This is a genomic window from Arthrobacter sp. Y3221160 (assembly GCF_059092585.1).
Map to the genome: position 1 here is coordinate 1,315,280 of NZ_JBNHHU010000001.1, position 56,328 is coordinate 1,371,607.

General features: G+C 68.8%; 54 protein-coding genes (2 of these 54 only partly in view). 19 read left to right on the forward strand and 35 right to left on the reverse strand.

Translation table 11 applies throughout. The features are described 5' to 3' along the window. The 3 genes from guaB to groES all read right to left on the reverse strand — a co-directional run. Positions 1-996, reverse strand: partial view of an IMP dehydrogenase gene (gene guaB, locus AC5RWG_RS05975; RefSeq protein WP_494000392.1) — the 5' portion only. 510 nt of this gene lie to the left of the window's left edge; the window shows 996 of its 1,506 coding nt (coding positions 1-996); it begins with the start codon at positions 994-996; its stop codon lies off the left edge, out of view. Positions 997-1,249: 253 nt separating this feature from the next. Then, positions 1,250-2,854 carry a chaperonin GroEL gene (gene groL, locus AC5RWG_RS05980; RefSeq protein ID WP_494000393.1) on the reverse strand — a complete coding sequence of 535 codons (1,605 nt, stop codon included), beginning with the start codon at positions 2,852-2,854 and terminating at the stop codon, positions 1,250-1,252. Positions 2,855-2,987: 133 nt separating this feature from the next. Next, a complete protein-coding gene (gene groES, locus AC5RWG_RS05985) occupies positions 2,988-3,284 on the reverse strand; it encodes a co-chaperone GroES (protein WP_127511177.1) in 297 nt (98 codons plus the stop codon). Positions 3,285-3,628: 344 nt separating this feature from the next. Between groES and AC5RWG_RS05990 the strand changes: the two genes are divergently transcribed. Genes AC5RWG_RS05990 through AC5RWG_RS06005 form a run of 4 tightly spaced genes read left to right on the forward strand, consistent with a single transcriptional unit; the run spans position 3,629 to position 7,415 of the window. Further along, positions 3,629-4,579, forward strand: a complete 951-nt coding sequence (locus tag AC5RWG_RS05990; protein ID WP_494000394.1) for a siderophore ABC transporter substrate-binding protein — start codon at positions 3,629-3,631, stop codon at positions 4,577-4,579. Positions 4,580-4,631: 52 nt separating this feature from the next. Beyond that, positions 4,632-5,660 carry an ABC transporter permease gene (locus AC5RWG_RS05995; protein ID WP_494000395.1) on the forward strand — a complete coding sequence of 343 codons (1,029 nt, stop codon included), beginning with the start codon at positions 4,632-4,634 and terminating at the stop codon, positions 5,658-5,660. Continuing rightward, entirely contained in the window at positions 5,653-6,660 is a 1,008-nt protein-coding gene (locus AC5RWG_RS06000; RefSeq protein ID WP_494166579.1) for an iron chelate uptake ABC transporter family permease subunit, read from the forward strand. The genes AC5RWG_RS05995 and AC5RWG_RS06000 overlap by 8 nt, the downstream gene beginning before the upstream one ends. Next, positions 6,657-7,415, forward strand: a complete 759-nt coding sequence (locus AC5RWG_RS06005; protein WP_493979500.1) for an iron ABC transporter ATP-binding protein — start codon at positions 6,657-6,659, stop codon at positions 7,413-7,415. Before AC5RWG_RS06000 ends, AC5RWG_RS06005 begins: the two co-directional genes overlap by 4 nt. Before the next feature lie 74 nt (positions 7,416-7,489). On the opposite strand, the gene AC5RWG_RS06010 is transcribed toward AC5RWG_RS06005, so the two are convergent. After that, positions 7,490-8,089 (reverse strand): maleylpyruvate isomerase N-terminal domain-containing protein, encoded by a 600-nt coding sequence (locus AC5RWG_RS06010; protein WP_494012650.1) that lies wholly within the window; start codon positions 8,087-8,089, stop codon positions 7,490-7,492. Between the two features lie 85 nt (positions 8,090-8,174). Then, entirely contained in the window at positions 8,175-8,369 is a 195-nt protein-coding gene (locus tag AC5RWG_RS06015) for a hypothetical protein (RefSeq protein ID WP_494000398.1), read from the reverse strand. A gap of 155 nt (positions 8,370-8,524) precedes the next feature. Here AC5RWG_RS06015 and AC5RWG_RS06020 point away from each other — a divergent pair, with 155 nt between their 5' ends. The 5 genes from AC5RWG_RS06020 to AC5RWG_RS06040 all read left to right on the forward strand — a co-directional run bounded on the left by AC5RWG_RS06020 (position 8,525) and on the right by AC5RWG_RS06040 (position 13,188). Next, entirely contained in the window at positions 8,525-9,787 is a 1,263-nt protein-coding gene (locus tag AC5RWG_RS06020) for a THUMP-like domain-containing protein (RefSeq protein WP_494101506.1), read from the forward strand. Positions 9,788-9,876: 89 nt separating this feature from the next. Then, on the forward strand, positions 9,877-11,025 hold the full coding sequence (locus AC5RWG_RS06025; RefSeq protein ID WP_494000400.1) for a glutamate--cysteine ligase: 1,149 nt from the start codon (positions 9,877-9,879) through the stop codon (positions 11,023-11,025). A gap of 86 nt (positions 11,026-11,111) precedes the next feature. Next, positions 11,112-11,318, forward strand: a complete 207-nt coding sequence (locus AC5RWG_RS06030; RefSeq protein WP_494000401.1) for a hypothetical protein — start codon at positions 11,112-11,114, stop codon at positions 11,316-11,318. Between the two features lie 135 nt (positions 11,319-11,453). Then, the gene (locus AC5RWG_RS06035) at positions 11,454-12,602 is read left to right on the forward strand and encodes a zinc-dependent alcohol dehydrogenase (protein WP_494166580.1); all 1,149 of its coding nucleotides are present in this window, start codon (positions 11,454-11,456) and stop codon (positions 12,600-12,602) included. A 10-nt stretch (positions 12,603-12,612) separates the two neighbouring features. Next, positions 12,613-13,188 (forward strand): hypothetical protein, encoded by a 576-nt coding sequence (locus AC5RWG_RS06040; RefSeq protein WP_494012654.1) that lies wholly within the window; start codon positions 12,613-12,615, stop codon positions 13,186-13,188. 22 nt (positions 13,189-13,210) lie between these two features. Here AC5RWG_RS06040 and AC5RWG_RS06045 read toward each other — a convergent pair whose 3' ends face one another. The 7 genes from AC5RWG_RS06045 to alr all read right to left on the reverse strand — a co-directional run bounded on the left by AC5RWG_RS06045 (position 13,211) and on the right by alr (position 19,511). Further along, positions 13,211-14,296: a substrate-binding domain-containing protein gene (locus tag AC5RWG_RS06045; protein ID WP_494000404.1), complete on the reverse strand. Its 1,086-nt coding sequence runs from the start codon at positions 14,294-14,296 to the stop codon at positions 13,211-13,213. A gap of 149 nt (positions 14,297-14,445) precedes the next feature. After that, on the reverse strand, positions 14,446-15,513 hold the full coding sequence (tsaD, locus tag AC5RWG_RS06050) for a tRNA (adenosine(37)-N6)-threonylcarbamoyltransferase complex transferase subunit TsaD (protein WP_494000405.1): 1,068 nt from the start codon (positions 15,511-15,513) through the stop codon (positions 14,446-14,448). Continuing rightward, on the reverse strand, positions 15,510-16,049 hold the full coding sequence (rimI, locus tag AC5RWG_RS06055; protein ID WP_494167101.1) for a ribosomal protein S18-alanine N-acetyltransferase: 540 nt from the start codon (positions 16,047-16,049) through the stop codon (positions 15,510-15,512). The genes tsaD and rimI overlap by 4 nt, the downstream gene beginning before the upstream one ends. A gap of 38 nt (positions 16,050-16,087) precedes the next feature. Then, positions 16,088-16,756, reverse strand: coding sequence for a tRNA (adenosine(37)-N6)-threonylcarbamoyltransferase complex dimerization subunit type 1 TsaB (gene tsaB, locus AC5RWG_RS06060; RefSeq protein ID WP_494166581.1), 669 nt, complete (start codon positions 16,754-16,756; stop codon positions 16,088-16,090). A gap of 121 nt (positions 16,757-16,877) precedes the next feature. Then, on the reverse strand, positions 16,878-17,315 hold the full coding sequence (locus AC5RWG_RS06065) for a VOC family protein (protein WP_494012659.1): 438 nt from the start codon (positions 17,313-17,315) through the stop codon (positions 16,878-16,880). A gap of 176 nt (positions 17,316-17,491) precedes the next feature. Next, a complete protein-coding gene (gene tsaE / locus AC5RWG_RS06070) occupies positions 17,492-18,148 on the reverse strand; it encodes a tRNA (adenosine(37)-N6)-threonylcarbamoyltransferase complex ATPase subunit type 1 TsaE (protein WP_494166582.1) in 657 nt (218 codons plus the stop codon). A 52-nt stretch (positions 18,149-18,200) separates the two neighbouring features. Then, entirely contained in the window at positions 18,201-19,511 is a 1,311-nt protein-coding gene (gene alr / locus AC5RWG_RS06075; RefSeq protein ID WP_494166583.1) for an alanine racemase, read from the reverse strand. Positions 19,512-19,743: 232 nt separating this feature from the next. Between alr and AC5RWG_RS06080 the strand changes: the two genes are divergently transcribed. Both AC5RWG_RS06080 and AC5RWG_RS06085 read left to right on the forward strand, forming a co-directional pair. Further along, on the forward strand, positions 19,744-21,081 hold the full coding sequence (locus tag AC5RWG_RS06080; RefSeq protein ID WP_494166584.1) for a family 4 glycosyl hydrolase: 1,338 nt from the start codon (positions 19,744-19,746) through the stop codon (positions 21,079-21,081). 83 nt (positions 21,082-21,164) lie between these two features. Next, positions 21,165-21,491 (forward strand): MmcQ/YjbR family DNA-binding protein, encoded by a 327-nt coding sequence (locus AC5RWG_RS06085; protein WP_494166585.1) that lies wholly within the window; start codon positions 21,165-21,167, stop codon positions 21,489-21,491. Here the strand turns inward: AC5RWG_RS06085 and AC5RWG_RS06090 are convergent. Continuing rightward, positions 21,488-24,088 carry an MMPL family transporter gene (locus AC5RWG_RS06090; RefSeq protein WP_494166586.1) on the reverse strand — a complete coding sequence of 867 codons (2,601 nt, stop codon included), beginning with the start codon at positions 24,086-24,088 and terminating at the stop codon, positions 21,488-21,490. The two genes, AC5RWG_RS06085 and AC5RWG_RS06090, sit on opposite strands and share 4 nt — an antisense overlap. A gap of 4 nt (positions 24,089-24,092) precedes the next feature. Then, positions 24,093-24,725: a TetR family transcriptional regulator gene (locus tag AC5RWG_RS06095; RefSeq protein ID WP_494166587.1), complete on the reverse strand. Its 633-nt coding sequence runs from the start codon at positions 24,723-24,725 to the stop codon at positions 24,093-24,095. Positions 24,726-24,883: 158 nt separating this feature from the next. Here AC5RWG_RS06095 and AC5RWG_RS06100 point away from each other — a divergent pair, with 158 nt between their 5' ends. Next, positions 24,884-25,345, forward strand: a complete 462-nt coding sequence (locus tag AC5RWG_RS06100; protein ID WP_494000414.1) for a DUF3817 domain-containing protein — start codon at positions 24,884-24,886, stop codon at positions 25,343-25,345. Positions 25,346-25,511: 166 nt separating this feature from the next. Here AC5RWG_RS06100 and AC5RWG_RS06105 read toward each other — a convergent pair whose 3' ends face one another. From AC5RWG_RS06105 to glgX, 6 genes are all read right to left on the reverse strand, one after another. Continuing rightward, positions 25,512-25,961, reverse strand: a complete 450-nt coding sequence (locus AC5RWG_RS06105; protein ID WP_494025453.1) for a hypothetical protein — start codon at positions 25,959-25,961, stop codon at positions 25,512-25,514. Between the two features lie 350 nt (positions 25,962-26,311). Next, entirely contained in the window at positions 26,312-27,352 is a 1,041-nt protein-coding gene (mgrA, locus tag AC5RWG_RS06110; RefSeq protein ID WP_494012667.1) for an L-glyceraldehyde 3-phosphate reductase, read from the reverse strand. 23 nt (positions 27,353-27,375) lie between these two features. Next, positions 27,376-29,091 carry an NAD(P)H-hydrate epimerase gene (locus AC5RWG_RS06115; RefSeq protein WP_494166588.1) on the reverse strand — a complete coding sequence of 572 codons (1,716 nt, stop codon included), beginning with the start codon at positions 29,089-29,091 and terminating at the stop codon, positions 27,376-27,378. A gap of 14 nt (positions 29,092-29,105) precedes the next feature. After that, on the reverse strand, positions 29,106-30,971 hold the full coding sequence (gene treZ, locus AC5RWG_RS06120) for a malto-oligosyltrehalose trehalohydrolase (protein ID WP_494166589.1): 1,866 nt from the start codon (positions 30,969-30,971) through the stop codon (positions 29,106-29,108). Beyond that, positions 30,968-33,277: a malto-oligosyltrehalose synthase gene (gene treY / locus AC5RWG_RS06125; RefSeq protein ID WP_494166590.1), complete on the reverse strand. Its 2,310-nt coding sequence runs from the start codon at positions 33,275-33,277 to the stop codon at positions 30,968-30,970. Before treY ends, treZ begins: the two co-directional genes overlap by 4 nt. Next, entirely contained in the window at positions 33,274-35,517 is a 2,244-nt protein-coding gene (gene glgX / locus AC5RWG_RS06130) for a glycogen debranching protein GlgX (protein WP_494022532.1), read from the reverse strand. Before glgX ends, treY begins: the two co-directional genes overlap by 4 nt. 316 nt (positions 35,518-35,833) lie before the next feature. Between glgX and AC5RWG_RS06135 the strand changes: the two genes are divergently transcribed. Both AC5RWG_RS06135 and AC5RWG_RS06140 read left to right on the forward strand, forming a co-directional pair. After that, positions 35,834-37,513, forward strand: coding sequence for a glycoside hydrolase family 10-like protein (locus tag AC5RWG_RS06135; RefSeq protein WP_494166591.1), 1,680 nt, complete (start codon positions 35,834-35,836; stop codon positions 37,511-37,513). A 15-nt stretch (positions 37,514-37,528) separates the two neighbouring features. After that, positions 37,529-37,912 carry a hypothetical protein gene (locus tag AC5RWG_RS06140; RefSeq protein ID WP_494166592.1) on the forward strand — a complete coding sequence of 128 codons (384 nt, stop codon included), beginning with the start codon at positions 37,529-37,531 and terminating at the stop codon, positions 37,910-37,912. Positions 37,913-37,924: 12 nt separating this feature from the next. Here AC5RWG_RS06140 and AC5RWG_RS06145 read toward each other — a convergent pair whose 3' ends face one another. Beyond that, positions 37,925-38,314 carry a VOC family protein gene (locus AC5RWG_RS06145; RefSeq protein WP_494166593.1) on the reverse strand — a complete coding sequence of 130 codons (390 nt, stop codon included), beginning with the start codon at positions 38,312-38,314 and terminating at the stop codon, positions 37,925-37,927. Between the two features lie 249 nt (positions 38,315-38,563). Here AC5RWG_RS06145 and AC5RWG_RS06150 point away from each other — a divergent pair, with 249 nt between their 5' ends. Continuing rightward, positions 38,564-39,124: a dihydrofolate reductase family protein gene (locus AC5RWG_RS06150; RefSeq protein ID WP_494166594.1), complete on the forward strand. Its 561-nt coding sequence runs from the start codon at positions 38,564-38,566 to the stop codon at positions 39,122-39,124. A gap of 33 nt (positions 39,125-39,157) precedes the next feature. On the opposite strand, the gene AC5RWG_RS06155 is transcribed toward AC5RWG_RS06150, so the two are convergent. Then, positions 39,158-39,508, reverse strand: coding sequence for a holo-ACP synthase (locus tag AC5RWG_RS06155; RefSeq protein WP_494000425.1), 351 nt, complete (start codon positions 39,506-39,508; stop codon positions 39,158-39,160). Between the two features lie 240 nt (positions 39,509-39,748). Continuing rightward, positions 39,749-41,650, reverse strand: coding sequence for a glutamine--fructose-6-phosphate transaminase (isomerizing) (gene glmS, locus AC5RWG_RS06160; RefSeq protein WP_494000426.1), 1,902 nt, complete (start codon positions 41,648-41,650; stop codon positions 39,749-39,751). Between the two features lie 151 nt (positions 41,651-41,801). On the opposite strand from glmS, the gene coaA reads away from it, so the two are divergent. The 4 genes from coaA (at position 41,802) to AC5RWG_RS06180 (ending at position 45,359) form a co-directional block, all read left to right on the forward strand. After that, entirely contained in the window at positions 41,802-42,779 is a 978-nt protein-coding gene (gene coaA, locus AC5RWG_RS06165; RefSeq protein ID WP_494000427.1) for a type I pantothenate kinase, read from the forward strand. A gap of 1 nt (position 42,780) precedes the next feature. Next, entirely contained in the window at positions 42,781-43,713 is a 933-nt protein-coding gene (locus AC5RWG_RS06170) for a M15 family metallopeptidase (RefSeq protein ID WP_494049556.1), read from the forward strand. Positions 43,714-43,814: 101 nt separating this feature from the next. Continuing rightward, the gene (gene mscL, locus AC5RWG_RS06175) at positions 43,815-44,213 is read left to right on the forward strand and encodes a large conductance mechanosensitive channel protein MscL (RefSeq protein WP_494022525.1); all 399 of its coding nucleotides are present in this window, start codon (positions 43,815-43,817) and stop codon (positions 44,211-44,213) included. Between the two features lie 165 nt (positions 44,214-44,378). After that, complete coding sequence (locus AC5RWG_RS06180) at positions 44,379-45,359, forward strand: SMP-30/gluconolactonase/LRE family protein (protein WP_494166595.1); 981 nt, start codon at positions 44,379-44,381, stop codon at positions 45,357-45,359. An 87-nt stretch (positions 45,360-45,446) separates the two neighbouring features. On the opposite strand, the gene glmM is transcribed toward AC5RWG_RS06180, so the two are convergent. The 12 genes from glmM to fliN all read right to left on the reverse strand — a co-directional run. After that, entirely contained in the window at positions 45,447-46,811 is a 1,365-nt protein-coding gene (gene glmM / locus AC5RWG_RS06185) for a phosphoglucosamine mutase (RefSeq protein ID WP_494166596.1), read from the reverse strand. A gap of 203 nt (positions 46,812-47,014) precedes the next feature. Then, on the reverse strand, positions 47,015-47,509 hold the full coding sequence (rpsI, locus tag AC5RWG_RS06190; protein ID WP_493979144.1) for a 30S ribosomal protein S9: 495 nt from the start codon (positions 47,507-47,509) through the stop codon (positions 47,015-47,017). Between the two features lie 37 nt (positions 47,510-47,546). Then, positions 47,547-47,990 carry a 50S ribosomal protein L13 gene (gene rplM / locus AC5RWG_RS06195; RefSeq protein WP_493979145.1) on the reverse strand — a complete coding sequence of 148 codons (444 nt, stop codon included), beginning with the start codon at positions 47,988-47,990 and terminating at the stop codon, positions 47,547-47,549. Positions 47,991-48,337: 347 nt separating this feature from the next. Beyond that, positions 48,338-48,604 carry a carbon storage regulator CsrA gene (csrA, locus tag AC5RWG_RS06200; RefSeq protein WP_494012682.1) on the reverse strand — a complete coding sequence of 89 codons (267 nt, stop codon included), beginning with the start codon at positions 48,602-48,604 and terminating at the stop codon, positions 48,338-48,340. 62 nt (positions 48,605-48,666) lie between these two features. Then, a complete protein-coding gene (locus AC5RWG_RS06205) occupies positions 48,667-50,256 on the reverse strand; it encodes a hypothetical protein (protein ID WP_494166597.1) in 1,590 nt (529 codons plus the stop codon). Then, the gene (gene flhA / locus AC5RWG_RS06210) at positions 50,231-52,285 is read right to left on the reverse strand and encodes a flagellar biosynthesis protein FlhA (protein WP_494166598.1); all 2,055 of its coding nucleotides are present in this window, start codon (positions 52,283-52,285) and stop codon (positions 50,231-50,233) included. Before flhA ends, AC5RWG_RS06205 begins: the two co-directional genes overlap by 26 nt. Further along, complete coding sequence (locus AC5RWG_RS06215; RefSeq protein WP_494166599.1) at positions 52,285-53,463, reverse strand: EscU/YscU/HrcU family type III secretion system export apparatus switch protein; 1,179 nt, start codon at positions 53,461-53,463, stop codon at positions 52,285-52,287. The genes flhA and AC5RWG_RS06215 overlap by 1 nt, the downstream gene beginning before the upstream one ends. Beyond that, positions 53,464-54,225 carry a flagellar biosynthetic protein FliR gene (locus AC5RWG_RS06220; protein ID WP_494025445.1) on the reverse strand — a complete coding sequence of 254 codons (762 nt, stop codon included), beginning with the start codon at positions 54,223-54,225 and terminating at the stop codon, positions 53,464-53,466. Further along, on the reverse strand, positions 54,225-54,500 hold the full coding sequence (gene fliQ / locus AC5RWG_RS06225) for a flagellar biosynthesis protein FliQ (RefSeq protein ID WP_494000437.1): 276 nt from the start codon (positions 54,498-54,500) through the stop codon (positions 54,225-54,227). The genes AC5RWG_RS06220 and fliQ overlap by 1 nt, the downstream gene beginning before the upstream one ends. Before the next feature lie 2 nt (positions 54,501-54,502). Further along, entirely contained in the window at positions 54,503-55,354 is an 852-nt protein-coding gene (gene fliP, locus AC5RWG_RS06230) for a flagellar type III secretion system pore protein FliP (RefSeq protein ID WP_494166600.1), read from the reverse strand. Positions 55,355-55,368: 14 nt separating this feature from the next. Continuing rightward, the gene (locus AC5RWG_RS06235) at positions 55,369-56,115 is read right to left on the reverse strand and encodes a FliO/MopB family protein (protein WP_494166601.1); all 747 of its coding nucleotides are present in this window, start codon (positions 56,113-56,115) and stop codon (positions 55,369-55,371) included. Further along, positions 56,116-56,328 carry the 3' end of a flagellar motor switch protein FliN gene (gene fliN, locus AC5RWG_RS06240; protein WP_494166602.1) on the reverse strand. 486 nt of this gene lie beyond the right edge of the window, so 213 of the gene's 699 nt are visible here — the last part of the coding sequence; its start codon lies off the right edge, out of view; the stop codon is at positions 56,116-56,118.

The window sequence follows — 56,328 nt, forward strand, 5'->3', positions numbered from 1 at the left end:
CGACTCGTAGATCGCCGTGATCTGCGGTACGCCAACGCCTGCCACCACCCGGGTGGTGCAGATGGAGCCCGGGCCCACGCCCACCTTGATGGCGTCGGCGCCGGCGTCGACCAGTGCCTGCGCGCCCTCGCGGGTGGCGGCCTGGCCGCCGATCACGTCCACGTGGGCCGCGGCCGGGTCCTTCTTCAGCCGGGCGATCATGTCCAGCACGCCCTGGCTGTGGCCGTTGGCGGTGTCCACCACGAGGACGTCCACGCCGGCCTCGATCATGGTCATCGAGCGCTCGTAGCCGTCGCCGAAGAAGCCCACAGCCGCGCCGACGCGCAGCCGGCCGTCGTCGTCCTTGGTGGCCAGCGGGTACTGCTCCGCCTTGTCGAAGTCCTTGACGGTGATCAGGCCCTGCAGCATGCCGGCGTCGTCCACCAGCGGGAGTTTCTCGATCCGATTCTTGCCCAGCAGTTCGATGACTTCCGGGCGGCTGATCCCCACCTTGCCCGTGATCAGCGGCATGGAGGTCATCACCTCGTGCACCTTGGTGGTGGGATAGTCGGCGCGGGGCACGAAACGGGTGTCGCGGTTGGTGCAGATGCCCACCAGCTTGCCCTCGGAGTCCACCACGGGCAGTCCGGACACGCGGTAGTTGTAGCAAAGTTCGTCCAGTTCGGCCAGCGTGGCGTCCGGGGCGATGGTCACCGGGTTGGTGATCATGCCGGACTCGCTGCGCTTGACCCGGTCCACGTGCTCGGCCTGGTCCTGGATGGACAGGTTGCGGTGGATGACGCCCAGGCCGCCCTGGCGCGCCATGGCGATGGCCATCCGCGATTCCGTCACGGTATCCATGGCGGCGGAGAGGAGCGGGGTCTGGACCGTGATGCGGCGGGTCAGGCGGGAGCTGGTATCGGCCTCGGACGGAATCACATCCGTCGGGCCTGGCAGCAGGAGCACGTCGTCGTAGGTCAGACCCTCGAAAGCGAACGGATTGAATTCTTCGGACACTGCAGGGCCTTTCGAGCGATACCGGTGGCGGCCGCCGGTCACCGACAGCGGGGATCGGGTTCCGGGGTTGGTTACATCCTAAAACGATTCCGCCCTGGCCACTATTTCCCGCGGCAACCGATGTGGCGGAGCTAACGTGCGCGCCCGGCTCCGGGGCTTCCACCACCCCGGACCCCACGACGACGAAGGGGACCCTGCACTGGCAGGATCCCCTCCGGACGGGCGAAGCCCGACCAACAGCCGGCGGCGTGCGCTAGTGCTGGTGGTTGTGCCCGTCCTCTTCGGCCGGCTTCTCGACGACCAGGGTTTCGGTGGTCAGCACCAGTGCCGCGATCGAGGCCGCGTTGCGCAGCGCCGAGCGGGTCACCTTCACCGGGTCGATGATGCCCGCGGCGACGAGGTCCTCGTATTCGCCGGTGGCGGCGTTGAAGCCGTTATTGAGCTCCATGTCGCCCACCTTGGAGACAACGACCATGCCCTCGTGGCCGGCGTTTTCGGCGATCCAGCGCAGCGGCTGGGCCAGCGCGCGGCGGACCAGGCCGACGGCGGTGGCTGCGTCGCCCTCGAGCGCCAGCACGTTCGGGTCGGTGTCCAGAGCCTGGGCGGCGTGCACCAGGGCGGTGCCGCCGCCGGCCACGATGCCTTCTTCCAGGGCAGCGCGGGTGGAGGACACGGCGTCCTCGATCCGGTGCTTCTTCTCCTTCATTTCGACCTCGGTGGCAGCGCCGACCTTGATCACGCCGATGCCGCCGGACAGCTTGGCCAGCCGCTCCTGGAGCTTCTCGCGGTCCCAATCGGAATCGGTGCGCAGCACCTCCGCCTGCAACTGGGACACGCGGTCGGCTACGTCGGCCTCGGAGCCGGCGCCGTCAACAATGGTGGTGTTGTCTTTGGTGACGGTGATGCGGCGTGCCGTGCCCAGCACCTCGAGGCCCACCTGGTCCAGCTTCAGGCCGAGGTCCGCGGACACGACCTGGGCGCCGGTGAGCACCGCGATGTCCTGCAGCATGGCCTTGCGGCGGTCGCCAAAGCCCGGCGCCTTTACGGCGGCAACGTTGAGGGTGCCGCGGATCTTGTTGACCACCAGGGTGGACAGGGCCTCGCCGTCGATGTCTTCGGCGATGATGAACAGCGGCTTGTTGGCCTGCAGCACCTTTTCCAGCAGCGGCAGGAACTCCTGCACCGTGGAGATCTTGCCCTGGGAGATCAGGATCAGCGCGTCCTCGAGGACTGCCTCCTGGCGCTCCTGGTCGGTGACGAAGTACTGCGACAGCAGGCCCTTGTCGAACTGCATGCCCTCGGTGAGCACCAGCTCGGTCTCCATGCTGGAGCCCTCTTCGATGGTGATGACGCCGTCCTTGCCCACCTTGTCGAACGCTTCGGCCAGCAGTTTGCCGACCTCCGGGCTCTGGGCGGAGATGGTGGCGACCTCGGCGACCCTGCCTTCGACCTCGCGGGCATTCTCCAGCAGGCGGGCGGCAACGGCCTCGACCGCTACCTCGATGCCGTGCTTGAGGGCGCCGGGGGCGGCGCCGGCGGCCACGTTGCGGAGGCCTTCCTTCACCAGCGCCTGGGCCAGGACGGTAGCCGTGGTGGTGCCGTCACCGGCAACATCGTTGGTCTTGGTGGCGACTTCCTTGGCCAACTGCGCGCCGAGGTTCTCGTACGGATCGTCGAGTTCCACCTCGCGGGCGATGGTCACGCCGTCGTTGGTGATGGTGGGCGCACCCCACTTCTTGTCCAGGACCACGTTGCGGCCACGCGGACCGAGGGTGACCCGGACGGTATTGGCGAGCTTGTCGACGCCGGCTTCCAGCGCCTTGCGGGCGGCGTCGTTGAACTCCAACTGCTTTGCCATGAATTTGTTCCTTTCACGCAAAATGCCCCGGCTGCGCTGCTAGAGGAGGCAGCCGGGGCATTTCGGTTGTCCGTGATTCCGGCTGCGGGCGTCGACTGCGCGCGCCCGAGCCGCCGGACTCAGCTGATGGGCCTTACTTGGTGACGATGGCCAGCACGTCGCGGGCGGAGAGCACCAGGTACTCTTCCCCGCCGACCTTGACCTCGGTTCCGCCGTACTTCGAGTAGATGACGACGTCACCCTCGGCTACGTCAACGGGAACCCGGTTGCCATTGTCATCGACGCGGCCGGGGCCGATCGCGACAACTTTGCCTTCCTGCGGCTTTTCCTTGGCGGTGTCCGGAATGACCAGGCCGGAGGCCGTGGTCTGCTCTGCTTCGAGCGGCTGGACAACAATACGATCCTCAAGAGGCTTAATGGAGACCGACACTCGGCTCTCTCCTTTTCATGCGCTACGAATAGGTTGGCCAAGGAGATGTCTGCCGTCGTCGCGGTGCCGGCAGGCGGTTCCTTGTATTAGCACCCACACGGGGTGAGTGCTAACTGCGACTCTATGAGAAGGATTAGCACTCGGTCAAGGCGAGTGCCAGCGGCGGGCCCTCCGGCTTCCGTGGCCGCCGCCTATGTGACGAAGATCGGCTCTGCCGTCCACCGGCCAAGTTGCGTAAGGCTAACCTAACCCGGTAGCTTTCAAGCTGCGCGCAAATAGCAAACGTTTATGTTGCCTAATGCCGGTCCCCGCCCGGGACGGCGTTGACGAACAATGGAGAGTCAGTGAAAAAGCCCCTGAAGTCCGGCCTGGTGGCCATGACCGCAGCCGTTTCCATGCTCGCCCTGAGCGCCTGCGGCCAGCAGACCGACGCCGCGGCAGGCACCGGCGCCGAGACGATCAGCGTTGAGCACGCCTCCGGCACCACCGACGTGCCGGTGAACCCGGAGACGGTCTACACCTTCGATCTCGGGGTGCTGGACAGCCTCACCGCCCTGGGCGTCGAGGTCGACGGCGTCCCGGAGGCGGCCGTGTTCCCCGAATCGCTGGCGCAGTACGCCGGCGACGAATACACCAAGATCGGCTCCATGAAGGAACCCGACTTCGAGGCCATCAGCGAAGGCGCACCCGACCTGATCATCATCTCGGGCCGCACCGCCGAGGCCTACGGGGAGCTGAGCAAAATCGCCCCGACCATCGACCTGAGCGTGGACACCGCCGCTCCGATCGAGAGCTTCAAGGAAGTCTCCGCGACCCTCGGCGAGATCTTCGGCAAGGAAGCCGAAGTCGAAGAAAAGCTGGCGGCCATCGACACCCGGATCGAGGACACCAAGGCCGCAGCTGCCGACGCCGGCACCGGTTTGGTGCTGATGACGAGCGGCGGCGAGATGACGGCCTACGGCTCGGGGTCCCGCTTCGGCATCGTGCACGATGTCCTGGGCGTGCAGACCGCCGCGGATGTGAAGTCCGAGGGCCCGCACGGCGAGGCCATTTCGCACGAATTCGTCGCCGAGGCCAACCCGGACCACCTGTTCGTGATCGACCGCGACTCCGCCGTCGGCGAATCCGGGGAAGCCGCTGCGGCCGTCCTGGACAACGACCTGGTCAACGGCACCAGCGCCGCCAAGAACGACAGCATTACCTATCTGGACTCGGCCTCCTGGTACCTGGTGGGCTACGGCCTGAATAATACGGACGCCATGATCAGCGCCGTCCAGGCAGCCGTCACGAAGTAGCACCCGTACGGCCGCCGGCGTCCCGCCGGCGGCCTGCGCGGTGGCCCGACCCATGGCTTCCTCCACGATTTCCAGTCCGGCCCCGGCCGCAGCAGCCGCGGCGGGACGCTCCCGCGCCCGCGGATCCGGTTCCCAGCTCGCCTGGGCGGCCACCGCCGTCGTCGTCCTGGCCATTGCCAGCATGTTTGTGGGCGTCAGCGATGTGTCGCTGCCTGCCCTGCTGGCCGGCGACCAGAAGGCCTGGGACATTTTCTGGATCAGCCGGCTGCCGCGCACCCTGTCGGTCATCCTGGCCGGCGCGGCGCTGGGGATTGCCGGGCTGATCATGCAGCTGATGGCGCGGAACAAATTCGTGGAGCCGTCCACCGTGGGCACCGTGGAGTCTGCCTCGCTGGGCATCCTGGTGGTCACGGTGGCGATCCCCGGTGCCACCCTGTTGGCCAAGATGTCCGTGGCGACCGTGTTCGCGGCCGCCGGGACCGGCCTGTTCCTGCTGGTGCTGCGCCGGATCCCGCTGCGCAACACGCTCATTGTGCCGCTGGTGGGCATCATGCTGGGCGGCGTCATCGCCGCGGTGACCACGTTCTTTGCCTACCGCTTTGACCTGCTGCAGACGCTGAACAGCTGGATGATCGGCGACTTCTCCGGCGTGCTCCGCGGCCGCTACGAGCTCCTCTGGATTGTCGCGCTGCTCGCGGTGATCGGCTACCTGTGCGCGGACCGCTTCACGATGGCCGGCATGGGGCAGGAATTTTCCACCAATCTGGGCCTGCACTACGGCCGGATCCTGACGCTCGGGCTGGTCATCGTCTCGCTGATCAGCGCCGTGGTGGTGGTCAACATCGGCGCCATTCCGTTCCTGGGGCTGGTGGTGCCCAACCTGGTGTCGCTGGCGTTCGGCGACAGCGCCCGCCGCGCGGTTCCCTGGGTCGCAGTCTTCGGTGCGGGCTTTGTGCTGCTGTGCGACATCATCGGCCGCACCATCCGCTACCCCTACGAAATCCCGGTGGGCGTGATCGTCTCCGCCGTCGGCAGCGCCGTCTTCCTCTACCTGCTGCTGAGGACCCGCAAGAATGGCTGATTCGGTACTTCCCGCCGCGCTGACGCAGCGCAAGCGCCGCACCCTCACCACGGTCCGGCCGCGGACCTGGATCATCCTGTTGGGCCTGCTGACGGCCGCCCTCGTGGCGGTGTTCATGACCATCGACCTGCGCGGCAACCTCGGCTACATCCTGCCCCGGCGTGCCATCAAAGTCGGTTCGATGCTGCTGGTGGCGTACGCCGTGGGCGTGTCCACGGTGTTGTTCCAGACGGTGACCGCCAACCGGATTTTGACTCCGTCGATCATGGGCTTCGATGCCCTCTACATGCTGATCCAGACCGGGCTGACCTTCGCGATCGGCGGGCAGGCGCTGCTGAGCCTGGGCGCGCCGGTGCGCTTCGTGATCGAAGTGATGCTGATGGTGGGCTTCTCCTTCCTGATCTACCGCTGGCTGTTCACCGGCGGCGGCAAGAGCCTGCACCTGATGCTGCTGGTGGGCATCGTGTTCGGGACCATGTTCCGCGGCATCTCCTCGCTGCTGCAGCGGCTGATCGACCCGAGCGAATTCATCATCCTGCAGGACCTGTTCTTCGCCAGCTTCAACAACGTGGACGGCGTGCTGCTGGCCGTGTCCGCGGTAGCCGTGGCCGCGGCCACCGTCCCGGTCTGGCGGATGCGCCGGCAGCTGGACGTGCTGGCGCTGGGCCGGGACACGGCGCTGAACCTGGGCGTGGACCACCGGCGGGCCGTCACCACCGTCCTGATGCTGTGCGCCATCCTGGTGGCCGTATCCACCGCACTGGTGGGACCGATCACGTTCTTTGGCCTGCTGGTGGCCAGCCTGGCCTACCTGCTGTGCTCGCACTTCCGGCACGTGTACGTGCTGCCCATCGCCGTGCTGCTGGGCGCCATCGCCCTGGTCGGCGGCCAGCTGGTCCTCGAGCAGGTGTTCAGTTTCGATACCGCGCTGAGCATCGTCATTGAATTCGCCGGCGGCATCCTGTTCATCGCCCTGCTGCTGAAAGGCTCCATCAAATGATCCACGTCTCCGGAGTCTCCAAGACCTACGGCACGCAGACCGTGGTGGACGACGTCAGCTGCTACATCAAGGACGGCGGCATCACCTCGATCATCGGGCCGAACGGCGCCGGCAAGTCCACGCTGCTGTCCATGGTCTCCCGGCTGCTGCCCATGGACGCCGGGGCGGTGACCATCGACGGGCTCGACGTCGGCAAGACCGCGGGCAAGGAACTGGCCCGCAAGATGGCCATCCTGCGCCAGGACAACCAGCTGACCGTCCGCCTGACCGTTCGGGACCTGGTGGGCTTCGGCCGTTTCCCGCACAACAACGGCCGGCCGGGCCCGGCCGACCTCGTGCAGATCGAGCAGGCGCTGGCGTACCTGGACCTGACGTCGATGGCGGACAAGTTCGTGGACGAACTCTCCGGCGGCCAGCGGCAGCGGGCGTTCATCGCCATGGTGCTGGCCCAGGACACCGATTACCTGCTGCTGGACGAACCGCTGAACAACCTGGACATGAAGCACTCGGTGGAGATGATGCGGCTGCTGCGCCGGCTGACCGATGAGCTGGGCAAGACCGTGGTGCTGGTCATCCACGACATCAACTTCGCGTCCTGCTACTCGGACTCGATCATCGCCATGCGCTCCGGCCGCCTGGTGCACCAGGGCCCGCCGGCACAGATCATGCAGCCGGACGTGCTGCGCGACGTGTACGACATCGACATCCGCATCGAGGAGATCGAGGGCAACAGGATCGGCGTCTACTTCGCCTGACGCCGGACGGCGGAGTTGTTGCCGGCCACGGGGTCCCGGCCTCGACCTGCGAGGCCGGCAGGGCCGGCACGGCGTCAGACCACGGAGAAATCGCCGGGCAGCATGGTCCGCCCGGTCAGGGCCAGCAGCACCTGCGCCCCGTCGCCGCGTTCGGCGGCGATCTCCATGGCCAGCCGCCCGGCTTCCAGCTCCACGCTGCGCGGCAGCTCCGCCACCAGGCCGCAGGCCCGGGACAGGTCGAGCGTGTGCACCGCAAGTTCGAAGATCCGGGTGGGCAGGTAGTCGCTGAAGCGCATCCCGCCGGCGGCCGTCTCGATGACCCGGTCCTCGGTCAGCGGCAGCGTGTTTTCCAGCTGGGCCAGCAGCCGGTCCACCATGTCCACCGGGTGCGGGCCCAACTCCTTGCCGGCTGCCACGGCCCGTTCGGTGACGCCGGGATCATTGGCCAGTCCGGTGGCCAGGTAATAGTCCGCGGCCGATTCAACCTGGACAGTCTTGGCGGGGCGCCCCAGGTAGGTCAGCACCGTGGACAGCGCCCGGCTGGTATGTCCGGCGAGCGTCCGGACGCTCCAATCGTCCAGCCCGGGTGCGTTCCATGCGGTCGGCGGCACGTTTGCCAGCACCTCGCGGAAGTACCGGCCCGCGGACAGGAACGTTGCCGCCGATTCGATCATGCGCCCATGCTACGGCCGGCAGGCGGCCGCGACCAGCGTCCCCTTCGTCCTAACCGGTCCGGCCGGGAATGACCGCAGGAGTCGTTCAGGCGAGGCGCCGCAGCTCCGGCTTCCAGCCCGGGGCAGGTGCAGCGACGCCTGCGGCGACGTCATCCCAGAGGGCCTGCCAGCCCCGGTGCGCCCTGTTGCCGGCTTCGATCAGCTCGCCAAGTTCCGCTTCAATCTCGGCTTGGCAAGCGTCTGTATCAATGTCGTACCCGTCGATGGATGTGGACATCATGCACGCCTCCTCACAGTAAGCTTCCTTACCGACCCTACGGAGTCCCAGCATATCCCGCTATGGGGAGAACTACCCATCGCCGCTTTTAAGCCACGAATCGGCCGGTCCGCTTGCCTGCGTCCGCCGCCTGAATCCGCTGCACTAGGCTTGAAACCATGGCACCCGAGACCCACGCCGAGAGCATTGCACCAATTCTCACTCCGGAAGGCTGGGAGCTGCTGAATTCGCTCGGCCCCTATTCCGAAGCGGAGAGCCTGCACACCGGCACCGAGCTGCGCAAGGCCGGCCACTCCCCCGAACTGGTCTCAGCCGCCATGACACAGTCCCGCCTGCGTGCGAAGGCCAAGGCGAAGTTCGGTCCGTTCGCGGAGAAAATGCTGTTCACCACGGCGGGGCTGGAACAGGCCACACGGCTGAACATCGCGGCCCTGCACGCGCGGCGGTTCCAGGCCGCCGGGGTGGAGCACGTCGCAGACCTGGGCTGTGGAATCGGCGCGGACGCCATGGCGCTGGCCAGCCTGGACCGCAGAGTCACCGCCGTGGAACGGGACGAGACCACCGCCGCGGTGGCCACCATCAACTTGATGCCATGGCCGACCGCGACCGTGGTCAATGCCGATGCGGAGGGACTGGACCTCACCGGGATCGACGGCGTGTGGCTGGACCCGGCGCGGCGGACGACGACGGCCTCGGGCACCACCCGCATCTTCGACCCGGAGGCGTTTTCTCCGCCGCTGTCCTTCGTGGAGGGGCTGGCCGACCGGGGAATGCCGGTGGGGGTCAAGCTGGGCCCGGGGATTCCCCATGAGGCGCTGCCCGACAACTGCGAGGCCCAATGGGTATCCGTCGACGGCGACGTGGTCGAGGCGGCGCTGTGGTTCAACCGGCTGGCGCGGCCGGGCATCCGGCGGGCGGCATTGGTCACCGGAGCCGGCGGCACCGCCGAGCTGACCAGCGCCGTCGGCTACGACCCGGCCAACCAGGACGTGGCGATCGGACCGGCGGCCGGGTACCTGTACGAGCCCGACGGCGCCGTGATCCGCGCCGGGCTGGTGGCCGACCTGGCCCGCGGGCTGGGCGGGCACCTGCTGGATGAGCACATCGCCTACATCTGCGCCCCACACCTGCAGCCATCGCCGTTCGCCCGGGCGTACCGCGTGCTGGAGGTCAAGCCGTACAACGTCAAGAAGCTCAAGGCCTGGGTGAAGGCGAGCCGGATCGGCACGCTGGAGATCAAGAAGCGCGGCACGTCGGTTGCACCGGACGAGCTGCGCAAGACCCTGTTGACCGGTTCCGGCAAGGGGCCGAACAAGGCGACCCTGGTGCTGACGAGGGTCGGCGAGGACCGGATCGCCATCGTCGTCGAGCCCGTTCCCGCCGCCGGCGCCCGCAGCCGCGAGCGCAGCGCCAGGCCCTGACGCACTAGAATCAAGCTGTGTCTGGCCCCGCGGCCCCAGCAGACGCATACCTCCGGCGGCAGCCGGTCCAGCCAAAGACGGAGCAACGTTTGTACATCGATTTCGCACGGTCCGCCCAATCCTCCCTCGGGGTTGAGTGGGAGCTGGCGCTGGTGGATGCCCAGACCGGCGAACTGGTCTCGGTGGCCGAGCAGGTGCTGGACGCCGTCCGCGCCGGGCATCCGGAGCTGCGGGACGATGACGAGCACCCGCACGTGAAGCAAGAGCTGCTGCTGAACACCGTGGAGCTGGTCACCGGCGTCTGCAACACCGTCCGCGAGGCCAAAGCGGACCTGAGCAGCGCCCTGGCGGCCGTCCGCGACGTCACCGACCCGATGGGGGTGGAGCTTTTCTGCGCGGGCAGCCATCCGTTTGCCGCGCCGCGGTTGCAGCCGGTCACCGACAAGGAACGGTACGCCAAGCTGATCGACCGTACCCAGTGGTGGGGGCACCAGATGGTGATTTACGGCGTGCACGTGCACGTGGGCCTGGACCACCGGGACAAGGCCCTGCCGGTGTTGGACGGGCTCGTCAACTATTTCCCGCACTTCCAGGCGATCTCCGCCTCCTCCCCCTTCTGGGCGGGAGAGGACACCGGCTACGCCTCGCAGCGCGCGCTGATGTTCCAGCAGCTGCCCACCGCGGGGCTGCCGTTCCAGTTCCCCAGCTGGGCGGTGTACGAGGATTACGTCGAGGACATGTTCACCACCGGGGTGATCGACACGATCAGCGAGATCCGCTGGGACATCCGGCCGGTTCCCGCGCTGGGCACCATCGAGATGCGGGTGTGCGACGGGCTGTCCACCCTGCAGGACGTCGGGGCCGTGGCCGCGCTGACGCAGTGCCTGGTGGACGAGTTCTCCACCGCGCTGGACAACGGCTGGGCGATCCCCACCATGCCGCCGTGGCACGTGCAGGAGAACAAGTGGCGTGCCGCCCGCTACGGCATGGACGCCATCATCATCCTCAACGCCGCCGGCAAGGAAATGCCGGTCACGGAGCACCTGCGCGAACACGTGCTGAACCGGCTGGAACCGGTCGCCCGAAAGCTTGGCTGCAGCGACGAACTGGCAGACGTGGAGAAGATCCTCGAAGCCGGCGCCGGCTACCAGCGCCAGCGCAGGGTTGCCGCGGAACACGGCGGCGACCTGCGCGCCGTCGTCCTCGACGTGGTCAGTCAGCTTCGCGGGAGCAACTGAGAGCCGGAAACCGGTCCCGTTTGGTCTCGAACAGGCGTAGGCTCTGCCCCAGGGGATACAGAGCCGGATGCGGGAAAGGGCTGGGCATGGCCGGGGACAAGCACGCTGACGACGAGGCGCTGTACCAGGCGGACGCCCCGGATCCGGAGCAGGATTCCGACGCGCCGCCGCACGCCGGCTCGGCCGGCCTGGCTGCCGCCATCGAACCGGACGTCGACCGCGGGCCCGAGGACCGGGCGGAAGACGGGGACAAGGAACCGGCCTCCCCGCGGGACCCGGAAGACGGCGCCTAGGACCGGCCACGCCGGTCTCCGGCAGCACGGTCTCCCGGGCGCGGGCCTCCCGGACGCCTGGGGGCCTTGACCGTTGCTTGCCGGGCGTGTGAAGCTTGCGGGCACTCGACTATCCGCTTCCCCCAGGAGGCACCGATGAGAGCCATGGTGTACCGCGGGCCCTACAAGACCCGGGTAGAAGAAAAAGACATTCCCGCCATTGAACACCCCAACGATGCCATAGTCCGGGTGACGCTGGCCGGTATCTGCGGCTCGGACCTGCACCTTTACCACGGCATGATGCCCGATACCCGGGTCGGGATGACCTTCGGCCACGAGTTCATCGGCGTGGTCCACGAGGTGGGGCCGTCGGTCCGGAACCTCGCACCTGGCGACCGGGTCATGGTGCCGTTCAACGTGTACTGCGGTTCCTGTTACTTCTGCGCGCGGGGCCTGTACTCCAACTGCCACAACGTGAATCCGAATGCCACGGCGGTGGGCGCCATCTACGGCTACTCCCACACCTGCGGAGGCTACGACGGCGGCCAGGCCGAATACGTCCGGGTGCCCTTCGCCGACGTCGGACCCGCCCTGATCCCGGACTGGATGGACGACGAGGACGCCGTGATGCTCACCGACGCCCTGCCCACCGGCTACTTCGGGGCGCAGTTGGGCGACATCGTCGAAGGCGACACCGTGGTGGTGTTCGGGGCCGGACCGGTGGGGTTGTTTGCCGCAAAGTCCGCCTGGCTCATGGGAGCAGGGCGCGTGATCGTCATCGACCACTTGGAGTACCGGCTGGAGATGGCCCGTTCCTTCGCGCATGCGGAGACCTACAACTTCGTCGAGCATGACGACATCGTGGTGCACCTGAAAAAGGTGACGGATGATCTGGGGGCGGACGTGGCGATCGACGCCGTGGGCGCCGAGGCGGACGGCAACCTGACCCAGCACCTCACCTCCGCCAAGTTCAAGCTGCAGGGCGGCTCGCCCGTCGCCCTGAACTGGGCCATCGATTCGGTCCGCAAGGGCGGGACCATTTCCGTGATGGGCGCCTACGGGCCGATGTTCAGCGCGGTGAAGTTCGGGGACGCCCTGAACAAAGGGTTGACGCTGCGGATGAATCAGTGCCCGGTCAAGCGCCAGTGGCCGCGGCTGTTCGAGCACATCCGCAACGGTTACCTGAAACCCAACGACATCGTTACCCACCGCATACCGCTGGAGCATATCTCCGACGGTTATCACATTTTCTCGTCGAAACTCGATGGCTGCATCAAGCCGCTCATCGTGCCCGATGGCGGCTAGGAGACCCCCGATGCCCTACAGAGCCGAAAAACCCGAGCGCAGGCATACCAGCGAAGAACTCCGCGCCCGGATCCCGGGCTGGGGTGCCGACCTGGATCCGAAGGACCGTCCGGCCGTGCCGAAGGAACGCTTCGATCCCGGAGCCACCGGCGCACACTGGGACTTTCCCGACCGCCAGGAGGAGAAATGGCCGCGCGAGCGATCCCTTGAGCACCGCATGCTGACGCCCGTCTTCGGCACGTCGACGCCGCCCAAGGGACTCTCGGGCGCCCTGCGGCGGTACTCCTACCGGAAGTACAGCGAGGCGCGGGCGGCCCACTGGGTGATCCTGCTGGCCGCCGACCGGGTCGACGCCTGGGAAAGCCACCTCCGCTCCTTCGCGACCCTGCGTCCGGACAATCCCGTCACCGAATCCGGTGTGCGCAGCGAGTTCAGCCATCACGGGCTGGCCTCCCGGACCGGGGCGAAGCGTGCCGACCTGAGCCACCAGTGGCTCGACCCGGTCATCGTGGCCGGTCCCTGGCTGGCGGCAGGCGGCCTGGCCGCGCTGGCGGTCAGGGGCCTGGCCCGGCGCCTGCGCGCCTGAACGGGAAGATCCCGCGGCGCGTCTACTTGACGAGCTGGAGCAGCTCCTGGTTGTCGGCGAAGACCTCCGCGGCGTTCTCCTTGGTGACCGGCTCCGCTTCGGTCAGGTAGGCGGCCACGCTGGTTTGCGCGTTGCCGTAAGACTCTTCCTCGTCGGCCTCGGGTGCATCGTCCTGCGCGAACCCTTTGACGACCGTCAGGGCCTCCCCCACCATGGCCGCTGGGTCGGCGTAGGTGGTGGCGTACTGCTTGCCGGCCATGATTGATTCCACGGCTTCCGGGGCGGATCCGCTGCCGACGACGACGGCGGAGTCCTGCCCGCCGTCTTCGGCGGCCCGGATGAGGGCCTGGGCGGTGGCGTCATCGGCGGCCAGGATGCCGTGCACGTCATCGGAGGCATATTCCTCCTGCAACAGGCCGGCCAGCCGTTCTGCCGCCGCATCCGGGTTTTCGCCGGCGGTTGCCTCGAAATCCGTCTGGCCGGACAGCACGGCCACGGTGCCGTCGTCGATCTTGGGCTGCAGCACGCTCATGGCTCCGTCGAACGCCAGACGCGCGCCGCCGTCGTCCGGGTGGCCGCTGAACAGCTCGACGTTGTAGGGTCCTTCGCCCTGCCGTTCGGCCAGCCCGTCGAGCAGTGCCTGGGCCTGGAGCTCACCGGTTTGGAAGGCATCCGCGCCCACCAGGTAGCCGACCGCGCCGGTGCCCGTGACCATGGTGCCGAACGCGATGACCGGGATTTGCGCCTCCTGCGCCGCGGCCAACTGCTCCCCCAGGCCTGCCGGGTCTGCCGGGTCCACGATCAGCACCTCCGGTTCACCCTCGAGCATGGTGCTGATTTGTTGCTGCTGTTCAGCGGCGGTTTCGGCAACCTGGACATTCGGTTCGAAGTTTGAGCCCTCGATCTGTTCGGTGAACAGCGCTTCGGCGTACGCGGTGTCGGCGGAGAGGGACACGCCGATCAAGGAGCCGCTCTCGAAGCCTCCGGCGCCTCCCGCTTCCGGCCCCTCTCCCGTTTCTTCACCCGTGCGGGAACAGGACGTCAGCAGGAGTGCCGCCGTGACGGCCACCGCCGCCGGCAGTTTCATTCGTCCGGCAAAAGATCCCATGACGTTGACCTCCGTCGTTCCGCCGTCCGACCGGATGGGAGAGTTGTGAGGAGGGGCCGGCGTGCCCCGCCGTGGTTTCAGCCTAGGACCCCGCCGAGGATTGGGATAGACGGTGTGCGTCCTGCGCGGCGGGCGCGGGCCGGATCGCCCTAGAGGTGCACGCTGGTGACCGGCATGGACGAATCCGGAGCGAATTCCAGACCCGAGGGCCTGCCGCCGGCCATGACCACCTGGGCGCCGAGCGCGGCGACCATCGCCCCGTTGTCCGTGCACAGGGACACGGGCGGCACCCGCAGGGAGATGCCGTGCTCCGCGCAGCGTTCCTCGGTCAGCGCCCGCAGCCGCGAGTTCGCCGCAACGCCGCCGCCGAGCAGCAGGTTGGTGATGCCGTTCTCCGTGCAGGCCAGCATCGCCTTCGCGGTGATGACGTCCGCCACGGCTTCCTGGAAGGACGCGGCGATGTCGGCCACCGGCAGGGGTTCCCCGGCGGCCTCGAACTGCTCCACGCAGCGGGCCACGGCCGTCTTCAGGCCGGAGAAGGACCAGTCATAGCGGTGCGGGCCGGGGGCCTCGGCCGAGCCCATGTACTTGGGCTGGCTCAGTCCGCGGGGGAACCGGATGCGCCTCGGGTCGCCCTCCCGCGCCAGTTTGTCGATCGCCGGGCCGCCGGGATAGCCCAGGCCCAGGATGCGGGCCACCTTGTCGTAGGCTTCACCCGCCGCGTCGTCGATGGTGGAGCCGAGCAGTTCGACGTCGTCGGTCAGCGAGCGCACGCGCAGGATCTCCGTGTGTCCGCCGGAAACCAGCAGCGCGCCCAAGTTCTCCGGCAGCGCTCCCCCGTCCAGCACGCCGACGCCCACATGGGCGACCAGGTGGTTGATGGCGTACAGCGGCTTGCCGGTGGCCAGCGCAAGGGCCTTGGCCGCGCACACGCCGACCATCAGGGCACCGGCCAGCCCGGGGCCGGAGGTCACCGCGAGCGCGTCCACCTCGCCGAGGGTGACCCCGGCCGTGTCCAGCGCCTGTTCCAGCGTGGGGATGAAGGCGTCGAGGTGGGCGCGCGAGGCGATTTCCGGGATCACCCCGCCGAAGCGCACGTGTTCCTCCATCGAGGAGGACACCGTGTTGGCCAGGAGCGTATCCCCGCGGACGATGCCCACACCCGTTTCGTCGCAGGAGGACTCGATGCCCACCACCAGCGGTTCGGTGCGGTTCATGGCGTGTCCTCCGTCGTCTCGGGTTCGTGGGTTGTCCGGCCGGTCCCGGTGCCGCCGCCGGTCCCGGTGCCGGCGCCGGTTCGGGCCTCGGCGCCGGGAGCACCTGCCCAGTCCTTGAGGCGCAGCCGCATGATCAGGGCATCAACGCCGCCCCGGTAGTAGCGCGGGCGCACATGGATCTGCTCGAAGCCGAACCAGCGGTAGAGCCGCTGCGCCCGGGGGTTGTCCGCGCGCACTTCCAGCAAGACGTCGTCGGCCCGCTGGCTGCGTGCCAGGTCGATCAGCAGGGTCAGCAACGTGGTGCCGATGCCTTGCCCCTCGCGCTCGGGGACCACCGCAATGGTCTGCACATCGGCGATCGGCCGCACGCACATCAGCCCCGCGTAGCCGATCACCGCGCCGAGCGCGTCCTCGGCCACGAAGTAGCTGCGCGTATCCTGTGCCAGTTCCTCGTAAAACATTTCCGTCGGCCACGCGTCGTCCGGGAACAGCTTCCGTTCCAGCGCGTCCACGGCCGGCACGTCGGCCTCGGTCATCGGCCGGATGCCGCCCGCCGGCCGTGGCGTGCGGGCGGTCACAGGGCGCGCTTCCGCGGACCGGGAACCTTGGCATCGGACTCGCGCAGGTACAGAGGGGTGGTGTCCGGCAGGGCAAGCCCCTTGTCCAGTCGGGCGACGGCGGTGCGGCCCAGCGCTTCGGCGGTCGGCTGGGTGCCGCTGTACTCGGTGACGGCCAGCAGTTGCTCCGGGTACAGCCCGGCGCCCATGCCGTAGGCGGGCAGGCGCGGAACGTCCGAGGGCGGCCCGACATGCGGGCCGTCGAGCAGTTCGTGCGTGCCGCCGGTGCTGCGGTAGCGCGCCCAGTACACTTCCTTGCGCCGGGCGTCGGTCGCCACCACGAACTCGTCCACGCCGGCGCGCCACGCGTCCGGTGCGGCGTCTACGGCGATGGCGTCCAGGCTCATCGCCCCGTGCAGCGGCTTGCCCCAGGCGAAGGCCAGCGCCCGCGCGGTGGCGATGCCGGAGCGCAGGCCGGTGAACGGTCCCGGGCCCACGCCCACCACCAACGCGTCGACGTCGGCGCCGGTGACGTCCGCCGTCGTCATGATCTTGCTGATCCCGACGGCCAGCACCTCGGCGTGGGTGCGCGTGTCCTCGGTGGCGAACGCGGCCAGGATCTCTCCTTGTCCGGCCAGCAACGCGGCGCTGGCGATGGCGGAGGTATCAATGGAGAGAATGAGCACGCATCAATTTTACTTGAGGCACGCGGGGTGCCTTTCGGGCGCGGATCAGGAGGGCGCACCGCGGCCGGGACAGGGTTAGGGCCCCTCGGCGGCCGCGGAGGCGGGCCATGTTGGGCGGCGCTCACGCCTGCGGTGTTCCGGCTTCCTGCGGCGTGCCGGCGATGTTGACCAGCCACTGGATGCCGAACCTGTCCGTGCACATGCCGAAGGTGTCGCCCCAGGGCGCTTTTTGCAACGGCTCCGTGACGTCGGCGCCGTCGATCAGCTTTTCCCAGTAGCCGCGCAGTTCGGCCTCGTTATCGCCGCTGAGCGAGAGCGAGTGGCTGGACCCGGGGGTGTATTCCATGCTGGCGGGGGTGTCCGCCGCCATGAGCACCAGCCCGCGCTCGGTAGACAGTTGCGAGTGCATGATCTTGTCGGTCTCCGCCGGGTCGTCGCTGGCCTGGAAATCGCCGAAGGTGTTCAGCGTCAATTCCCCGCCGAACACCGACTGGTAGAACGTCATGGCTTCCCTGGCCTGGTCGCGGAATCCCAGGTACGGGTTCAGCTTGGTCTCCATGGCGGGCCTCCTCGTGGTCTGATGACGCCATCGATTATGGACCTGCGCCAGGGGGCCGTGAAGACCGCGGGCGCCCCGAGGTCCCCGTCCGCCTAAATTCACCCGCGCCGATGAAACGGCGCTGCCTGCAGGCCCGGCGTGTCTCCGCAACCGGCGACGGGAAAATCCGCTGCGGGTCAGGCAAACATGTACGCGGCCCAGCGCGGCCCGTAGGCGGCCATGCGGATCAGCCGCGGCTCGCCGTCGTCGGGCTCGTCAAAGTCGAGCACGACGCCGGTGCTCCGCTGCGCTCCCGCGGCGCCACCCCCGGCGCCCGGCACGGCGGTGTCGCCCGGCACGGCGGCACCACCCGGTGACTCACCCCGCGGCCCGCCCTGCGCTCCCTCGGCTGGCCGGTTCGCCAGGTCTGCCCCGGTGGCCCGGACCAGCGAAATGTCCAGCCAGCTCTCGGAGAGGTGCTCCACCCGGCCGCGGCCCCACTCGACCACGGTCACGGCCTGGTCCATGGTGTTTTCCAGGTCGATGTCGTCGATCTCCCCGTCCGACTGCAGCCGGTAGGCATCCACGTGGACCAAATCCGGCCCGCCGTTCATGCTGGGGTGGCTGCGGACCAGCACGAAGGTGGGGGAAATGATGCCGGGACGGACGCCGAGTCCTTCTCCCAGCCCCTGAGTGAAGGTGGTCTTGCCCGCCCCCAGCCCGCCGCTGAGCACCACCAGGTCGCCTGCCCGCAAAATCCTGCCGAGCCGGGCGGCGAGCGCCTGCGTTTCCTCGGCCGAGCCCACGTGGAACTCGCGCTCCCACACCGGCGCGGCCGGTTGCTGCTGCGTCATGGCAGGTGCTCCCCCTGTCCGGTCGGTGTCATCCTTCACGTAAGCACGGCCTTCATGCCAGCACGGCGCCGGGATCCCCGGCGCTGTCGGTGTTCCGGTCGTCGATCGCGGCCAGCGCTGCCCGGACCTGGGCCGCCGCCGCTGCCTGCTCGGCCGCGGACGCCGTGACTCCGGGTGCCGCGGCCACTTCAGTGCCGGCCTCGCCGCCCTCCCGTTCGTCGGCGGTTCCGGTGTAGTAGCGCGGGACCCGCTGGCTGACGCGGGTGACAATCTCGTAGTTAATGGTGCCGGCGCCCGCCGCCCAGTCCTGGGCGTCCGGGACTTCCCGGCCCGGCCCGAAAACGATCACTTCCTCACCCACGAGGTCTTCGGCGTCGTTGGTCCTCAGGTCCACCACGAACTGGTCCATGGCCACCCGGCCCACCACGTCATAGCGGCGGCCGCGGATGGACACTTGGACGTTGGCGGCGCTGCGCGGGATGCCGTCCGCATAGCCCAGCGGCACCAGCACCAACGTGCTCGGCCCGGAGGTCAGGTAGCTGAGCCCGTAGGAGACGCCCTGGCCGCTGGGCACCCGTTTGCAGTTGGCCACCCGTGCTCGCAACGTCATGGCCGGAACCAGCCCGAGTTCCTCGGGGGTCTGCCCCTCGAAGGGCGAGAGCCCGTAAATGCCGAGCCCCACGCGGACCATGTCGAAGTGCGCGTCCGGGCGGCTGAGCGTGCCGGGCGTGTTTGCCAGGTGGCGGACCTCCAGGTCCAGCCCCGCGTTCTCGGCCACCGCTACGGCCTCGCGGAAGCGGTCCACCTGCTCGTCCGTCTCCGGCCGGTGCGGTTCGTCGGCGACCGCCAGGTGGGAGAAGACGCCGACCACCCGCAGCAGCCCCTGTTCCTGGTACTCCACGGCCCGGTTGACCAGGTCCTCCCAGAGCGCCGGCGGGCAGCCGTTGCGCCCCAGCCCGGTATCGATCTTCAGGTGCACGCGTGCAGGCCGTTCGAGCCGCCGGGCCGCCTTGACCACCGGCTCCAGTTCCCAACCGGACACGCCGACGTCGATGCCGGCCTCGATGCCCGCGGCGAAGTCCGTGTCCGGGGTGTGCAGCCAGGCCAGGATGGGCGCGTCGATGCCCGCCGCGCGCAGGGCCAGCCCCTCGGTGAAGTGCGCAACGCCCAGCCAGGACGCACCGGCTTCCAGTGCGGCCCGGGCCACCGGGACGGCGCCGTGGCCGTAGGCGTCCGCCTTGACCACCGCCATCACCCGGGCGGGAGCCGCGACCTCGCGCAGGTGCCGCACGTTGGCGCGGATGGCGGCCAGGTCAATGACGGCTTGGCGGTCATAGGGCAGCGGTGACGTTGTAGAGCTCACGGATCCATTCTCCCATCCGAAGCACGCTTCCGGCTGAAGGCCTGCGCCGCGGGGCGGAAGGCACCGCGTCGAACGTACCGCAGCGAAGGCACCGGCCGACGATCTTCGGCGCGGGCGCAGGTTCAGCCGCCAGGGCCTGTGGTTGGCCCTTGCTGGCACAATACAAGCAAGGGCCGGGTCCCGGGCTGCGGGCGGCCGATCGTTATCCAATGTCAATCGTTCGGGGGGAGCAGTGGCAACACTTGCCATACTGGGCGGCGGCGGGTTCCGGGTGCCGCTGGTCTACCGCGCCCTGACCAACGGATCCGCGGCCGGCCTGGTGGACCGGCTGGTGCTCCACGACGTAGACGCCAGCCGGCAGCGGGCGATCGTCCGGGTGCTGGAGGATGCTGCCTTGCCCGGGGCCGGCCGGCCGCCGAAGATCGAGTCCGCCCGCGACCTGGATAGCGCCCTGGCCGGCGCCGACGTCGTTTTCTCGGCCATCCGTCCCGGCGGCACCCTGGGCAGGACACTGGACGAACGCGTGGCAACCCGGCTGAACCTGCTGGGTCAGGAGACCACCGGCGCCGCCGGGATAGCCGCCGGCCTGCGCGCCGTCCCCGCCGCCCTGCACATCGCCAAGCGGATGAGTGAACTGTGCCCGGGCGCGTGGCTGATCAACTTCACCAATCCCGCCGGGCTGGTCACCGAAGCCGTGCTGCCGCTGCTCGGCCATCGGGTGGTCGGGATCTGCGACACACCCATCGGGCTGGTGCGCCGCGCGGCGAGGGCCGCCGGGGTCACGCTGCGCCGCGGCTCGTTGGCGGGCGTGGATTATGCGGGCCTCAACCACCTGGGGTGGCTGCGCGGGCTGGAGCACGAGGGCCGGGACCGGCTGCCCGGTTTGCTCGGCGAGCCGGGGCGGCTCCAGTCGTTCGAAGAGGGCCGGATCTTCGGCACGCGCGAACTGCAGGTGCTCGGCGCCATTCCGAATGCCTACCTGTTCTATTACTACTTCCGCCGGGAGGCCACCCTGGCCCTGGCCGGCGCCGCCCAGACCCGCGGCGAGTCCATCCACGACTTGCAGCAGGAGTTGTACGCCAGGCTGCAGGCTTCCGGAACCCCCTACGCGGACTGGGAGGACGCCCTGCGCCGCCGCGAGGAGGGCTATCTCTCCGAGGCCCGCGAGATCGGCGTCTCGCGCGACGAACAGGACCTGGCCGCCGGCGGCTACGAGCAGGTGGCCCTGGACGTGATGCGCGCCCTGCTGTCCGGCGAGCGCACGGAGCTGATCCTCAACGTGCGCAACGCCGGCACCATCCCTCAACTGCCGGACGACGCCGTCGTGGAGGTTCCGTCGGTGGTGGATGCGGACGGCGCCCGTCCCCTGCCGGTGAAGCCGCTGACCCTGCACCAGGCCGGACTGATGACGCAGCTCAAGGCCGTGGAGCAGGAGGTCATCCGCGGCGGGAAGGGCGACCGCGCGGCGGCCCTGCGGGCCTTTATGATCCACCCGCTGATTACCTCCGGCCACGTGGCCCACCGCCTGCTCGCGGCCTACGAACAGGCCCACGGATACCGCTGGAACTGACCGGGCCTGATCGCGGCCCCGGCCGGCCGGCCGGTAAGGCCTGCCGGCTGGTCCGCCGGCGCCGCACGTGGCAGGGTGAGGACATGCCCACCGAGGACGATGTGCGCCGCCTCTGTCTGGCCCTGCCCGGCGTCACCGAGCGGCTCAGCTGGGGCCAGCCCGCCTGGTTCGCCAAGTCGCTGATGGCGCGGATGTGGGAGCCGGGCGTGCTGACCGTCAAGTCCGACGAGCGCGACGCCCTGGCCGCGACGGCTCCGGACGTCTTCTTTTGGACCCCGCACCACGAGCGTTCCCGGCTGCTGGTGCTGATGCGCTTGGACAAAGTCGAACCCGGCCATCTCGAAGAATTGCTCGACGAATCGTTCCGGCTCGCCGGAGGCCTGCACCCCCGAGCCCGTCCGGGACGTTAACGCGCCCCGGCGGGCTGCGCCTCGGCCTGCTCGGGCCGCCGGGCGTGCTGCGCGAGCTTGGCGCCTTCCACATCCACGTCAGGGAGCACCCTGTCCAGCCACGCCGGCATCCACCAGGCCGCCTTGCCGAACAGGTGCATCGCCGCCGGGATCAGCGTCATCCGCACCACGAACGCGTCCAGCAGCACGCCCAGGGCCAGCGCGAAGCCGATCGGCCGGACCATGGTCAGGTGGGAAAAGATGAACCCGGCGAACACGGAGACCATAATGATTGCCGCGGCCGTGACTACCTTGGCGCCGTGGTTGAAGCCGCTGACCACGGCGGCCCTGGCGTCCTCGCCGTGCGCATAGGATTCACGCATGCCGGAGACCAGGAACATCTGGTAGTCCATCGCCAGGCCGAACAGCACGCCGATCATGATCATCGGCAGGAAACTCAGGATCGGCCCGGGGTCGTGGACGTCGAAGATGCCGCCCAGCCAGCCCCACTGGTAGATCGCCACCACGGCGCCGAAGCTGGCCCCGAGTGACAGCAGGAAACCCGCGGTGGCCAGCAGCGGCACCAGGACGGAGCGGAAGACCAGCAGCAGCAGGATCAGCGAGAGCCCGATCACGATGGCCAGATAGACCGGCATGGCGTCCGCCAGCTTGTCGGAGACGTCGATCTGCATCGCCGGCTGCCCGGTCACGGAGATCGCGACGCCGGTCTCCTGCTCGAGTGCGCCGGCCTGCGCCCGGAGGTTATGGACCAGCTCCTCGGTGCTTTCGGCCGCCGGGCCCTCTGCGGGGATGACCTGAAGCACGGCGGTGCGCCCGTCCCCGCTCGTGCCGGTCGGAACGGCTGCGGCGACGTGGTCCATCGACCGCAGCTCCTGCGATAGCCGCAGCAGCGCCTCGTCGGTCCCGGTCCCTTCCATGCCCGCAGGGAGGTCGGCCACCACGATGAGCGGGCCGTTGATTCCCTCGCCGAAGCTCTCGCCCAGTTGGCGGTAGGACTGGTAGGCCGTAGAGTCCGCAGGCTCGGAGCTGCCGTCCGGCAGGCCCAGCCGCAGCTCGGCGGCCGGCACCGTCATCAGGCCCAGCACCGCCACGCCCGCGGCCAGCGCGAGCCACGGGTGCTTCGTCACCGTCTTGCCCCAGCTGCGCTTGGGGTCGTTGTGGAAGTCCGCCACCCGCCTCGTGGTCTCTGCGTCGGCGGCGGCCGGGCCGGGCCGGCCGGCCTTGGCCAAAGCGCGTCGGGAGAGAATGCGCCTGCCCATGATGGCCAGCATCGCCGGGGTCAGGGTCAAGGCGACGACGACGGCGACCGCCACCGTTGCGGCTCCGGCCAGTCCCAGCACCGTCAGGAACGGAATGCCCGGCACCGCCAGCGCGGCGAGGGCGATGATCACGGTGAGCCCGGCAAAGAGCACTGCGTTGCCGGAGGTGCCGGTGGCCCGGCCGATCGATTCGATCGGCGGCACGCCGGAGAGCAGCTGGGTGCGGTGGCGGTTGACGATGAACAGGGAGTAGTCGATGCCCACGGCCAGGCCCAGCATCAGCGCCAGCACCGGCGAAACCGAGCTCATCTCGATGACACCGCTGAGCGCCATGGTGCCGCCCACGCCGACCCCGACGCCGACGATCGCCATCAGCAGCGGCAGTCCGGCCGCGATGAGCGTGCCGAGCATGAGCACCAGGACGGCGGCGGCGACGGCGATGCCGATGATCTCGGCGGCTCCGAACAGGCTTGAGATGTCCTCGACGATGTCCTTGCTGTACTCCGCCCGCAGTCCCGGCACCAGGCCGGCCTCGGTGACCTGCTGGACCTGTTCGCGGTCCTCCTTGGAAACCTCCATCATGCCCTGCTCGAACTGGACCTGGACGAAGGCGGCCGAGCCGTCCGCGGATACGAACCGCAGCCCCTCGGAGGACTGCTGCCGCAGTTTCCCCGCCTCCAGATCGGCGACGCCTGACTCGTACTCCGCCCGGCCGTCTGCCAGCTGGCGTTCGGCTTCCGCCAACCGGGCCCGTGCCGTTTCCAGCTGCGCCCGCTGCGGCTCCAGCCGGGCACGTGCCTGCTCGGCCATCGCCGCTTGGCCGGCTGCCTCCAGCTGCCCGATCTGCGCCTCGGCCGCCTTCAGCTGCTGCAGGCCCGGCTCCAACTGCGCCTTGCCTGCGTCCAGCTCGGCCTGGGCGTCCTCAAGCCGTTGTGCGGCGGCGTCGAGCTTCTCTTCGCCGGCGGCGATCGTCCGTGGCGCATTATTTAGGGCGGCCTGCAATTCCACCGGGTTTGTGGCGTTCTTGACCGCGTCCAGCTTCGTGAGGTCCGCGGCGATGGCCGCAATGGCGTCCTGGTGCCCCGCGGTGAACGCCCGGCCGTCCGCCGTCGTGAACACGATGGTGCCGAGGCCGCCCGAGGCGGCCGGCATTTTTTCCCGCAGGTCGTCCGCAACCGCCTGGGCGGGAGTGCCGGGAATGGTGAAGCTGTTGGAGAGGGTGCCCATGAAGGCAGCGACGGATCCGCCGACGGCGACCATGACCGCCAGCCACACGGAGACGAACCACCAGCGTTTGCGCGCGGCGAGCTTACCGAGTCTGTAGAGCAGTGAGGCCATGGGGTCAGTCCTTGGAGTGGGGGTTGAAGCCGCTGCGCAGCATGGTGAGGCTCTCGAGCAACTGCTGCCGGAAGGCCGACGGTTCGGGTGCCCCGCCGGCGGTGGTTTGGGTGGCGGCCATGCGCATGGCCGCCTGAGCGCAGGCGATCAGCGAACCGGCAAGCGCCGTGACCATGAGCTCGCCGGCGTTCTCCGGCAGCCGGGGGCGCAGTCCGTCTTCGAGCGACTGCCTGGCCTGGCTCCAGGCTTGCAGTTGCACGCGCTCCAACTGGGCGTCGTCGATACCCATCTGGTAGATCTCGCACAGCAGCGCAAGCCGGCCCTGGCTGATCTCCCCGCCGAAAGTGGCCAGGACCGCGTCCATGATCGGTTCGTCGTCCGGGCGCTCATCGAGCCGCTTGAAGGACTCGGCCAAAAATTCTTCCACCGGCCGCGTGACCGCCGCCTCGACGGAGGGGAAGTAGTTGAAGAAGGTCCGGCGCGAAACGCCCGCCTCTGCTGCCACCTGGTCCACCGTAAAGCCGCCCGGCCCCTGTTCCCTGGTCAGCCGCAAGGCGGCCGCGGTGATGGCACCGCGCGTAGCCGCCTTGTTTCGTTCACGGAGCCCTTCCAAGGGAACCGGAGTTTGTGCGCTCATCGGGCCAGTGTAGGGCAAGTTGCACACCATGCAAAGTTGCCTGGTGTGCAGAAACATTTCGGGTGTGGCCGGGTCCTCGGCTAAATTAGTGGGGGTGCCCTACCCCCGAGGACACCCACGGCACGATTGCCGAAGCCAACTAGTCTCCTAGGACGTGCATGTCTCCGCGTACCCTGTTCCGTACCGTCGCCTTCGCCGAGGCGGTGACGTGGACGTTGCTGTTACTGGCCCTGCTCCTGCGGGCGCTGGTGCCGGAAGCACGCCTGGCGGTCAGTATTGCGGGCGGCCTGCACGGCTTTGTCTTCCTCTGCTACGTCGTCAGCACCTGCTTCACCTGGGTGAACCAAAGGTGGTCGGCAGGCCGCGGGATCCTGGCCGTGGTCTCTGCCGCCATTCCGTATGCGACGATTCCCGTCGAGAAGTCGATGGACCGCCACGGCCTGCTCGGCGACGTTTGGCGGCTCGGCGCAGGCGGTGATGCCCCGCACGGTTTCCTCGAAAAGCTGCAGGCGGCCGTGCTCGCCCGCCCGCTGGCGGCCATCGCCGTCGTCATAGCAGCCGTTGCCGCCGTCTTCGGCTTGCTGCTCTACCTGGGTCCGCCGGATACCTGGTTCGCCTAGAACCGGGTCACAACCGGACCACATCGGTGAGGAGCCGCCGGCGCCGTTTTCGGGCCTGCGGCTCCTCACTGCCGTTTTAAGTGATGCTGTGGCTCAGGACGGTGAAGAGGTCCGGGAGAGCCCCGTCCCTCCCCACCGTTGGGATACCTACCTTAAGGGTGATCTCCTAGTGGTGACCGTGGCCGTGGCCGTGGTCGTCGTCGTCGCACCGGAACTTGACGCGGTCGCTCGACACCCATCCGTCGGCGCGGCTGTAGCTGACGGCCTTGTACGTCCTGTCGCAGCGCAGGTCGTCGCCACGGATGGTGAAGTCGCCGTCATGGGTCCGGACGTAGAAATGATCCACAACGCGGTCCCGCGAAACGTTGATGATCCACACGTGGACGCGCCTCGCTTCGTAGTCCTCGCCCCTTACCCGGTAATCGCCGTCATCATAAATGCGCAGCTTCAGGGTGGCGTCGTCGTCGTGGTGGTCGCCGTAATCGTGGTCGGAATGCGAAGCAGGTACCGCCACGCTGCTGGCACCGGCCGGTGCCGCTACGCCGATTGACGCGAGAAGTCCCAGGAGTACGCCGGTCATCATCAACCACACGCGCAGTCTTGCTGAAGTTTTCATTACTGAGAGTGCTTCCGTGCTTTTCCGGGAGGCCGGGAACGCGGAAGGCGCGTCCGCCTGTCATCGATGAGCGGCCTGGCGGGCCCCCCGGCTTCCTATCGCCGCTGCCGCTCACTGGTGCCGGAAAAAAGACGGGACTGCCCCCGGCCCAACAGTGGTTACTTGAGGTTGCCATCCCTCGGGAGGATCCTGCCTCCGGTGCCCCGCGCCGTGCCCCTGCGGTGCGGTCGGCACCCCTACAGCGTAGTGGAAACAGGTATCGCCGGGTACCCCGTCACGCGGTTTTTCCCCTGATCAATAAGATCCTTGGCCAGTCGGATCGGAAACCGCATTTGGAGGCCTTGGCGCCCTTAGCCCTGCGGCTTCCAGATGTTGATGTCGGAGTCCACTGCGAACCGGTTGATCGCGTCTGCTTCCTCGGCCGTGAAGTCCAGTTTGGCCACGGCGGCGAGACTGTCCTCCAGTTGCTGCACGCTCGAGGCCCCGATCAAGGCAGAGGTGACCGGGGCGCCCTTGGCTTGCCGGCGGAGCACCCAGGCGATGGCCAGCTGCGCCAGCGACTGGCCTCGGTCCGCCGCCAACTGGTTCAGTCCGCGGACGCGGTCCAGATTCTCGTCGGAGAGCATCTGCGGGAACAGCGACTTGTCCTGCGCGGCACGGGAGTCACCAGGGATGCCGTTCAGGTAGCGGTCGGTGAGCATGCCTTGGGCCAGCGGCGAGAACGCGATGCAACCCATGCCTTCGTCTTCCAGGACTTCCAGCAGGTTCGGGCTGCCGCCTTCCACCCAGCGGTTGAGCATCGAGTATGAGGGCTGGTGGATCAGCAGCGGGGTCCCCAGCGCGCGCATGATCCGTGCAGCCTCCCGGGTCTGCTCGGGGGTGTAGGACGAGATGCCCGCGTACATGGCCTTGCCGGACCGGACGGCCTGGTCCAGCGCGCCCATCGTCTCCTCCAGCGGCGTGTTCGGGTCGGGCCGGTGGCTGTAGAAGATGTCCACGTAGTCCAGGCCCATCCGCTTCAGCGAGGCGTCCAGGCTGGAGAGCAGGTATTTGCGCGAACCCCACTCGCCGTACGGGCCGGGCCACATCAGGTAGCCGGCCTTGGTGGAGATCACCAGTTCGTCCCGGTAGGGCAGGAAATCCTGGCGCATGTGCCGGCCGAAATTGGTTTCGGCGCTGCCCTCCGGCGGGCCGTAGTTGTTGGCCACATCGAAGTGCGTCACCCCCAGGTCGAAGGCCCGGCGCAGGATCGCGCCCTGCACTTCGAACGGCTTGTCGTCGCCGAAGTTGTGCCAGAGGCCCAGCGAGACGGCGGGCAGCTTCAGCCCGCTGCGGCCCACCCGGCGGTAGGGAATGTTCTGGTACCGGTTCTCTGCAGCCTCATACGCCATCCCCTCATCATGCCATCGTGCGGCTACCGGTCCCTACCGGCAATGATCCTGCCCACAACCGCGGGGAGGGCGGCGCTGATAGCGGAGGCGGCCAGGGGCGCGCCCGGTGACGACGACGGCGACGCCCGCCGCCCTGCGGGGCGTCCCTCCGTCCCCCGAGGCTGCGGCCGCGCCCGGGCCTCCCGCCCTGCGCCGTCCCGCATGGATGCCTCCGTGGAAGCCTCCGTCGCGGCGAGCCCGTGCAGGCAGGCGGCCATGGCAGCCACCACCGCCCCGTGCTCGGCCGCGGCGAAACCGGCCGCCTCCAGGTCTTCGGTCCGGACGGTCGCCGCGAGCGCGCCGAGGATCCCGGCCAGGGTGTCGCCCGAACCGGCCGTGGCCAGCCATACCGGCCCGTCGTCCTGGCTGAACAGGGCGCCGTCCGGGGCGGCGATCACCGTTACGGAGCCCTTGAGCAGGACGGTGGCCCCGGTGAGCCCGGCGGCCAGCGCGGCGAACTCCGCGGGGGCCGCCTCGATGTGCTCCCGGTCGGTCTCCACCCCTTGGGCTGAGAGGATGCGCACCAGTTCGCCGGCGTGCGGCGTCAGGACCACCCGGGGTCCCGGCTCCGCGGGCAACACGTCGAAGGCACCGGCGTCGGCAATCACCGGCAGCCCGGACGCCAGGGCGTCCCTGGTGCGGCGGTGCTGCTCCGCGTCACCGCCGGTTCCCGGCCCAACCAGCCACGCCTGGACGCGGGAGACGGCGACGGACTCCTGCGAGCAGACCGCTTCGGGGGTCAGCACGTTGATCTGGCGGCACACCTCGGCCGGGCCGAGGTAGCGGATCATGCCCACGCCGGTGGCGGCGGCCGCCTGGGTCGCGAGGAGGGCAGCCCCGGGATAGGACGCAGAGCCGGCGGCGACGCCGAGCACCCCGCGGGTGTACTTGTGGTCGGTTCGGCGGGGCACGGGCCACAAGCGGGCCAGATCCTGTACCTGGAGCCGCCGCAGCCGCGGCGCCGGAAGGAGGTTCGCGATGCCGATGTCCACCGTTTCCACACGGCCGGCGAGCGCCGCCGCGGGATCCAGCATCAGGCCGGTCTTGGCTCCGCCGAAGGTGACCGTGAGGTCCGCCGGCAGCACGGGGTGGTTCACCTCGCCGGTTTCGGCGTCGACGCCGCTGGGCAGGTCGCACGCCACGACCGGCGGGCGGCGGCGGCCCGGCTCCGGTTCGAGGACCGCTTGAACCAGCTCCCGGGCCGGTCCCCGCAGTGCCCCGGACGCGCCGGTGCCCAACATCCCGTCGACCAACACGTCGGCGGCACAACAGGTCGCGGCCGCCTCGCCGATGACCCGTGCAGCCTCCCGAAGCTGCGGAGCCTCACCAGCCTTCGGGGCCTGGCGGGCCGGGCCCTCGCCGGCTCCTTCCGCCGCCAGCCGCAGCACCGATCCTCCTGCCCTCTCGAACGCAGCCAGCGCCGCCGCATGCACCCGCTCCGAGGTGAGCACCGCCGTCGCCATGGCGCCGCGGCGGGCCACCGAAGCAGCGGCGAAGAGGGCGTCGCCGCCGTTGTTGCCGCTGCCGGCCAGCACCACCACCCGGGCGCCATAGACCCGGCCCCGGACGCGCTTCAGCTCCCGGATGACGGCGGCCGCAAGCCCGGCCGCGGCGCGGGCCATCAGCAGCGGCCCCTGCCCGGCGTCCAGCAGCGGCCGTTCGGCGGCGCGGATGTCCTCCGGGGACCAGGCACGGATCATGCAATCCCCTCGGTTCAGCGGGTGGGCACGCTGCGGACAATGGCGGCCGAGTGTGCGGGCAGCATCAGCCGGCCGACTGCTGCGGCCTCCGCGGACCCGGTCCCGCCGGCTGTGCCGGCGATGTCCCCGGCTGCGAGCGCAACGCCGTCCCCGGACGCAGACCCTGTTGTGCCGCCGTTGTCCCCGGCGGCGAGCGTGGCGCCGTCGTCGGTGGCCAGGACCAGTGTGCCCGGCCCGACAGGCAGCCGCCTCGGCTCGGTGGAGAAGTTGCAGCAGACCGCGAAGGAGCCGCGCCGCAGGATCAGCCAGCCCTCCTCCGCATGGGACTCCACCGACGCGGACGCGAAGTCCGGTTCCGTCAGCTCCGGATGCTGCTTCCGGAGGGCGATCAGCCGGGTGTAGAGCTCGAGGAGCCGGGCATGGTCGCCCGTGCCGGGCTCGGCCCAGTCAAGTTTCGAGTTGTGGAACGTCGCCGGGTCCTGCGGATCGGGCACTACCGCGGGATCCCAGCCCATCCGCTCGAACTCCTTGAGCCTGCCGGCGGAGGTCGCCTCGCCGAGCTCCGGTTCGGGATGGGAGGTGAAGAATTGCCACGGGGTGGACGCCGCAAACTCCTCGCCCATGAACACCATCGGCGTAAACGGAGACATCAGGTTCAGCACGGCGGCCAGTGCCAGCTGCCCGTAGCCGAGGGTGCCGGTGAGCCGGTCTCCGGCGGCACGGTTGCCGATCTGGTCGTGGTTCTGGGTGCAGACCACCAGTTGCCGGGCGGTCACCCGGTCCTTGTCGATCGGCCGGCCGTGGTGCCGTTCCCGGAACGAGGAATAGCCGCCGTCGTGGAAGAAGCCGTCCCGCAGCACCTTTTCCAGCGCCCCCAGTCCGGCAAAGTCGGCGTAGTAGCCGCTGGTTTCGCCGGTGAGGTTCACGTGCACGGCGTGGTGGAAGTCATCGCTCCACTGGCCGGCCAGGCCATAACCGTTCACCTGCCGGGACTCGATCAGCCGCGGATTGTTGAGGTCCGACTCGGCGATCAGGAACAACGGCTTATCCAGCTCGGCGGCACACTCGTCCGTCGCCGCCGCGATCTCCTCGAGGATGTGCACGGCGCGCTCGTCCCGCAGTGCGTGCACCGCATCCAGTCGCAGGCCGTCCACGTGGTAGTCGCGGAACCACATCAGCACGTTGTCGATGATGAAGCGGCGGACCTCGTCCGATCCGGGTCCGTCCAGGTTCACGGACTCGCCCCAGGTGTTGGCGCTGCCGCTGCTCAGGTACGGCCCGAACCGCGGCAGGTAGTTTCCGCTGGGGCCTAGGTGGTTGTAGACCACGTCCTGGATGACGCCGATGCCCTTGGCGTGGGCGGCGTCCACGAACCGCTGGTAGGCGGCCGGCCCGCCGTAGCTCTCCTGCACCGCGTACCAGAGCACGCCGTCGTAGCCCCAGTTGTGGGTGCCGTTGAACGCGTTGACCGGCAGCAGTTCCACATAATCCACCCCGAGCCCGGCCAGGTAGTCGAGCTTGGCCGCGGCGGAATCCAGCGTCCCCTCGGAGGTGAACGTGCCGATGTGCAGTTCGTAGATCACCCCGCCCAGCCCCGGCGAAACCCAGTCTTGGTCCTGCCAGGAGTGGGCCCCGGCGTCGAAGGTCCGGGACATCCCGTGCACCCCGTCCGGCTGACGGCGCGAGCGCGGATCCGGCAGCACCGCGTCCCCGCCGTCCAGGAGATAGCCGTAGTCGCTTTCCCCCTCGGGCGCGGCGGCGGGGTCTGCCAGACGCCACCAGCCGGCGTCGTCCGGGCCCTGCATCGGCAGCCGTGCGGCGCCGGCCTGCAGTTCAACCCTTTCGGCACGCGGGGCCCACACGGCGAAGTCCCGGCTCATGACGTCTCCTCCTGTTCGCGCACCAGCAGCGCCACCGGCAATTCCGTCAGCAGGCCGGCCAACGGCAGGACGCCGTTGCCGGCATGGCTCCGCCCGCTCAGCACATCGCGGTATCGTCCGGCGGGCAGGACGACGGCGGTGTCCCGCCACCCGCCGTCGCGCTGCAGCCGCACCGGGAGCCTGGTGGCCAGCGTGATGGCGCCGCCGCGGTCGAAGCCGAAGGCGTGGCCGGCCGCCGCGCCCCGGAACGGGACGACCTCGTAGCCGGTGAACAGCTCGGGCCGGTCGCGGCGCAGCCGAAGTGCCCGGGCGACCACCAGCAGCTTGGCTGCCGCGCCGTCGTCCACCGACGGCGTCCCGTCCCGGTCCAGGTTGTCCAGCGCCCGGCGGCGGGCGGTGAAATCCACCGGCCGGCGGTTGTCCGGGTCCACCAGCGAATGGTCCCAGAACTCGGTGCCTTGGTAGACGTCGGGCACTCCGGGCATGGTCAGCTGGATGAGCTTGGCCGAGAGGGAGTTGCTCCAGCCGAAGGGCTTGATCCTCTCCGCCAGATTGACCAGCAGCCGGTTCACCTCCGGGTTGTCGAAGGCCGCGTCCACGGCGGCGTGGAGTTGTTTTTCGAAGTCATGGTCGGGGTCGATCCACGAGGTGCTGTTGCCCGCTTCCCGGGCGGCCTTCTCCGCGTAGGCGTGGGCCCGTGCCCGACTGAACGGCCATGCGCCCAGCGCCGCCTGCCAGAGCAGGTCCGCGAACGGCAGGTCCCCGAAGGGTGCCAGCCGGTCCAGCTCGGCCAGCCAATCCGGCCACTGGTCCGCCAGTTCCGCGAGCACCGAGATGCGGGCCCGGGTGTCCTCGCTGCGCTTCGTGTCGTGGGTGGACAGCGCGGTCATGGCGAGCGGCTGTTCCTGCTGCCGGCGGATCAACCGGGTGTGGAGCTCGAACGGCTCCACCGCGAAGATCGACGGGTCCGCCCCCACCTCGTTCAGGGAGGTCAGGCGGGTGTAGCGGTAGAACGCGGTGTCTTCCACTCCCTTGGCCATGACCATGCCGGAGGTCTGCTGGAACCGGACCGCGAGTTCGGTGAGCACTCCCTGCGGATTCAGCAGCGGCAGCAGGGTGGTGACGGCGTCGGCCAGGTCGGGACGGCGGACCTGGGCGGCGATTCCGGCTTCCTCGAGGTACTGCGCGCCGACCGGGAGGTAGCTCCGGTACACCGGGAAGCAGCTGAGCAGTTCGGCGATCGCATCGGCCGCCGTCTCGAAGTCCAGGCCGGTGCCGGCGGGAACCAGCCGGGCCAGGCGCAGCACCTCGGAGCGCAGGATACCGTCGGCGATGCCCCGCTTGGTGTCGTGGATCATGTGCTGGTAGGGCTGGACGGGGGCGGCGTCGGTGAGGCGTTCCCGCCCGTCGGGATCGACCAGCAGCCGGTCCACGTCCGCCAGCGCGTCGTACCCGGTGGTGCCCGCGCAGGCCCAGTCGGCCGGCAGCTCCTCCCCCGGCTCCAGGATCTTCTCGACCAGGACGTAGGCGCCGCCGGTCAGCTCGTGCAGCCGCTGCAGATAGCCCTTCGGATCTGCCAGCCCGTCGGGATGGTCCACGCGCAGCCCGTCGACCAGGCCCTCGTCGAACCAGCGCTTGATCTCGGCGTGGGATTCGTCGAAGACCCACGGCACCTCCACCCGGACCCCGGCCAGGGAGTTGACGCCGAAGAACCGGCGGTAATTGAGTTCAGCATCGGCCCGCCGCCAGTTCACCAGCTGGTAGTGCTGGCGCTCATGGACTTCGCGGGCGGTAGCGCCGTCGTCGCCGGTCCCCTCGGCGAGGGGGAAGCGGTGGTCGTAGAAGCGCAGCTCGCCGTCGGCCAGCTCCAACGCCTCGAGTTCCGCGTCGCCGTCGCCCAGCACGGGCAGCCGGAGCTTGCCGCCGCCGGCATTCCAGTCGATGTCGAACGCTTCCGCATAGCGGGAGCCGCGGCCCTCCGACAGCAGCGACCACCACCAGCGGTTGTTGGCCGGCGTGGCGACTCCCATGTGGTTCGGCACGATGTCCACCAGGACGCCCATCCCGTACTTCCGGGCGGCGGCGGAGAGCGACCGCAGCCCGTCGATTCCGCCCCGGGCGGGATCCACCGCGCTGAAGTCGACAACGTCGTAGCCGTGGTCGGACCCCGGCTCCGCGGTCAGCAGGGGCGACAGGTACACCCAGTCGACGCCGAGCCGGTGCAGGTAGGGCAGCAGTTCGGCGGCGTCATAAAGCGTGAACGATTCCCTGATCTGCAGGCGGTAGGTCGACGCCGGGGCCCTCATCCTTTCGCCTGCCCCGTCTCGCTCCCGGCGCCCCGCTGCCCGGGTTCCCCGGCCTGCTCGGACCCGGCCGTCCGCTCCGCCTCGGCCATCGCGGCAACGGAGGCGGCGACCGAGTGGTCGGGCTCTTCCTCCGGCGCCGTGTGGGCCTTGAGGACCACCGTGGACTTGGCGGCGACCGGCACCTTCGTTCCGGCCGTCAGCGGGCCGGGCAGTTGGTCGCCGCCGGCCGTGTCGATGATGATGTCCCAGGCCGCCGAGTACTCCCGCGGCGGCAGCACAAACGGCACGTCGTCGTCGGCGGCGTTGAAGTACACCAGGAAGTGCTCGTCCGTAATCCGCTGCCCGCGGTCGTCGCGCCCGCGGATGCCCTGGCCGTTGAGGAAGACGCCGATGCAGCGGCCGAGGGCCTCGTCCCAGTCCTCGGGCTCCATCGGTGTTCCCTCCGTGGTCAGCCAGACGACGTCGCTCAACGGTTCGCCCTGGCCCCGGCGGACCGGCTTCCCGTCGAAGAACGTGCGCCGCCGGAAGGTCGGGTGTTCGGCCCTTAATCGGTTGACGGTGGCCACGAACTCGAGCAGCGGCTGGTCCACGTTGTTCCAGTCCACCCAGGACAATTCCGAGTCATGGCAGTACACGTTGTTGTTGCCCTGCTGCGTGCGTCCCAACTCATCCCCGTGCGCGATCATCGGCACGCCTTGGCTCAGCAGCAGGGTGGCCAGGAAGTTCCGCTGCTGGCGGGCGCGCAGGGTGAGGACCGCCGGGTCGTCGGAGGGCCCCTCTACCCCGCAGTTCCACGAACGGTTGTGCGATTCGCCGTCGTTATTGTCTTCGCCGTTGGCCTCATTGTGTTTCTCGTTGTAGGACACCAGGTCCCGCAGCGTGAATCCGTCGTGGGCGGTGACGAAATTGATGGAGGCAACCGGGCGCCGCCCAGTGGCCTCGTACAGGTCCGAAGAGCCGGTGATGCGGGAGGCGAATTCGCCCAGCGTGGAGGGCTCGCCCCGCCAGAAATCGCGGACCGTGTCCCGGTACAGGCCGTTCCACTCGGTCCACAGCGGCGGGAAGTTGCCCACCTGGTAGCCGCCCGGGCCGATGTCCCACGGTTCGGCGATGAGTTTGGTTTGGGACACGATCGGATCCTGCTGCACCATTTCGAAGAAGGTCGACAGCCGGTCCACGTCGTAGAACTCGCGGGCCAGGGTGGAGGCCAGGTCGAAGCGGAAGCCGTCCACGTGCATTTCCGATGCCCAATAGCGCAGCGAGTCCATCAGCAGCTGCAGCGAATGGGGGTGGCGCACGTTCAGGGAATTTCCCGTGCCGGTGTAGTCCATGTAGTACTGCTGCTGGTCCTCGACCAGCCGGTAGTAGGCCGCGTTGTCGAGTCCGCGGAAGGACAGCGTCGGGCCCAGGTGGTTGCCCTCGGCCGTGTGGTTGTACACGACGTCGAGGATCACCTCGATGCCGGCCAGATGCAGTTCCCGGACCATTGCCTTGAACTCCTGCACCTGCTGCCCGGTGTCGCCGGAGGAACAATACGTGTTCTGCGGCGCGAAAAAGCCGATGGTGTTGTAGCCCCAGTAGTTGGACAGCCCCTTCTCCTGGAGCGTGCTGTCGTTGACGAACTGGTGCACCGGCATCAGCTCGATCGCGGTGACGCCCAGCTTCTGCAAGTGCCCGATGACCGCCGGATGCGCGATGCCCGCGTAGGTACCGCGCTGTTCTTCCGGGATTTCCGGGTGCAGCTGGGTCAGGCCCTTCACGTGGGCCTCGTAGATCACCGAGCGGTGATAGGGGGTGCGGGGCTTGCGGTCGCCGTCCCAATCAAAGAACGGATTCACGACGACGCCGAGCATCATGTGCCCGGCAGAGTCCTCGTCGTTGCGGGAGTCCTCGTCCCCGAAGTTGTAGCCGAACAGTGGCTGGGCCCAGTCGATCTGGCCGCTGACGGCCTTCGCGTAGGGGTCCAGCAGCAGCTTGTTCACGTTGCAGCGCTGCCCCTGGCCCGGGTCGTACGGCCCGTCCACCCGGAAGCCGTACTTCTGTCCCGGCTGGACTTGCGGAAGGTAGCAGTGCCAGACGTAGCCGTCGACGTCCTTGAGCTCGATCCGCGTCTCGGCCCCGTCGTCGTCGAACAGGCACAGGAAAACGGCCTCCGCTGCCTCGCTGAACACGGCGAAATTGGTGCCGTTGCCGTCATACGTGGCCCCCAGCGGATAGGCGTCTCCCGGCCAAACTTCCATGTGCAAACTCCTGATGATCGGTTGTGGTCCCTGTTCCCTTCATACCCCATGGTCCTGACAATGGATATCCCCGGTTGTCCGCCCGACATGCCACCCGAGGCGGCGCGGCAGGCGGTTCCGGCCCGCTGCCCCGGCGCTCGTTGCGTTAAACACACGGGCGGCGGCACCCCCCGGCGGCCGGCCCGGCCCCGGCCACCCCGCCGGGCCTTATCACGGTCTCTGCCGCTGTTGGCATCACGGTTTCCGCCACTGTCGGCGGCACGAATGCGGGCGTATCGTTGAGCTACCATCAGGTTCCCGTGAGGCAGGGCTGGCCATGACTGGCAGCGGTTCCGGTTCCACAGGCGCTGTCTCCCGGCGCCACTTCACGACGGCGACCGCCCTCACCGTGCTCGGCGCGGCAGGCCTGTTGGGCGGCAGCCTCTCCCGCGCGGCAACGACCCCCGGCGGTCCGCTGGAGGTCAGCCTTGCGGCGGCGGTCATTAACCGGGTCTACCGCATTACCGCCCGTGAACGGGCGCGGGTCACGGACGCGCCCAAGCACGAGTTCCGGGGCTTCTGGCTCTCCACCGTGCTGAACATCGATTGGCCGTCCCGCCCCGGCCTGTCGGCGGCCGTTCAGCAGGCCGAACTGCGCAGCTGGCTGGACCTTGCCCGCAGCCGAAACCTCAACGCCGTGCTGCTGCAGGTCCGACCCGCAGCAGACGTCTTTTGGCCGTCGACGGCGGGAGAGCCGTGGTCCCGCTACCTGACCGGCACCCAGGGACGGAATCCCGGGTACGATCCGCTGGCCTACGCGATCGGCCAGGCGCATGCCCGCAACCTGCATTTGCATGCCTGGTTCAACCCGTTCCGTGTGTCCATGACGGCGGACCCGGCGGACCTGATTTCCTGGCATCCGGCGCGGAAAAACCCGGGCTGGAGCTTCGCCTACGGCGGCCGGCGCTATTACAACCCCGGCATCCCCGCCGTCCGCAGCTTCATCATCAAGGTGATCACCGAAGTCGTTGCCAAGTACGACGTGGACGGCGTCCACCTCGACGACTACTTCTATCCCTACCCGGTCGCCGGGCAAACCATCCCGGACTCCGCTGCCTACAATGCCTACCGGCTGGCCGGCGAGAGCGTGGCGAATTTCCGGCGGCGCAGCGTCAATGCTTTCGTCCGCGACCTCAGCGCCGCGATCTTCGCGGCCAAACCCCGGATGCTGTTCGGCATCAGCCCCTTCGGCATCTGGCGCAACCGATCGACCGACAGCCTGGGCTCCGCCACCTCCGGCCTGCAGAGCTACGACGCCACGTACGCCGACTCCCGGCTCTGGGTCAAACAAGGCTGGCTGGACTACGTGGTCCCGCAGCTGTACTGGCACCAGGGGAACCCGGCTGCCGATTACAACACCCTGGTCAACTGGTGGGCGGCCCAGGTGGGCGGCACGGTCTGCAAGCTCTACATCGGCGAGGCGGCCTACAAGGTGGGCGACCCCGCCCAGGGGGCCGACTGGCAGGACCCACGCGAGCTCTACAACCACACGGCGAAATGCCGGGCCACGCCGGCGGTGCGCGGCCAGGTTTACTTCTCCGCCAAGTCCGTCCGGGCCAATCGGCTGGGCGGCATCGGCCTCGTCCATGACAAGTTCTACCGGCGCGTGGCGATGACCCCGGTGATGTCCCACCTGGGCGCCCAGCGACCCTACGCGCCGCTGATCGTCAGCGCCCGGTGGAACGGAACCGGCGTCGAACTCGTCTGGCGGGGGGCGACGAGCGGGACGTTGCCGAGGCATTATGCCATCTACCGCTGGGAGTCCGACGGCGCCGCGGCGGCGTTCATTCCCTCGCAGGCGGGAGCCCTCCGGCGCGTGCACCGCCGCCGCGGCAATCCCGAAAGGTTCGTGGACACGGGCGCCGTCCGGGGACGCACGTACTGGTACGTTGTGGTCGGCATGAGCGACCTCATGGTCGAATCCGCGGCCGCATCCGCCATCTTCATCCGAGCCTGACGCCGGGACGAAGCCATGACGCCTGCCTCCCCATCAGACGGCGACCAGGGTCTCGTCCTGCTGGAGACTCTCGCCCGCCGGTTTGCGGATGACCCGCTGGTCGAACGCGGCACCATGTTCCGCAGTGACGGGCTGAGGGTGGCCGGAAAGATCTTCGCGTTCCTCGGCCACGGCGGCCGGCTGATCGTGAAGGTTCCGCGGCAGCGCGCGGAAGAGTTTGTTGCTTCCGGGGCGGCGGAACCGGTCACGATGGGACGCCGGACGATGAAGGAATGGGTGGCCTTCCCGGCGATGGCCGACGACGCGTCGGCGGCCGGCGACGCGTCGGCTGCCGGGCAACAGTGGCTCAGCGTCCTTGACGAGGCGTATGCGTACGTCAAAAGCCTGGGCGGCAGCTGAAGACGGGCGCCGTTACCCTGCCCCCTGCCCTGCGGGCTGGAACAGTTCCACCAGATTTCCTGCCGGGTCGGCGAGCAGTATCTGACGTCCGCCGGGACCGGCAACCACTTCGCTGCGGAACGACAGTCCCGCCCCGCGCAGCCGGTCGATCTCCGCGTCCAGGTCTTGCACGACCAGGTGGATGCGGTTGCGCCCGGCGACCGCGTAATCCGTTGGGGTCGCGCGCGCCCCCGAGCTTGCCGGCCCGGAGAGCAACAGCCGCAGCGGCCCCCGCGTCACGTCGGCGAAGGCGGGCGAGCGCATGTTGACGGTGAAGCCGAAATGACCGGTGTAGAAGTCCACGGCCGCCCCGACGTCGTCCACGAGGTAGCGGACGCTGGCGTACTGCTCCGATGCTGGCACGGCTCTTCCCCCTCAATGTGCGGCTAGCGGCGGGCGCCGGCTGTCAGGATACATCGCACGCTTTGCCCGGAACAGGGCCGGGCACCGGTCCGCCCGACGGCGATCGCGACGGCGGAGTGAGCCGGCACAGCACAGCGATCCGGAACAGCGCAGCGGGCCGGAACGACAGCCCCGGCCTTCCGCCGATGCGCAAGGTTGGGGAACAATGGGCGGACGCCCCCCCGCCCTGCCCAATAGCCAGGAGTCATCGTGGCACAGCTGCTGTATTCCGCAATCATGTCGCTGGACGGCTACATTGCCGACCGGGACGGCAACTTCGACTGGAGCGTTCCCGACGAGGAGGTGCATTCCTTCGTCAACGACCTGGAAGGACGGGTGGGCACCTATCTCTTCGGCCGGCGCATGTACGAGGTGATGGCCGTCTGGGAAACCGTGCCCGACGGCCCGGAGGTTTCCCCGGTCGAGCGGGCCTTCGCGGAGTCGTGGCTGCGGAAGGACAAGGTGGTCTATTCCCGGACCCTGCAGACGGTTTCAAGCGCCCGAACCCGGATCGAGCGGGAATTCGAGCCGGAGGCGGTGCGGCGCCTGAAGGCCTCGGCAGCGGCGGACCTGAGCATCAGCGGGCCCGACCTGGCCAGCCACGCCTTCGCGGCGGGACTGGTCGATGAATGCCTGTTTTTCGTCTCTCCGGTCGTGGTGGGCGGCGGGAAGCGCTTTCTGGCGGAGGACCTGAGGTTCGGGCTCGAGCTGCTGGACGAGCGCCGCTTCGGCAACGGCGTCGTGTACCTGCACTATCGGGTGGAACGTTAGCCCGGGCCCGACGCGCGCCCGGGCTGCCGGCCGCTACTTCTCGGCGACCGCCATGGCTGTTGCCAGATCGCCGTCGTGGCTCATGGACAGGTGCCAGAACTTCACACCCCTGGCCGCGGACGCCGCGGCGACAGTGCCGGTGAATTCCGGGTATGGGTCTCCCCCCGCGTCGACGCAGATGGTGCAGTCCTGCCAGTTCATGCCGGCCGGAGCCCCCAGTGCCTTGGCGATCGCTTCCTTGGCGGCGAAACGGGCGGCCAGGGACCGGGTGTTGAGCTCGCGTTCCGCGGGCGTAAACAGTCGCTCCAGCAAGGCCGGGGTGCGCTGCAGCTGCCGGCGGAACCGGGAAACTTCCACCACGTCCACGCCGATGCCCACGATCATTCTTCGGCTCCCGCCCGAACCGACCACGGCGAGCGGGCGCACCGCGGAGCCAGGACCGGCTCCCCGGTGGAAATCAGGGTGCACCGCACGGGCGGCACGGACAGCAGCCGGACACGACGCCGGAGCGCCGCGTGCCGGGCGCGGACGGGACGTCTGGGAACGGAGCAGGCCCCGATCCTGTTGTACGGAGACCGGGGCGCCGCGAAGAGTAACCGGGTGGACATGCCTGCCAACTGCCTGCTACTCGACGGTGACGCTCTTGGCCAGGTTGCGCGGCTGGTCCACGTCGTAGCCCTTGGCCGTCGCCAGTGCCAAGGCGAAGATCTGCAGCGGGACCGTGGTGAGCAGCGGAGCCAGCAGCGTCGGCGTCTCGGGAACGTAGAAGACGAACTCGGCGAAGTCCTTGACGGAGACGTCGCCTTCCTCGGCGATGACAATGGTCTTGGCGCCGCGGGCGCGGATTTCCTGGATGTTCGAGACGACCTTGGCGTGCAGCGAGTTGCGGCCGCGCGGCGAAGGTACCACCACGAAGACCGGCTGGCCTTCCTCGATCAGGGCGATCGGCCCGTGCTTGAGCTCGCCTGCGGCGAAGCCTTCGGCGTGGATGTAGGCCAGCTCCTTAAGCTTCAGCGCGCCCTCCATGGCGACGGGGAAGCCGACGTGCCGGCCCAGGAACAGCACCGACTTGCTCTCGGCCATGAGCACGGCTAGGTCCTTGATGTCCTTGGCGTTGTCCAGCACGCTCTGGATCTTCGCCGGGATCTTGCCCAGGTCGGCCAGGATGTCCTTGATCTCGCCCTGGAACTTGTTCCCGCGCAGCTGCGCCAGGTAGAGGCCCAGCAGGTAGGCGGCGGTGATCTGCGCCAGGAAGGCCTTGGTCGAGGCGACGGCGATCTCGGGTCCGGCGTGGGTGTACAGCACGGCGTCGGCCTCGCGCGGGATGGTCGAACCGTTGGTGTTGCAGATGGCGAGGACCTTGGCCCCCTGCTCCTTGGCGTACCGGACGGCCATCAGGGTATCCATGGTCTCGCCGGACTGGGAGATGGCCACGATCAGGGTGTTGGCGTCCACGATCGGGTCACGGTACCGGAACTCGTGCGAGAGTTCGACCTCTACCGGTATGCGGCACCAGTGCTCTATCGCGTACTTCGCCACCTGGCCGGCGTAGGCCGAGGTGCCGCAGGCCAGCACGATGATCTTGTTGGCGGTCTTGAGCAGCTCCGGGTCGATCCGCAGCTCGTCCAGGGTCAGCCTGCCGTGCAGGTCCGAGCGGCCCAGCAGGGTCTGGCCGACCGCCTCGGGCTGGTCGTTGATTTCCTTCTCCATAAAGGACGGGTAGCCACCCTTCTCCGCGGCGGCCGCATCCCAGTTCACCTCGAATTCGGTGCCCTGGGCGGCGTTGCCGAAGAAGTCGGTGATCTCGAAGGAGTCGGGGGTAATGGTCACGATCTGGTCCTGCTCCAGCTCCACGGCGCGGCGGGTGAAGTCGATGAAGCCGGAGACGTCGGAGCCCAGGAAGTTCTCGCCCTCGCCCAGTCCGACGACGAGCGGCGAGTTACGGCGTGCGGCCACGACGACGTCGGGCTGGTCCTGGTGGATGGCCAGCAGGGTGAAGGCGCCCTCCAGCCGCTGGCAGGCGAGCTGCATGGCCTTGGCCAGGGTCGCGGTGGCGGGATCCTCCGCAACCAGAGACCGGTAGAGGTCTCCGAGCAGCACCGCTGCCACCTCGGTGTCCGTTTCCGAACGGAACGTGTGGCCCTTGGCCAGCATGGAGGCACGGATCTCGGCGAAGTTCTCGATGATGCCATTGTGGATCACGGCGAGCTTGTCGCCGTCGGCCAGGTGCGGGTGCGCGTTTTCGTCGGTGGGGCCGCCGTGCGTGGCCCAGCGGGTGTGGCCGATACCGGTCAGCGACTCGGGCAGCGGGGCGGACTCGAGCTCGTCCAGCAGATTACTCAGCTTGCCCGACTTCTTCCGCGCCTCGATCCCGGAGCTGGAGATGACTGCCACTCCCGCGGAATCGTAACCGCGGTATTCCAGGCGGCGAAGGCCCTCGAGAACGACGTCCAGGGCGCTGTGATCAGCAGCGCTGACTCCGGCCCCGCCGTCGCGGCGGCCAACATAACCTACGATTCCACACATGGGATTAAGGGTACCTGCCCGCGGGACCGTCACCGACAGAGGGTTCCGCACGCCATCCCGGCGGCCGCTGCGAAGGCGGGACGGGGCAATCCGCCGCGCCGCAGCGGGGCGCCTTTTGGGATTTGAATCCCGCAGCAGGCACAATTCATAGGTGACTGATGCGACACCGAAGACGACGGCGTCCAACGGTGAGAGTAACTTCACACCATTCGTGGAGCTGGACCGGCAGACCTGGTCCCGGTTGTCCAACGAGATTGAACAGCCCCTGGACCAGGACGATATCGAGCGGCTCCGGGGCCTGGGCGATGCCCTGAACCTGGACGAGGTCCGCGAGGTCTACCTGCCGCTCTCCCGGCTGCTCAACCTGTATGTGGGCGCGGCCGGCGAGCTGCACAAGGCCACCACCACCTTCCTGGGCGAAACCAGCCGCCGCACACCGTTCGTGATCGGCGTGGCCGGATCGGTCGCCGTTGGGAAATCCACCACGGCCCGCGTGCTGCGCGAGATGCTGCGGCGCTGGCCGGACACCCCGAACGTGGAGCTGGTCACCACCGACGGTTTCCTCTACCCCAACGCCGAACTGGCGCGGCGCGGGCTGATGGAACGCAAGGGCTTCCCCGAGTCCTACGACCAGCGGGCGCTGCTGCGGTTCGTGTCCGAGGTGAAGTCCGGGGCAGAGGAAGTGCATGCGCCCTGGTATTCGCACCTGACCTACGACATCGTGCCGGACAAGGAAGTGGTGGTCCACCGTCCGGATGTGTTGATCGTGGAGGGCCTGAACGTCCTGGCTCCGGCGCGCCCGCGGGCGGACGGACGCACCGGGCTGGCGCTCAGCGATTTCTTCGACTTCTCCATTTATGTGGATGCCAAGACGTCCTATATTGAGCAGTGGTACGTCAACCGTTTCCACAAACTGCGGCGGACGTCCTTTACGGATCCGGAATCCTATTTCCACCGCTACGCCTCGCTCACGGACGAGGAGGCCACCGAGACGGCCCTGGGCATCTGGCGGCGGATCAACGAACCGAACCTGAGGGAGAACGTGCTGCCGACACGCGGGCGGGCACAGCTGGTGCTCACCAAGGACGCGGACCACTCGATCCGCAGAATGCTGCTGCGGAAAACCTGACATGGCCGTTCTGAGGGCGCCGGTGCTCGCAGCCGGCCTGGCCGCCGCGCTGGCCCTGCTCACCGGTTGCGCGCCGGCGGGGGAAACCGCTCCGCCTCCCGCCGCGTCCGCCGGCACGGCGACGGCCGCACCGACTGCACCGGCACCGACCCCGGCCGAGGAAACCACGTCCCTTCCGGTCCCCGAACAGAGCCCGAAGGCTCCGAAGAAAGACGGCGACGCCACCGGCGGCGGCCGGAAGGACGGCGGAAGCAAGGGCGGGGCCGCGGGCGGCGGCAAGAAGGACGGGGCGGGCGGCGGCGTAAACAACGACGGCGCCGCGGCCGCCGGGGAGGACCACACAGATCCGGCGAGCATCGCCGTCGTCGTCAACAAGGCCCGTCCGCTCGATCCCTTGGACTACCACCCCGGAGACCTGCGCCAGCCGGCGGTGGCCCTGGGCACGGGCGGGGAATCGGCGCTGCTGCGGGACGCCGTGGCGACCGCCACCGAGGACATGTTCAACGCGGCCGCCGCCGACGGCGCGTTCATGATCATGATCAGCGGGTTCCGGTCCTACGCGACGCAGGCCAGCACCTACAACCACTGGGTCCGGCAACACGGCAGCGAGGCCGCCGCGGACATGATTTCGGCGCGACCCGGTTATTCGGAGCACCAGACCGGGCTGTCCCTGGACATCGGCGACGCCACCGGGGTCTGCAACCTGCAGCAGTGTTTCGCCGACACGGCAGCGGGCAACTGGGCGGCACACAACGCCGCCCGCTTCGGATTCATCATCCGCTACCGGCCCGGCGCCGAGGCCATGACCGGTTATTCGCCGGAACCCTGGCACCTGCGCTACGTGGGAAAGAAAGTGGCCGCGGACATGGCCAAACGGGGCATCGAGACGCTCGAGGAGTACTTCGGGTTACCCGGAGCCGCCCGCTATTCGTGAGCGGGCGCAGCCACCCATCCTGCGGCGGCCTCATCCCGGGGCGGCCTCCGTCCCTGCCCCCGCGCCCCCAGGTCCCTGCCCCGAGGCGCTACATTGGCCACATGATAAACGGATTCAAAGAGTTCATCATGAAGGGCAACGTCATTGACCTTGCCGTGGCCGTGATCATCGGCGGGGCCTTCGGGAGCGTGGTCAATGCCTTGGTCAACAGCGTGCTGATGCCGTTCATCGCCGGGTTGGTCGGCTCGCCGAATTTCGACAGTTTCCTGCTCTGGAACTTCAACGGGAACGACGTCGCGTTCGGCGTCCTGCTGACCGCCATCGTGAACTTCCTGCTCATCGCCTCGGCGATCTACTTCGTCATCGTGGCACCGATGAACCATATGATCGAGCGGCGCAACCGCCGCCTGGGGATCAACAAGGAGGAAGAGGCCGTCGACCCTCAGGTCGCGCTGCTCACCGAGATTCGGGACGCACTGCAGGCACGCAATCAGGCGTAAGGGCGATGTCCGGAAGCGGGCCGCTACCGCCGCTGCGGGCCGTTGGGGCAGCGCCTCCGGGAGGGCCTGACGTTTCCGCCGGCCCGGCGTACGCTATGAGCATCACCATCGGGAGCCTGCTGGAGGGAACTCCCGACGCCATCACGCAAGAATCAGGTGACCTCCATGCGACCCCACCTCCCCCTTTCCCTGGCGGCTCGATGTGCCGCCGCCCTGCTGACCGCCGTCGCCCTGATGCTGACGGGGCTGCCGGCTTCCGCCGGCCACGTTGTCTCCGGCACCCACGGCTCGTCACCGGAGTGTACGGACCGAATCATCGACCTGCCGGACGCGACGTCCGCGGAGGGCATCGCCGCCGGCCGTGGCAGCACCTTCTACGCCGGCGACCTGCTGGCGGGCGACATCTTCCGTGGCGACGTACGGCGGGGCACCGCCGAGAAGTTCATCGACGCACCGGACGGCCGGTTCGCCGTCGGCATGGCTGCCGACACGCGGCGGAACCTGCTCTTCGTGGCCGGCGGACCTACCGGCAAGGCCTATGTTTACAACACCCGGACCGCGGAACCTGTGGCCGAGTTCCAGTTGAACGACCCCGCCAGCTCCTTCATCAACGACGTAACCCTTGGTCGGGGCGGCGCCTGGTTTACGAACTCGCGCGAAGGCGAGCTGTACTTCGTGCCGATCGGTCACCGCGGGCAGCTGGGCAGCCCGCGGACATTGCAACTGAGCGGCCCTGCCGCGGAAACCCCCGCGGCGTTCAACCTGAACGGCATAGTGGCGGCCGACCACGGGCGGCAGCTGATTGTGGCCCACTCGGCCAACGCTGCGCTGTACACCGTGAACCCGGAAACCGGTGCCAGCGCCGAAATCTCCGGCGTCAGCGTCCCCAACGTCGACGGGTTGGTGCTGAAGGGCCGCTGGCTTTGGGCGGTCCAAAACATGGACAACCAGATCAGCGTGATCAGGCTGGACCGCCGGATTGACTCCGGGGAGGTCCGGTCCGTGATCACCAGTGACGCTTTCCAGACCCCGACCACCGCCGCGCTGTTCGGCCGCCGACTCGCCGTCGTGAACGCGAAGTTCGACACCGGGAACCCGCCGACGGCGGACAGCTACGAGGTGGTGCTGGTGAAGGCCCGGCGCTGATGGCTGCCCCGCACGCGGTCCTTGGGTCCCGGCAGGTCCGCCGGCCGCCGGACCGGCTTCCCGCCCGCCCAGTCTGCGGCGGCGCCCCTACTCGGCGGCGGCCGCCTCCAGCGACAGGTGCGCCTTCACGGTCCGGGCGAGCTCGTCGGCGGTTGCCTGGGCGGTTTCCATGTCAGCGGCTTCGACCATCACGCGCACGACCGGCTCGGTTCCGGAGGGGCGCAGCAGCACCCGTCCGGTCCCACCCAGCGCGGCGGACGCGGCAGCCACGGCCTGCTGGAGGGGCTGGTTGGTTTCGACCCCGGACTTGTCCACGTCCTTGACGTTGATCAGGACCTGGGGAAGCCGGACCATCCGCTGCGACAGCTCCGAGAGGGGCTTGCCGGACTTGGCCACCTGTGCGGCCAACTGCAGCCCGGTCAGGACGCCGTCGCCGGTGGTCGCGTACTCCGAGAAGATCACGTGCCCGGACTGTTCGCCACCCAGCGAGTAGCCGTGCGCGCGCATGCATTCCAGCACGTACCGGTCGCCCACGGCGGTTTCCTGGATGCGGATGCCGGCATCCTGCAGGGCCAGCTTCATGCCGAGGTTGCTCATGACCGTGGCAACCAGGACATCGTCCTTGAGCCGGCCGGCGTCGCGCAGGGCCAGCGCCAGGATAGTCATGATCTGGTCGCCGTCCACAACGTTGCCGCGCTCGTCCACAGCCAGGCAGCGGTCGGCGTCGCCGTCGTGGGCAATGCCCAGGTCAGCGCCGTGCTCGACGACGGCGGCCTGCAGCTTCTCCAGGTGAGTGGACCCCACGCCGTCGTTGATGTTCAGCCCGTCCGGCTCGGCACCCATCACCACAATGTCAGCACCGGCGGCGCGGAACACCTCCGGCGAGCAGCCGCTGGCCGCGCCGTGCGCGCAGTCGAGAACCACCTTCAGGCCCTCCAGGCGGGAAGGCAGGGTCTGCAGCAGGTGCAGGATGTAGCGGTCTTCGGCGTCTGCAAAACGCTGGATACGCCCGATCTCTGCGCCCGTGGGCCGGACGCGCGGCTGCGCCATCTCCTGCTCGATCGCGTCCTCGACCTCGTCCGGCAGCTTGTGCCCGCCGCGGGCGAAAAACTTGATGCCGTTATCCGGGGCCGGATTGTGCGAGGCGGAAATCATCACGCCAAAGTCGGCCGCCAGGTCCCCCACCAGGTAAGCGGCCGCAGGGGTGGGCAGCACCCCGGCGTCGTAGACATCGACGCCCGCACTGGCGAGGCCGGCCTCCACGGCGGCGCTGATGAACTCGCCGCTGGCGCGCGGGTCGCGGGCGATCACCGCCGTCGGGCGCTTGCCGTCTTCAACTTGCCGGTGGCCAAGGACCACTGCGGCCGCCTGCGCGACCTCGAGCGCCAGCTCTGCAGTGATCAATCCGTTGGCCAGTCCGCGGACTCCGTCGGTACCAAATAATCTAGACATCGCGACCTATTTTACGGCAGCGCACCAAGGAGCCGGTTCACCTCCCGCCGGCGGCCGCGTGCTGCGCCCTGTTTTGGCTTCTGACCCCGCCGCAAGCGGCCTTACACCCCGGCCCGCCCCCTCGCTATGGCCGCTTAAACACACGCGAGGCCCCGCAGCCATGCTGCGGGACCTCGCGTGGAAGCAAAAGCTTCGGAAGCGGTTTAGCGCTTCGAGTACTGCGGCGCCTTGCGGGCCTTCTTGAGGCCAGCCTTCTTGCGCTCGATGATGCGTGCGTCGCGGGTGAGGAAACCGGCCTTCTTCAGGGTCGGGCGGTTGTTCTCGCGGTCGATCTCGTTCAGCGCACGGGCAACGCCCAGGCGCAGCGCACCGGCCTGGCCGGAGGGGCCGCCGCCGTGGATGCGGGCGATGACGTCGTACGCGCCTTCCAGATCCAGGATCTTGAACGGATCGTTCACTTCCTGCTGGTGCAGCTTGTTCGGGAAGTAGTTCGCCAGCTCACGGCCGTTGATGGTCCAGTTGCCGGCACCCGGAACCAGACGTACGCGGGCGATAGCCTGCTTGCGGCGACCCACGGCGCCTCCGCCTACGGTGAGGGCGGGGCGTTCCTTCTTGGCGGTCTCGGTGACCTCGGATGATTCCGAGGTGTAGCTGGTGAGGGTTTCGCCCTCAGCAGCGGTGTTCAGCTCTTCAGCCACGATGCTCCTTGAATTAAGTTTCTAGTGGTGGCCGGCGCTACTGGGCGACCTGGGTGATTTCGAAGGTCTTCGGCTGCTGGGCAGCGTGCGGGTGCTCGGCACCCGTGTAGACCTTCAGCTTGGACAGCTGCTGGGCAGCCAGGGAGTTCTTCGGCAGCATGCCCCTGATGGCCTTCTCAACTGCACGAACCGGGTTCTTCTCCAGCAGTTCGGCGTAGTTGACGGAGGACAGGCCACCCGGGAACCCGGAGTGGCGGTAGGCACGCTTCTGTTCGAGCTTGGCGCCGGTCAGGGCGACCTTCTCAGCGTTGATGATGATGACGAAATCGCCCATGTCCATGTGAGGAGCAAAGGTCGGCTTGTGCTTTCCGCGCAGCAGTGTTGCGGTCTGGCTGGCAAGACGACCCAGGACGACGTCGGTGGCGTCAATGACGTGCCACTGGCGGTTGATATCGCCGGGCTTCGGAGTGTACGTACGCACGGTTTTTGCCTTCGTTTGGTGTTCTAAGGTAGCGGCGCATTCTTCACAGAACACACGCGCAAAGTTGGTGATGCGCTACCGGAACTTCAGGTGAGGACTGAAATGTAACCAGTGGCCCAGAAAGTCTCGGCTATTTCCGTGGACCAGGTTGGCCCTGCAACTGGGCCGCCACACGGACATAGCGTATCGAGGTTGGACACGCACAACGACTACCAAGGTTATCCTGCCGTGCCGGGTTAGGTCAAAAAGGCCACAACAGCACGACGACGCCGGTGCCTGCCGCCGCCCCTGGCCCCGCCCGTGAACGGGTTTAGCTGCCGGCACCGGTGGGGCCGCCGGCGAGCGGATCAGCTGCCGGGGCCGCCGGGGCCGCTGCTGCCGGGGAGGTTCAGGCCCAGCAGGGCCTTGATGCGTTCCTCGGCCTCCGGGCCGCTCTGGGCGGCAGCCATATTGGCCTCGCTGACCGCCTGGACCACCTCATCACGCTGGATCTTCACGCCGCGCGGGGCCTCGATGCCCAGGCGGACGCCGTCGCGGCGGGCGTCCAGCACGGTGATGACGATGTCGTCACCGATCAGGATCCGCTCTCCGGGTTTTCGCGTCAGCACCAGCACGCGTCAACTCTATCGCAGCTGAACTCGGCGCCCGGGCAGGCCCGCTCGACCCGCCGCGGCAGTCAGAGCCAGGCGGTCTCGGACGGCGCGCCGTCCACCCAACCCACCGGCACCCCCAGGGTGTTCACGGTCTTGGGCGTCCCGGTGTGCCTCGTCCCGGTGACCGCCAGGCTGTCGGGAACCACCACCCGCTGCACGGCCTGCACCCAGCGGTCGGTGTCTTCGGCCTTTCGCCGGGCGTCCACCGCCAGCCAGATCTGGTCCGCTCCCAAAGCCGGAAGCAGCGCGAGCAGCTCCACAGGCGGCGTGAGCGCCTGGCCCAGGCCAAAGGCCACGAACACGCTCTGTCCCCGCTCCACGCCCCGGGCACGGGCACCGATCGCGCTGTTGCGGTCCTGCACCGGTCGCCGGACATCGGCGGCGTGCGCGCCGGCCATCTTCACCATGTTGCCGCCGCCCGATATCCAGTCGGCGGCCTCCGAGGGCGCACCGTTGACTGCAGGGGCCGCGGCGGCCATGGAGTTGGCGGCCTCGAGGGCAATATCATCCTGGCCGATTACCAGCACCAGGTCCCCCGGCCCGTAGAGCGGCACCGGAACGGCCGGCTGGCGCGCCCTTTCGGCGGCGGCGGGTTGTGCCTCCACTGCCGGCGGCTGCCCATCCTCAAGTACGGCGCCAACGACGACGCCGGGGCCCGTGCCGGAGCCCGCGTCGCCGCCGGTGAGAGCCGAGCGCTGGGCAGCCGGTTCGGTAGCTGCCCTGCCCGACTGCCCGGCCTGCCCGGCCTGCCCGGCCTCATCGTCCTGCCCCGCCTGCCCGGCCCGCTCCGCCTCGAACGCCCCGGCCGCAGTGGCTCGGGCCGCCGCGCGCCGACCCGTCCCGGCCGTCGGGTTGGCGGGTCCGGCGGCCTCCCGAGAGTCGTCAGCTTGGGCTGCTGCGGGCAGGGCCGAAGCCGCCGGGGCTGCGTCGAAGGCTGGGGTTGTGGCTGGGGTTGTGGCTGCCGCTGCCGCTGCCCCCGCTGCCGCTGCCCAGGCGGAGCCTTCCGCAACGGAGACTGCCGTGGCGGGGACTGCCGTGGCGGGGGCTTCCGTGGCGGGGGCTTCCAAGGCCCCTGCACCTGCCCCCGGCCCCGGCGCGGTCGCGCCGCCGGAATCTGCTGCAGCGTCCTTCGGGGGCTTTGGGTCGTTCCGCCGCCGGCCCCAGCCCGGTCTCGCCGCCGCGGCTCCGCGGCGCTCCGCCTGCCCGGCAACTTCCGGCGGCGGTTTCTCCAGTCGGGCGCCCTTGGGCAGGCGGGTGGGCCGCGCCGTGTTAAGGGTCAGGTTGTCCATGATGACCGCGAACTGGTCGGTGTGGGTGGAGACGTGCAGTTCCGGCGCCTTGCCGTGAAGCCTGGATTCGGTGCGCTCGGCGTCGGCCAGCAGCGCCGCGATTCCGGCTCGGGCCTTCTGGTCCAGGGCATGCTGGCCACGCACGGCCGAGGCCGGCAGTTCCACCGTGACTTCGTAGTGCTCGCGGGCGAAGAAGCCGCGGATGCCGCCGACCGTGACCTTCTCGGCCGCGACAATCTTCGCGTCGGGTCCGTGGTCGGCCAGGACCTTGGCCTTGAGTTCCTGGAGGGAAGCGCCCTTAAGCTGCAGCCGTCTGGCCGACACGTACTACCCCCACGGTCTCGATCTTCACGCTGGCGGAGGTGACCTCCTGATAGGACAGTACCGGAAGTCCCCCGGCCTGCGCCGAAACGAGCCGCCGGATGGCCGGGCGCAGCGCGGGCGCGCACACGAGCACCGCGGTGAGGCCGTTGGCTTCCACTTTCTCCAGCGCATCCCGCAGCGAGGCCAGCACGGCTTCGGTCCGCTCGACCGAGAGCAGGATCTGCGTGCCGTGCTCGGACGGGCGCATGCCCTCCAGCATGGACTGCTCCAGCGTGGGATCGATCATGATCACCCGCAGCAACTGCCCGTCCAGGTACTGCGCGGTCAGGGCCGGGCCCAGCGCCTGCCGGGCCGCCTCGATCAGCCCCTCCGGGTCGGTGGACAACTTGGCCTTCAACGCCAGCGCCTCGTAAATGCGCGGCAGGTCGTTGATCGGGATCTGCTCCGCCAGCAGCCCCTGCAGCACGCGCTGCACCTCGGCCAGCGACAGCAGCGACGGAGTGAGTTCGTCCACCGCGGACGGGTTCACCGACTTCACGCCCTCGGTCAGCACGCGCACGTCCTCACGGGTCAGCAGTCGGGCGGCGTTGGCGGAGATCAACGAGGACAGGTGCGTGACCAGCACGGAGACGCGGTCGATCACGGTGGCTCCCGCCATCTCCGCGCTGTGCCGCATCTCCGCCGGGACCCACTTGCCGGCCAGCCCGAACACCGGCTCCACCGTGGCGATGCCCGGCAGCGATTCCAGGTTGTCCCCCAGCGCCAAAACCTTGCCGGCCGGGGCCTCGCCGCGGCCGGCCTCCACGCCGGCAATCCGGATCACATAGGTGGACATCGGCAGGTCGATGCTGTCGCGGGTGCGCACCGGCGGCACCACGACGCCCAGTTCCATGGCTATCTTCCGGCGCAGCGCACGCACCCGCGCCAGCAGGTCGTCGGAGGCGCCGGAGACCAAATCCACCAGGTCCGGGGCCAGCTGGATCTCCAGCGCGTGCACCCGCATCTGTTCAATCAGGTCCTCGGTAGTCTCCGAAGCGGGAGCCGCCTGACCCGCCTCGGCGGCGGCGGCGTCGTCGTCCTTGGCCTTGGCCGCCTCGGTGGCCTTGAGCCGCTGCGCCATGAAGATCAGGAACGCGCCCACCAGGATGAACGGGATCTTGGGCATGCCCGGGATCAGGGCCAGCAGAATGGCCGCGCCGCCGGCGATCATCAGCGCCTGCCGGGACTGGGTCAGCTGGTCGGAGGCGTCGGAACCCATTTCGGAGTCGGCATTCGAACGCGTCACGACCATGCCGGTGGACACGGCCATCAGCAGCGCCGGGATCTGCGTGACCAGGCCGTCGCCGATGGTCAGCAGGGTGTAGGTGCTGACCGCGTCGCCGATTTCCATGCCGCGCTGCAGCATGCCGATGGCGATGCCGCCGACGATGTTGATGATGATAATGATGATGCCGGCGATCGCGTCGCCCTTGACGAACTTGGACGCGCCGTCCATCGCGCCGTAGAAGTCGGCTTCGGCGGATACCGCGGCACGGCGTTCCCGGGCCTGCACGTCGGTGATCAGCCCGGCGTTCAGGTCGGCGTCGATCGCCATCTGCTTGCCCGGCATTGCGTCCAGCGTGAAGCGCGCTCCCACCTCGGCCACGCGCTCGGCGCCCTTGGTGACCACCACGAACTGGATGACCACCAGGATCAGGAACACCACCGCGCCGATGATGATCGAGCCGCCCACGGCCACGTGGCCGAAGGCCTCGATCACCTGCCCGGCGTAGCCGTCGCCCAGCACCAGCCGGGTGGACGCCACGTTCAGGCCCAGCCGGAACAGCGTGGCCACCAGCAGCAGCGACGGGAACACGGAGAAGTCCAGCGGCTTCTTCACGAACATCGTGGTCAGCAGGATCACCAGCGCCAGCAGGATGTTCACGATGATCAGCACGTCCAGCAGTCCAGCCGGAATCGGCACCACCAGCAGCAGGACGATGCCCACCACGCCGATCGGGACGGCGAGCTTGGAGAGGTTGCGGTTCATCAGTCACCTCCGGGTGACGGTAGGGACAAGGCTCGGCGGCCCTGCCGGGTTGAAGCGTGGGCGGCAGCGTCGGCGTCGGTCATCGCCGGCTCCGCCATGGTGTGGACGCCCGCGGCTGTACCGGCCGAGGCGCCGCGGGCCTTCAGGCTCATGACGAAGGCCAGCACGCGGGCCACGGCGTTGTAAAGCTCCAGGGGGATCTCCTGGCCGATCTCGCAGGCGCCGTGCAGCGCCCGGGCCAGCGGGACGTCGCGCACCACCGGCACGCGGGTGGTTTCGGCTTCCTCGCGGATGCGGGCGGCAATGTTGCCCGCCCCCTTGGCCACCACGCGCGGCGCGGACTTTCCCGGTTCGTACTTCAGCGCCACCGCGTAGTGGGTCGGGTTGACCAGCACGACGTCGGAGCCTCCCACCGCGGCGATCATGCGGTTGCGGCTCATCGCCAACTGCCGCGAGCGCCGCTGCGACTTGATCAACGGGTCGCCCTCGGAGCTCTTGTTTTCGTCGCGGACTTCCTTCTTGGTCATCCGGGTTTTCTTGAGGTTGCGCCGGATCACCACCATCACGTCCAGCGCGGCCAGCACCAGGCCGGCGATGATTGCGGTCTGCAGCAGCCCGGCGGTGCCGCCGCCCGCAGCCTCGAGCAGCGAGCCGACCGAGAGCCCGCCGGCGGTTATCAGCACCGGGACCAGGCCCTGGATCACGAAGTAGAGAGCGAGTCCCACCACCACGGTCTTCAGCAGCGCCTTGGCACCCTGCCAGAGAGCCTGCAGGCCGAACACCTTCTTCAGCCCGTTGACCAGGTTGAACTGCTGGGTCTCGGGTTTGAACTTCTTCCAGTGGATGCCGCCCTGCAGCGCCGCACCCGCGATGATCACGGCGACCACGGCCAGGAACATCGGCGTGAGCGTGTACATGATCGTGCCCAGGCCGTCCTCGAGCGCCTTGACCACCAGCCCCGGGTCCGGCGACTGGATCATCCGCGTGACGGTGAACATCTGGTCGGTGCCGGCCTGGGAGGCCCGGCCGATGGTCATCGGCAGCATCAACGCGGCCGCGCCCACGCCCAGCCAGGCGGTGAGGTCCTGGGATTTGGAGAGCTGGCCCTTCTGCCGGACTTCCTTCATCCGCTTGGCGGTGGCTTGCTCTGTCCGTTCTTCGGAGGTGTCCTGCGACATCTAGCCCACCACCCCCGTCAGCGCCGTCACGGCCTGCCCGGCGAGCGAGGAGACAATCCGCGGCAGCGCCACGAACACCACGCCGGCCAGGGTCAGGGTCAGGAAGATCTTCAACGGGAAGCCCAGCGCAAACGCGTTCAGCGCCGGGGCCACCCGGGTGAGCAGGCCGAGGCCGGCGTCGGCCAGGAACAGCACCACCAGCAGGGGTCCGGCAATCTGCACCGCCGCCAGGAACATCTGCGTCACACCGGTGATGATCAGCTGCACCGGCTCGGCCAGGTCGACTCCCCCGCCCAGCGGCAGCGCGGTGAAACTGCGCGCGAGCCCGCCAATGATCAACTGGTAGCCGTCGGAGGCGAACAGCAGCGCCAGCGCGGCCATCTGGAACAGCCGGGTGAACTGCGCGCCGTTGACCATCGACTGCGGGTCGAACGCCTGCGCCATGGAGAAGCCGCCGAACAGGTCGATCAACGTGCCCGCCGACTGCACCGCGGAGAACACCACCAGCACGAGGAACCCCAGCAGGGCGCCCACCAGGATCTCCAGCACCAGCGCGCCGAAGAATCCCGCCGTGCTCATCGGCTCGTACCCGTTGGCCACCCGCGGGGACACCGCCAGGGCCAGTCCGACGCCGAGCATCGCCTTGATGCGGGTTGGGATGGCTCCGTAGGAGAACGGCGGGGCAATCAGCAGGAAAGCCACCATGCGGACACCTGCCAGCATGGTGGCCTCGATCCACGCCTGGTCGAGCGGGATGTTCATTATCCGCCGCCGAGCAGGCCGGGGATTTTCTCGAACATTTCCTGCGTGAAGGAGACCATCTCGGAAATCATCCAGTGTCCGCAGATCAGCAGCGCCACGGCCACGGCCACGGCCTTGGGCACGAAGGACAGCGTGATTTCCTGGATCTGTGTCATGGACTGCACCAGGGAGACGGCAAAGCCCACCACCAGCGCGGTGACCAGCACCGGGGCGGAGAGTTTGGCGGCGACCAGCAGGCCCTGCAGGCCGATGTCGAGGACGGCGTTTGTATCCACGGCTAGGTACCGTAACTTCCGACCAGGGCGGTGATGATCAGGCCCCAGCCATCCACCAGCACGAAGAGCAGGATCTTGAACGGCAGCGAAATCATCACCGGCGGGAGCATCATCATGCCCATGGACATCAGCGCCGAGGCCACCACCAGGTCGATCACGAGGAACGGCACGAAGATGACGAACCCGATGATGAACGCGGCGCGCAACTCGGAAATCATGAACGCCGGGATCAGGGTCTGCAGCGGCACGGCCTCGGGATTCTCCGGGTTGGGCAGGTCGGCGGCCCGCATCATCAGCGCCAGGTCTTCTTCGCGGGTGTGCGCCAGCATGAAGTTCTGCAGCGGAGCGGCGGCGGCGCCCACCGCATCCGTGAAGTCCGTGGTCCCTTCCATATACGGCTGGACGCCCAGCTCGTTCACCTGGGTCAGCACCGGCCACATGATGAACAGCGACAGGAACAGTGCCAGCCCGGCCAGCACCTGGTTCGGCGGGATGGAGGGCAGGGACAGCGCGTTCCGGGTCATCGCCAGCACCACGAAGATCTTGGTGAAGGACGTCATCATCAGCAGCAGCGCGGGGGCCACCGACAGCAGCGTGATGCCCAGCAGCGTGATGACGGCGGACGACGGCGTGCCGTTGGGCCCGTTGATCTCCACCGAGAACCCGCCGGCGCCGTCCGGCGAGCCCGGTTCGACGGGGGCCAGCGGGTCAACGGGGGGAACCGGGGCGACCGGCGACGCGAAGGCGGACGGAGCGCTCAGGATGGCGGCGGCGACGGCAAAGGCCACTGCCAGCAGTAATGCCAGCAATGCTGCGGTGGCCAGACGGGGCCAGCGGCCCGCCGTCAAGGCCATGATGCCGGTGCTTCTCAACGCGAACGGACCTGCTTCAGGGCTTCGGCGGTCTGCTTCCAGGTGGACGGCGACAGGATGGACCCGGCCAGCGGGGAATCCGGAGCCTGCTCCTGCCGGCCGGCCGGACGCGACGCCCGGCGGCCCGTGCGGACGGAACGCCGTCCGCCGTCGATCGGATACAGTCCGGCCTGCCGGAGGGGAATGACGTCGCCGTCGTGGTGCGGCTCGTCGAACTCCTGCGCGACGTCACGGTGCTCTTGAAACGTTTGTTCGACGGGCTGCTCGGGCATAGCGGCGGCACGACGGGCCGCACGGCGCGGGACACCGGCGTCGCCGTCGGAGGGTGCTGCCCGACGGGCGGCGACGGCGGCGTCGACCGGGCCGGATGGGGCCGCGACGGCCGCAGCGGCCTGGTCCTGGCCCGAGGCGCGGCCGGTGGCCAGTTCCAGCAGCCGGGAGAAGCTGTCCGCCGCGGTCTGTGGGGCGCGGTGGGCGGGCTCGGCCGCCTCTTCGACCGGCGCTTCGCGGCTGTCCAGCACGTGCACCGCCTGGTCCGTCACGCCCAGCACGAAGCGCTGGCCGTCGGCGTCCACCACCACGACGGCGGCCTTGGGCCCGATGGTCTGGCGTTCCACCACGCGCACCAGCTTGCGGGCGCCGGTGCGGGCGCCGCGGCTGAAGCGGCGCTGCAGCACCCAGAGCAGCCCCAGTACCACGGCCAGCGAGAGCGCTACCCGCACGGCAAGGACGACTGTCTCCATTTAGAGGAGTCCTTCGGGCACGTCGAGGATCTTGGTGATGCGCACGGCGTAGTCCTGGTCGACGACGACGACCTCGCCGTGGGCGATCAGCCGGCCGTTGAGCAGCACGTCGGCGGGGGCGCCGGCCGAGCGGTCCAGTTCGATCACGCCGCCCGGTTCCAGGTTCAGCACGTCGCGCACGGACATCCGCGTGCGGCCAATCTCCACCGTCAG

Bases quoted from the DNA above. Each gene is read 5' to 3' on its own strand.
- groL (WP_494000393.1), bottom strand. From the start codon at position 2,854: ATGGCAAAGCAGTTGGAGTTCAACGACGCCGCCCGCAAGGCGCTGGAA.
- AC5RWG_RS05995 (WP_494000395.1), top strand. From the start codon at position 4,632: ATGGCTTCCTCCACGATTTCCAGTCCGGCCCCGGCCGCAGCAGCCGCG.
- AC5RWG_RS06000 (WP_494166579.1), top strand. From the start codon at position 5,653: ATGGCTGATTCGGTACTTCCCGCCGCGCTGACGCAGCGCAAGCGCCGC.
- AC5RWG_RS06005 (WP_493979500.1), top strand. From the start codon at position 6,657: ATGATCCACGTCTCCGGAGTCTCCAAGACCTACGGCACGCAGACCGTG.
- AC5RWG_RS06010 (WP_494012650.1), bottom strand. From the start codon at position 8,089: ATGATCGAATCGGCGGCAACGTTCCTGTCCGCGGGCCGGTACTTCCGC.
- AC5RWG_RS06015 (WP_494000398.1), bottom strand. From the start codon at position 8,369: ATGATGTCCACATCCATCGACGGGTACGACATTGATACAGACGCTTGC.
- AC5RWG_RS06020 (WP_494101506.1), top strand. From the start codon at position 8,525: ATGGCACCCGAGACCCACGCCGAGAGCATTGCACCAATTCTCACTCCG.
- AC5RWG_RS06030 (WP_494000401.1), top strand. From the start codon at position 11,112: ATGGCCGGGGACAAGCACGCTGACGACGAGGCGCTGTACCAGGCGGAC.
- AC5RWG_RS06035 (WP_494166580.1), top strand. From the start codon at position 11,454: ATGAGAGCCATGGTGTACCGCGGGCCCTACAAGACCCGGGTAGAAGAA.
- AC5RWG_RS06040 (WP_494012654.1), top strand. From the start codon at position 12,613: ATGCCCTACAGAGCCGAAAAACCCGAGCGCAGGCATACCAGCGAAGAA.
- AC5RWG_RS06045 (WP_494000404.1), bottom strand. From the start codon at position 14,296: ATGGGATCTTTTGCCGGACGAATGAAACTGCCGGCGGCGGTGGCCGTC.
- tsaD (WP_494000405.1), bottom strand. From the start codon at position 15,513: ATGAACCGCACCGAACCGCTGGTGGTGGGCATCGAGTCCTCCTGCGAC.
- rimI (WP_494167101.1), bottom strand. From the start codon at position 16,049: ATGACCGAGGCCGACGTGCCGGCCGTGGACGCGCTGGAACGGAAGCTG.
- AC5RWG_RS06065 (WP_494012659.1), bottom strand. From the start codon at position 17,315: ATGGAGACCAAGCTGAACCCGTACCTGGGATTCCGCGACCAGGCCAGG.
- tsaE (WP_494166582.1), bottom strand. From the start codon at position 18,148: ATGACGCAGCAGCAACCGGCCGCGCCGGTGTGGGAGCGCGAGTTCCAC.
- AC5RWG_RS06085 (WP_494166585.1), top strand. From the start codon at position 21,165: ATGCCCACCGAGGACGATGTGCGCCGCCTCTGTCTGGCCCTGCCCGGC.
- AC5RWG_RS06090 (WP_494166586.1), bottom strand. From the start codon at position 24,088: ATGGCCTCACTGCTCTACAGACTCGGTAAGCTCGCCGCGCGCAAACGC.
- AC5RWG_RS06095 (WP_494166587.1), bottom strand. From the start codon at position 24,725: ATGAGCGCACAAACTCCGGTTCCCTTGGAAGGGCTCCGTGAACGAAAC.
- AC5RWG_RS06100 (WP_494000414.1), top strand. From the start codon at position 24,884: ATGTCTCCGCGTACCCTGTTCCGTACCGTCGCCTTCGCCGAGGCGGTG.
- AC5RWG_RS06105 (WP_494025453.1), bottom strand. From the start codon at position 25,961: ATGAAAACTTCAGCAAGACTGCGCGTGTGGTTGATGATGACCGGCGTA.
- mgrA (WP_494012667.1), bottom strand. From the start codon at position 27,352: ATGGCGTATGAGGCTGCAGAGAACCGGTACCAGAACATTCCCTACCGC.
- AC5RWG_RS06115 (WP_494166588.1), bottom strand. From the start codon at position 29,091: ATGATCCGTGCCTGGTCCCCGGAGGACATCCGCGCCGCCGAACGGCCG.
- treZ (WP_494166589.1), bottom strand. From the start codon at position 30,971: ATGAGCCGGGACTTCGCCGTGTGGGCCCCGCGTGCCGAAAGGGTTGAA.
- treY (WP_494166590.1), bottom strand. From the start codon at position 33,277: ATGAGGGCCCCGGCGTCGACCTACCGCCTGCAGATCAGGGAATCGTTC.
- glgX (WP_494022532.1), bottom strand. From the start codon at position 35,517: ATGGAAGTTTGGCCGGGAGACGCCTATCCGCTGGGGGCCACGTATGAC.
- AC5RWG_RS06135 (WP_494166591.1), top strand. From the start codon at position 35,834: ATGACTGGCAGCGGTTCCGGTTCCACAGGCGCTGTCTCCCGGCGCCAC.
- AC5RWG_RS06140 (WP_494166592.1), top strand. From the start codon at position 37,529: ATGACGCCTGCCTCCCCATCAGACGGCGACCAGGGTCTCGTCCTGCTG.
- AC5RWG_RS06155 (WP_494000425.1), bottom strand. From the start codon at position 39,508: ATGATCGTGGGCATCGGCGTGGACGTGGTGGAAGTTTCCCGGTTCCGC.
- glmS (WP_494000426.1), bottom strand. From the start codon at position 41,650: ATGTGTGGAATCGTAGGTTATGTTGGCCGCCGCGACGGCGGGGCCGGA.
- AC5RWG_RS06170 (WP_494049556.1), top strand. From the start codon at position 42,781: ATGGCCGTTCTGAGGGCGCCGGTGCTCGCAGCCGGCCTGGCCGCCGCG.
- mscL (WP_494022525.1), top strand. From the start codon at position 43,815: ATGATAAACGGATTCAAAGAGTTCATCATGAAGGGCAACGTCATTGAC.
- AC5RWG_RS06180 (WP_494166595.1), top strand. From the start codon at position 44,379: ATGCGACCCCACCTCCCCCTTTCCCTGGCGGCTCGATGTGCCGCCGCC.
- glmM (WP_494166596.1), bottom strand. From the start codon at position 46,811: ATGTCTAGATTATTTGGTACCGACGGAGTCCGCGGACTGGCCAACGGA.
- flhA (WP_494166598.1), bottom strand. From the start codon at position 52,285: ATGAACCGCAACCTCTCCAAGCTCGCCGTCCCGATCGGCGTGGTGGGC.
- AC5RWG_RS06215 (WP_494166599.1), bottom strand. From the start codon at position 53,463: ATGTCGCAGGACACCTCCGAAGAACGGACAGAGCAAGCCACCGCCAAG.
- AC5RWG_RS06220 (WP_494025445.1), bottom strand. From the start codon at position 54,225: ATGAACATCCCGCTCGACCAGGCGTGGATCGAGGCCACCATGCTGGCA.
- fliP (WP_494166600.1), bottom strand. From the start codon at position 55,354: ATGGCCTTGACGGCGGGCCGCTGGCCCCGTCTGGCCACCGCAGCATTG.
- AC5RWG_RS06235 (WP_494166601.1), bottom strand. From the start codon at position 56,115: ATGGAGACAGTCGTCCTTGCCGTGCGGGTAGCGCTCTCGCTGGCCGTG.